Raw genomic sequence first — 55,232 nt, forward strand, 5'->3', positions numbered from 1 at the left:
GTGAAGCCCGTGTCGTAGGTGATCAGCGGATAGCGCGTGAGCGCCTCCAGCGACAGCGGTGCATCGAGCAGCGGATGGCCCGGCGGCACGATCACCGAATGCGTCCAGCGGTAGCAGGGCAGGGCGACCAGCTGCGGGTAGTCGCCGAGCGCCTCGGTGGCGATGCCCACGTCGGCCTCGCCGTCGATCAGCATCTGCGCGATCTGCTTGGGCGAGCCCTGGTGCAGGTGCAGTTTCACGTTCGGAAACTGCGCGCGAAATTCCTGCACGGCCACCGGCATCGCATAGCGCGCCTGCGAGTGCGTGGCCGCGATGGAGAGCAGTCCGCTTTGCTGCGCCACGAACTCCTGCCCCGCGTGTCGCAGGTTGCTGCTCTCCAGCAGCATGCGCTCGATGATCGGCAGCACGTGGCCGCCCGGCTCGGTGAGGCCCGTGAGGCGCTTGCCGGCGCGCACGAAGAGCTCGATGCCGAGTTCTTCCTCGAGTTCGCGGATCTGCCGGCTCACGCCGGGCTGCGAGGTGTGAAGGGTGTGAGCGACTTCGGTCAGGTTGAAGCCGCAACGAACGGCCTCGCGTACCGAGCGCAGTTGTTGGAAGTTCATCTGGCGCCGAGGTGTCATCAGGCCCCCGGGGTGGGAACCGACCGGCGATTCTCGGCAGAAGCGCTTATGCATGGAACGATGCGTTTGTTGGTTTCACATGAGCAAAACATCTATACGTCATGCTTTTGCCTTGCACTTGTGATTTCGCACGACTGTGCTAAAGTTCGCGACATGGACGCCAAAACCCAGAAAAGCGAACTCACCCGCGCCGCCATCGTCGGCGCGGCGATGGACCTCGCCCTGGCCGAGGGCCTGGAAGCGATCTCGCTGCAGGTCATCGCGAGCCGCCTGGGGCTTTCCAAGAGCGGTGTGTTTTCCCGCGTGGGCTCGCGCGAGGCGCTGCAGAAGGCGGTCATCGAGGAGTACGGCCGCGGCTTCCTGGCCGATGTGTTCGTCCCGGCCATGCAGAAGCCCAAGGGCCTCGCGCGCCTGAACGACATCGTGGCCCGCTGGATCGCCCGCACCCGCGATGTCGAGGCCCAGACCGGCTGCCTCTACGTGGCCGGCGCCTTCGAGTTCGACGACCGCGAAGGCGAGCTGCGCGATGTGCTCCTCGAGGAGATCACGCGCTGGCGCGCCGCCCTGCGCCGCACCGTGACGCTCGCCATCGAGGCCGGCGAACTCAAGGCCGACACCGAACCCGCACAACTGGTCAGCGAGATCAACGGGATCATGATGAACCAGTTGCACGACGCGCGTTTCCTGCGCGACCCGCACACCGCCGACAGGGCCACGCAGACCTGGCAGCGGCTCCTTTCCAGCTACCTCGCCTGAGCCATCGGGCAGATAGATTTGCCTCATTTTTCTTTGTCAGAATTTCGCACAGTCGTGCGATAAATAGGAGAAGCGTCATGCTGATCATTGCCCTTTGCCTTGCCATTTACGCCGTCGCCCTTGGCGTCGAAGCCGCTCGCGACACGCTGCGCAGCCTGCCCCGCAGCAACCAGGACTGGGTCTGGTACTGAGAGGACCCGCCTACATGACAAGCACCCCCGCCCCCACGAACTACTACGGCGCCAGCCGGCTGATGCGCGCGATGCGCTTCGGCCTCGGCGCATCGCAGCGCCTCTGGCCCGCACTGGGCGTGCGCGCGGCCTACCGGGTGTTCGGCACACCGCTGCCGCCCAAGTGGCTTTACCGCGGGCAGCATCCCGGCGCCGACTGGCGTCGCGAGGCTTGGTCCTTCGAGGACGTGAGCGTCGGCATCTACCACCTGGCGGCGCAGGACTCGGGGGCTGAGTCGGCCCCGGTCGTGCTGCTGGTGCATGGCTGGGGCGGGCATGCGGGCCAGATGCTGCCGCTCGCGCAGGCGATCGCCGCGGCGGGCCTTCGGCCGGTGCTGCTCGAGCTGCCCGCGCACGGCCGCAGCGAAGGCATGGCGACCAACGGCGCGCAGTTCGCGCGCGCCATCGACTACGTCACCGCCCGGCTCGCCGCGGACGGCCGTGCGTTGCGCGCCGTGGTCGCGCATTCGCTGGGTGCCAATGCGCTGGCGTATGCCGCGGGACGCGGGCTGCCGGCCGATCGCATCGTGCTGCTCGCGCCGCCCGCGTCGCCGCGCGAATACACGCGCTACTTCGCACACGCCTTCGGCCTCAGCGAGCAGACGCGCGCGGCGATGCAGCGGATGTTCGAGGCGCGCGAAGGCGTGCTGATGCCGCAATTCGAGCCCGCGTTCGCCGGCCCGCGCATCGCGCAGCCGACGCTGATCGTGCATGACCGCGACGACCGCGTGAACCGCTTCGCCGATGCCGAGGCTTACCGCGACGCGATTGCCCGCGCGCAGCTCGTCGCCACGCAGGGCTGGGGCCACCGTCGCATCCTCAAGGAGCAGGTCGTGCTCGCGCAGGTCACACAGTTCCTGGTGCAGCCGCCGGCGGTCATGTGAGCGTGAAAAGGCGCCTCTAAACTGGGCGCCACCCATGGCCTTCGCCATGGACGACACACGCACCGACCACACATGGGTAATCGTTCCTGGCTCTATCTCGAACACAGTCCTTCCAACACCGGCGATGGCGCTGACAGCGAAGAAGCATCGGCCAACGAAATCGCCGAAGCCAACAACAACTTCCCCGTGCTTTGGCAGCTCCTGCTGGCCGACGGCGCGGCCAGCGACGCCATCGACCACCAGCGCGTCTTTGGCGACGCCGGAACCGACAACCTTGCCAGCGACGCGCACGCCGCGCTCGCGCGCATCCGGCAGCTGCACGCGTTTGTGGAACGGCATCCGATGCTGCACACGCTGCCGCAGATCGCGCTGCAGTTCGAGGCGCTGGCGCTGCACCTGGCCGAGCTGATCGATGAGACGCCGGACGACAGCGCGCCGCGCTTTTCCGCCAACCTGGACGAGCTGTCCTGGCTGGGTGGCGATGCCGAGGGCGAAAGCTTCATCGAACGCAACCGCCGCGAGTGCAACGAGCGATGGACCGAGGTGCGGCGCTGCATCGACAGCGGCAACCACCCGGGCGTGGACGCGGCGCTCGGCATCCAGCGCTTCGCGGACTGGGAGGCCTGGGCCTGGCAGTTCGGCTTCGGCGGCCTGTCGCATCCGTATTTCGATGGCTACGAGGCGCCGCGCGACGAGCGTTTTGCCGATTTCGAGCCGGAAGAAGACGACGACGACGAAGACGGCCATGAACGTCCCGACTACGACAACCACCTGGGCGGCGAACTCTGGCGCTTCGAGGCCGACGGCCGCTGGGGCGTGATGCGCATCGCGCACGACGACGACGGCACCAGCCATCGCACCACCGTGGTCGAGCCTGCGTGGGACGACATCCGCTATGCCGGCGGGAGCGATCCGCGCCTGCTCTGGATCTCGCAGGGTGAGCGCTCGGGCCTGCTGCTCGCTGACGTCGAAGCGCCGCGCGTGCTGCTCGAACCGCAGCTCGACGAGGTCTGGGCCTTCGAGGACGACATCGCCACGGCCCTGGTCGGCGACCACATCGGCCTGCTGCGCACCGACGGCAGCTGGCTGTTGGCGCCCTCGGTCGACGAGGTCTGGAGCTTTGTCGAAGGCCGGGTGCGTGCCCGCGTGGGCGAGCGCATCGGGTACATCGACCTGCAGGGCCAATGGGCCATTGCGCCGCAGTTCGAAGAGGCCGAAGACTTCACGCCCTTCGGCCTCGCCCCCGTGCGCGGTGACGAGGGCGGCTGGGGGCTGGTGCGCGCTGGCGGCGACTGGGCCGTGCCGCCGGGTTTCGACAGCCTCCAGTGGCGCCACGACTGGGAGGCCTTCGAAGCCACGCGCGACGGCAAGGCCGGACTCCTCGATGCGCAAGGCCGCGTCGTGATCGAGCCGGTGTACGCGCAAGTCGAACTGCTCGAGGAATACCCCATCGACTCCCTGACGAGCGAAGACAACGATCCGGCCAACGAGCGCGGCGCCCAGGCCCGGCCGAAGCGCTTTGCCGTGGAACGCGCCGACGGCCTGTGCGGCCTGATCGATGGGCAGGGCCGTGTGCTCGTGCCCTTCGACTACGGCCGGTTCGAGACCCTGGAGCCGCTGAGTGGCCAGGAGCGCGCCCACGCCATGGTCCGGCGCGACCTGGTGCGCGTGGCGTCCAAGGGCGGGCGCACGGCGAAGAACGCACCGTGGCTGCGCGGCATCTACGACGTGGCCGCCGGCCGCGAGCTGGTGCCTTGCCGGCACCGCACGCTCCAGCCGCTGGCCTGGGGTACGCAGGACATCGGCTGGCTGGTCGCCGATCCGATGCCGCGGGGCGCGAAGGTCGAGAAGGGGCAACTCGCCGTGGGCGTCCTGCGTGCCGACGGCACCGTGCTGCACCCGCAGGCCTATCCGTGGGTCTCCGCCGCGGTGTCGGTCTCCGACAGCTGGCTGGCCACGGTGGTCCGCTCGGAGTTGTGCAAGCGCTGGAGCGCCGGCGAGCCGGTGAAGGCTGCGCGCAACGACACCGGCCTGTACGTCTGGCTGCATGCCGACGGCCGCGAGCAGGCGCACACCGAGCACATGGCCGCGCGCCACGCCGCCGGTGACTCGCGGGCCGCCTACGAGCTGGCCTGCCATCTGCGCGACGGCGAGGGGGTCGAGGCCGACCCGCGCGAAGCCCTGCGCTGGATGGCGCGCGCCGCCGGCGTGCGCGAGCCCGGCGATGCCCCCGCGACCGCGTCATCCGAGGGCCTACCCGTGGCGATGTGCGAGCTCTCGAAGATGCTGCGCTGGGACACCGCGGGCCTCGGCGCCGACGCCCCTCTGGGGCGCGCGTGGCTGCTGCACGCCATCGACCATGGCGGCGCGGACGACGCCGCCACGCAGGCCCAGCTCGGCTACATGCTGTGCGAAGGCGAGGGTGGCGAGCGCGACCTGGAAGGCGGTGTGCGGCACTACGAACTGGCCGCCGAGAAGAACAACACGATGGCGCTCTACAACCTCGGCCTGGCGCACAAGCTCGGCGAACCCGGGGAGCCCGACCTGGCGCGCGCGATCGGCTACTTCCGCCGTGGCCATGAAGCCGGCGACACCGCCGCCACGATGCAGCTCGGCCGCACGCTGTGCCTGCACGCAGGGGCGCTGGCCGAACAGGGCCATGGAGAGGCGGAAGTGAACGCCCTGTATGCCGAAGCCCTCTACGCGCGGCAGAAGGTGGCGGAGGACAGCACCCAGCGCGAACAGGGCTGGGCCTGCTACGAACTGGGCTGGATGCGCTTTCGGGGCCAAGGCGTGCCAGAAGACGCTGCCGCCGCCGAGCGCTGGCTGCTCACCGGTGCCGCGCTCGACGACTGCGAAGAGAACCTGGAGAGCCAGCGCGCCTGCATCGAGGTCTTGGCGCAGACGTTCTACGGTGACCCCGACAGTCCGCTCTTCGACGAGGACAAGGCCCGCGAGTGGACACAACGCCTGCTGGCGCTGCCCGCTACCACGCCGGATGCACCGGCGTGAACACCGGCCTGAACAGGTGGCGCCTGACGATCTCTCCGTAGCCCCGGTAGTAGAAGTTGCCGTTCGCGGCCAGCACCGCCGCGCGATGCTGCCGGAAGTACACCGGGATCTCGTACCAGGGCATCGTCGGCGCCCGGTGGTGCACGTGGTGCAGGTTGTTGAACAGATAGAGCAGCCCGAAGACGACGTTCGATTCGACGATGGCCACGCGCTCGTGCGGCGTGTCGGCCCAGCGGTGCTCGGTGAAGGTGCGCAGCGCGCCCAGCATCATCCCGGGGTAGACGAAGTACAGCAGGTACTCGCCCAGGCCCATGCCGCAGACCGCGGTGACGAAGTACAGCACCGGCGCCACGCTCAGCGCATGCCAGCCCCAGGTCGGCAGCCGCGAGAAGTTGCCCGCGAGCACCTGCCCCGCCTCGAAGCGCGCCAGCTTCCATAGCCGCAGGAACGGCCCGAGCACGACGCGGAACGCGATCGTCTGGTTCGCCATGTAGATCCACCGCCACACCGGCCCGTAGCCGGCCCACGCGGGCGCCGAGTGGTAGGCGCTCTCGTCGTCGCGCTCCGGGTGCGTGAGATGGAAGTTGACGTGGTGCGCACTGTGCCCGCGGTTGTAGAACGGATACGGCAGCCACAAGGTGAGCGGCGGCCACACCACCGCATGGCGCAGCCACTTGGGCAGATGGCGCATCGCATGGATGCTCTCGTGCTGCAGCGAGGAATGCAGCTGCGCGAGAAAACCGCCCAGCAGGAACAGCGCCCATCCCGGCAGCGCCCCGTGCCACCACAGCAAAGCCGCCCAGGCCCCGTACAGCGCGGCGGCGAGGGCGAGCGTCGGCACCTCGAAGTGCCACCACCAATGCCGCCTGCGCGTGCCGGACGGGGCGCGCGTCGGTGCGGTGGACGAATGGGCGGTCGATGTCATGGCTTGACGGCTCAAAGGACTGCGATCCTAGGTATGAAGACGCCGTTCGCATGCGCGTTTTTCGAATAAGCAAGGGCGCGAAATTTCGTTTCCGTCCGGGCGTGAAGTGCCTACGCTTGGCGGCTTTGGCCGAAATGAACAGCAGCGCTTCCACGACCATCGCACCCGTCCGGCTACAGGCGCTGCTGCTGGCCGAACCTGCCGGCGAACTGGCCTTGCTGGACGTGCGCGAAACCCGCTGGTTCGTGCAGCGCCATCCCAACCTCGCACGCAACGCGCCGTTCAGCGGGCTCGAACTGCAGGTCGGCGCATTCGTGTCGCGGCGCTCCACGCCCGTGGTGCTCTACGACGACTACAACGCGCCCGACGGCGCCGCACGGGCTGCGTCGGCCCTGCTTGCGCGCCTGGGCTACACCGACGTGCGCACGCTCGATGGCGGCCTGCAGCGCTGGGTGACCGAGGGCTTGCCTGCCATCGACGGCTACGGCACGCTGGTGAAGGCCTTCGGCGACCGTGCGCGGCTGCACTACGGCACACCGGCCCTTCCCATCGACGCCTTGCGCGCACGCCAGCGCGAGGGCCTGCCGACCACGCTGGTCGACGCACGGCCGCGCGCGGAATTCGAGTTCCTCTCGCTGCCCGGCGCGCGAAACCACGCCGGCACCGAGCTCGCGCTGCGCCGCTTCGAGGCGGGCGGCGCGGAACACCTCTGGGCGATCAACTGCTTCAGCCGCACGCGCGGCATCGTCGGCGCCACCACGCTGCGGTTGCTGGGCCGCGCGCCCGACGCGGTGTTCGTCGAAGACGGCGTGATGGCCTGGGGCCTGCAAGGCGCACCGACGGTGCAGAACGCAGCACCTATCGACGAGCTGCCGCCCGAAGCGCCCGAGGTCCTGCGCCGCGTCGCCGACGAACTGCTCGAGCGCTTCGCACTTCCCGTGGTCGACGCTGCGCGGCTCGCGAGCTGGCGCGCCGACGAAACGCGCACGCTCTATCTCTTCGACGTGCGCCCCACCGCCGACCCGGCCTTCACCGGCACCGCGGTGCAGCAGGTGCCAGGCGGCCAGCTCTTCATGCATTTCGAGAACCTCGTGGGCACGCGCGGCGCCCGCATCGTGCTGATCGACGATCCGGCGCACCGCCTGCGCGCCGCGGTCACCAGCTTCTGGCTCACGCAGCTCAACCAGGCCGAGGTGTACGTCTACGACGGCGCGCTGTCGCCCGGGCAGGCACCTCCCGCGCCGGCAGTGGCCGCCGCAACGGACGCACCTCCACCGCTGGATGCCGAAGCCCTCGCGCAACTGCGCAGGAACGGTGCGGTGACGGTGATCGACGTGGGCGCCAGCCTCGACTACGAACGCGGCCACCTGCCCGGCGCGCTCTACATGCTGCCGGCCTCACTGGGCCCGCTGGCCTCGCACGCCGTGGCCGGCCGAACGCTGGTCTTCACTTCGCCCGATGGCGCGGCCGCACGCCGTGTCGCGCGCGACGCGCAACAGCGCTGGCCGGGATCGGGGGCGGTGTTCACCTGGCTCCAGGGTGGAACGCAGGCCTGGAAGGCGTCAGGACGGCCGCTGTCGACCGCCTTCGTGCCGGCCCAACTGCTGACCCCCTTCGACGACGACTGGGGCTCGGTCATGCGCGTGTTCGGCCCGCGCCGCGATGCGGCCTGGGCCGATTACCTCGCCTGGGAGCGGGCGCTGGCCGAGCGGGTCCTGCAGGACCCCTCGGTGCGCTTTCGCTTCTTCCCTACCGGGCAGGTGCCGGATCGGGCAGCTCGATCTTGATGTCGAGCACTTCGAGGTTGTCCTGGGTTTCCAGGTGCACCTTGATGTCGTCGGGATTGATCGACACGTACTTGGAAATCACCGCCACCAGCTCGCGCTGGAGTTCGGGCAGGTAGTCGGGGCGCTTCTTGCCGCTGAGGCTGGAGCGCTCGTGCGCGAGGATGATCTGCAGGCGCTCTTTGGCGACGCTTGCAGTCTTCTTCTTCTCGCCAAGCAGGAACGAGAGAAACGACATGCCTACTTGCTCCCGAAAATCCGCTTGAAGAAGCCCGGCTTCTCGGCGTCGACGAAGCGCATCGGCTTCTCTTCACCGAGAAACCGCGCCACCACGTCGCTGTAGGCCTGCGCCACGTCGGTGTCCTTGTCGTGGATCGCCGGCACGCCCTGGTTGGAGGCATGCAGCACGCTTTCCGACTCGGGGATCACACCGATCAGCTTGATGCGCAGGATGTCCTGGATGTCTTCGAGCGAGAGCATCTGGCCGCCCGCCACCCTGTTCGGGTTGTAGCGGGTGATCAAGAGGTGCTCCTTGATCGGGTCGCCGCCGTCCTTGGCGCGCTTGGTCTTGCTGCTGAGCATGCCCAGGATGCGGTCCGAGTCGCGCACCGAGGAAACCTCGGGGTTGGTCACCACCAGCGCCTCGTCGGCGAAGTGCATCGCCATCATCGCGCCGGTCTCGATGCCCGCGGGCGAGTCGCAGACGATGTATTCGAAGTCCATCGCGGCGAGGTCGTTCAGGATCTTCTCGACGCCCTCTTGCGTGAGCGCTTCCTTGTCGCGCGTCTGCGAGGCGGCCAGCACGAACAGGTTGTCGCACTGCTTGTCCTTGATGAGCGCCTGGCTCAGGTTGGCTTCGCCTTGAATGACGTTGATGAGGTCGTACACCACGCGGCGTTCGCAGCCCATGATCAGGTCGAGGTTGCGCAGGCCCACGTCGAAGTCGATCACGGCCGTCTTCTTGCCCGCAAGCGCGAGGCCGGATGCGAAGCTGGCGCTCGTGGTCGTCTTGCCGACGCCACCCTTGCCCGAGGTCACCACCACAATTTTGGCCATGGCCATTCCTTCTTGTTTCGATTCTGTTGTTGGTTTCAGAGCGCCGCGTCCGTCAGGGGATCGCGTCGATCACTAGCTTTTTGCCGTCGAGCCGAACTTGTGCCGACTTGCCGAGCACCGGGTCCGGCAGCGGCACTTCGTTGGTGCGGTAGATGCCGGCGATGGCCACGAGCTGCGCTTCCATGCAGGTCGAGAAGATCCGCGCCTCGGTGTTGCCGCGCGCGCCCGCGATCGCTTTGCCGCGCAATGGCGCGTACACATGCACGTTGCCGTCGGCGATGACTTCGGCGCCGAAGCTCACCACGGCCGTCACCACCACGTCGCCGCCGCGGGCGTAGACCTGCTGGCCCGAGCGCAGCGGCTTGTCGATCAGGAGCGTGCCGTTGGCCGGCACCGGCACTTCTCGAACGATCTGGGGGGCTTCGGCCGGCGCCTCGGCGGGCGGGGCCGGCGGCCGGGGCGCGGGGGCCGAGGGCATGGCCGCCAGCGAGAGACCGGCGGCGCGGGCCGCGGCATTCTGGGTGTCGTTGCCGCCGCGCACCGCGATCGGCTGCGTCTGGTGGCGCGCCAGGAGGTTGCGCAGGGCCGCGAAGTCGATCTCGGCAGTGGCTTCGCCGTCCTCGTCCTGCTCGGGGAGCTGCGAGAGGTCGATCACCACCGGCTCCTGCTCGAAGAAATCGGGCGAATCGGCCAGCTGGGCGTCGAGCGCCTCGGCCAGCACGTCCAGGTTGGACGTCTTGAGGATCACTGCGATCAGCGGCAGCGTGGCGCTCTTGAATTCGAAAACCGCCTTGGTGCGCGCGGCGGAGACATCGGCCATTGGGAAAACGTCGGTGCGAAAAGCGTTCGAGTCTAACGGGCGCGGGCTTCCTGCCGGTGACTGGCCTTGGCCCGATCCGCTCCAGACAACACTTCTTGCACGACGTTACGAGGCAAACGCCCGGGATTGCGCGCACTTCGCGCCGCGCTGCCGGGCCCTCAGTTCTTCGTCTTGCCGAGCAATGCGTAGAGGATGATCGCCCCGAAAGTCGCAGTCCCGATGCCGCCCAGCGCGAAGTCGCCGAACTTCAGCGTGAAGTCGCCCGTGCCGATGATCAGCGTGATCGCCGCCACGATCAGGTTCTTGTTCTGCGAGAAGTCGACCTTGTTGTCGACCCAGATCTTGGCGCCCGCGATGGCGATCAGCCCGAACACCACGATGCTCACGCCGCCCATCACCGGCAGCGGAATCGCCTGGATCAGCGCGCCGAACTTGGGGCTGAAGCCCAGCACCAGCGCAATGACGGCCGCCACCACGAACACCGCCGTCGAGTAGATGCGCGTGGCCGCCATCACGCCGATGTTCTCGGCATAGGTGGTCACGCCCGTGCCGCCCGCCGCGCCGCTCACCACTGTGGCGATGCCGTCGCCGATGAAGGCGCGGCCCATGTAGGGGTCGAGGTTGCGGCCGGTCATGGCGGTCACCGCCTTCAGGTGGCCGAGGTTTTCCGCCACCAGGATGATCGCCACGGGCGCGATCAGCAGCATCGCGTTGGCAGTGAACACCGGCGTGGTAAAGGTCGGCAGGCCGAACCAGGCCGCGTTGGCGATGCCGCTCAGGTCCACCGGCTTGCCCATGCCCAGGAGGTTCGTCAGCACCGCGTAGACCACGGTGGCCAGGATCAGCCCGACCAGGATCAGCAGGCGCTGCAGCATGCCCCGCGCGAACACCGCCACCAGCCCGACGCAGAGAAAGGTCACGGCCTGCATCCACGAATCGAAGTTGCTGGCGGCCATGTTCTTGATCGGCACGTTGGCCAGGTTCAGCCCGATCACCGCCACCACCGCGCCGGTGACCACCGGCGGCATGAAGCGTTCGATCCAGCCGGTGCCGATGGCCTGCACCAGCGCCCCGATGAGGATGTAGACCACCCCGCAGGCCACGATGCCCCCCAGCGCCACGGCGATGTTGGCGTTCGGCCCCTTGCCCGCGTAGCCGCTGGCCGCGATCACCACGCCGATGAAGGCGAAGCTCGAGCCCAGGTAGCTGGGCACCTTGCCGCCGGTGACGAAATAGAAGATCAGCGTGCCGATGCCGCTCATCAGGATCGCAATGTTGGGGCTGAAGCCCATGAGGATCGGCGCGAGCACCGTGGCGCCGAACATCGCGATCACGTGCTGGATGCCCATCGCGCCGGTCTGCAGCCAGGGCAGCCGCTCGTCGGGCGCGATGACCGCGCCGTCGGCCAGTGTGGACACCGGCTTTTCAGTCCAGTTGAACATTGCTTGTCTCCTCTTGTTGGTTGTGGCGGGCGCCCCGCGCGCTCCGGGGCGTGATTGTGGTCGATGAACCCCGCGCTGAACACACCCAGAAGAGAAGAAGTAGCCGGGCCGCCCGGCCCGCCGCGCCGGCCTCAGCGAGGCTGCAGCACTGCCATCGTGATGCGCGAGACGCAGGTGAGCTCGCCCGCCTCGTTCGTCAGGTCGATCTGCCAGACCTGCGTGCTGCGCCCCCGGTGCACTGGCCGCGCGGTGCCGATGACCCAGCCGCTGGTGACCGAGCGGATGTGGTTGGCATTGATGTCCAAGCCCACGGCGCGGTCGCCCTCGGGGGCGGAGTAGTGCGCGCCGCAGGAGCCCAGCGTCTCGGCCAGCACCACCGACACGCCGCCGTGCAGGATGCCGTAGGGCTGGCGGGTGCGTTCGTCGACCGGTACGCGGGCGCGGATGAAGTCGTCGCCCACCTCCAGGAATTCCATGCCCAGCGTCGACACGGCCGTGCCGACGTGATTGCGGGTCAGTTCCTCGACCGAAATCGCTTTCTTCCAGATACGCATTGGGTTGTCTCCGATACAGGGTTTCAGAAACTATAGCGACGGCGGCTGACATGGGCAGTCGCCTTTGCGTGCTAACTTGGACCGATGAAGCACCCCGTCCGACGCTGGCTCATCGGCATCGCCGCAGTCCTGCTGCTCGGCATCGGTGCGCTGGTGTGGTTCGTGAGCTCGCGGCTGCCCAGCGACGAGGAGGTGGCCGCGCGCATTTCCGAGGGCTTCGAAAAACGCTTCGGCGTTGGCCTCAAGATCGGCGGCGCCCACTGGGCCCTGCTGCCGACGCCGGTGCTCGTGCTCTCGGACATCGCCACCGACCAGCCGCGCCCGGTCACCCTGCGCCGTGTGACGGCACAGCTCAAGCTCGCCGAGTTGCTGCACCGCGTCATCGCCGTGGACGAACTGGAGATCGAAAGCCTCGTGCTGCCGCGCGAGTCGGTGCGCGCCTTCCGCGGAAAGGGCCCGAAGCCCCACGAAGGTGGCAACGTCATCGCGCTGCCCGCGCCCTGGACGCTCGCGCCGATTCCGCTGGAACAGGTGCGCTGGCGCGATGTGGTCTGGATCGACCGGCGCGACATCGCGCTCGCCTACGACGGCGAGATCGCCTTCGACACCCATTGGCGCCCGCGCCAGGCCCGCGTGGAGCGCGCCGGGGCGACGCCGCCCGCGCGCCTGCGCCTGGACCGCGAAGCCGGGCAGGACCGCTGGCGCACCCGCATCGACGTGGGCGGCGGCACGTGGAACGGCGTCACGCTGTTCGAGACGCCCGAGGGCGGCAAGCTGCGCCTGTCGGCTGAACTCGACCCGCACCAGGTCGACATCGAGGGCCTCGTGCAGGCCTTCGGGCGCCGCACCTCGGTGGCGGGCAAGGTCACCGGCCATTCCACGCTCGTGGCCGAGGCCGACGAGGTGGGCGCACTGATGCGCAGCCTGCACACCCGCACCACCTTCTCGGTGCGGCCCGCCACGCTCACCAAGCTGGACATCGCCAAGGCCGTGAGCACCGCCGGCATCAGCCGCGGTGGCACCACGCAGCTCGACGAGCTCACCGGCACGCTCGACACCCAGGGCACCGAGGACGGCATCGTGATGCGCTACACCAACCTCAAGGCGCGCTCGGGCGTGCTCACCGCGAGCGGCAACCTGCGGCTCTTCAACCGCAGGATGGACGGCGACATCGCGGTGGATCTCGTCGATGGCGTGGTCGGCGTGCCGCTCAAGATCGGCGGCAGCGTGAGCGACCCCGAGGTATCGCTGACCGGCGGCGCGCTCGCGGGGGCGGCGGTCGGCAGCGCGGTGCTGCCGGGTGTGGGCACGGCCATCGGCGCGCGCATCGGCCAGCAGGTGGAAAAGATGTTCGGCGGCGGCGAGCCCGAGAAGAAGCCGGCACCGAAGCCGCGCAAGCCGCCGGCCTCGCAGCGCTGACGGGGCGCTTTCAGGCCGGCTCGGCCTCACCGGATGGCTCGGCAATGGCAACGGGCTCGACGTCCTGCACGCGTGGCACCGGCCGCTCGCCGATCTGCTGGCGCCACATCGCGTAGTACAGCCCCTTGCCTTCGAGCAGCGCGGCATGCGTGCCGCTCTCGACGATGCGGCCTTTTTCTAGCACGTGGATCGTGCCCGCATGCATGATCGTCGAGAGGCGGTGCGCGATGAGGATGGTGATCTGCGTGCTGCGCGCCGAGATTTCGCGCACGGTGGCAGTGATCTGTTCTTCCGTGAGCGAGTCCAGCGCCGAGGTGGCCTCGTCGAAGATCAAAAGGCGCGGCTCCCGCACCAGTGCCCGCGCGATCGACAGCCGCTGCTTCTCGCCCCCCGAGAGCTTCATGCCGCGCTCGCCGATGGGCGTGTCCAGCCCCTCGGGTGACTTCTCGGCCAGGTACGCGCACGAGGCCTGCCGCATGGCTTCGAGGATCTCTTCGTCGGTGGCGTCGGGCTTCACGAGCTGCAGGTTCTCGCGGATCGTGCCCGCGAAGAGATGCGTCTCCTGCGTCACGAAGCCGATCTGCCGGCGCGCCTGGTTGTAGCGCAGGTCGCGCGTGGAGATGTCGTTGTAGAACACCTCGCCGCTCGCGGGCGTGTACAGGCCCACCAGCAGTTTCACGAGCGTCGACTTGCCCGAGCCCGAGGGCCCGACGAAGGCGATGGTGTCGCCCAGCCCGGCTTCGAACGACACCTCATCGAGCGCGTTGTCCGTCGCGCCCTTGTGGCGAAAGCTCACGTTGGCAAAACGCAGGTGCGTGACCGGCCCGATGCTGATCGGCGACTCGGGCCGCCGCTCGATGGGCTTCTGCATCAGCGCCTCGAAATTCAGCAGCGACGCCTCGGCCTCGCGGTACGCCAGGATGATGTTGCCCAACTCCTGCAGCGGCGCAAAGATCGCGACGGAGATGAACTGCATCGCGATCAGCTCGCCCGTGCTCAGCACGTCGCGAAAGATCAGCCACAGCAATGCGAACAGCACCGCGAGCTTCAGCAGACTCAACGTCGTGCCTTGCAGGAATGACAAGAGCCGGATGCGCTTCACCTTCTGCATCTCCAACGCGAAGATGCGCGTGGTCTGCGCCTGCAGCCGACGTATCTCCGGAAAGGTCAGCCCCAGGCTCTTGATGAGCTCGATGTTGCGCAGCGATTCGGTGATGAAGCCCGAGTTGCGGTTCGTCTCGCGCGTGATCGAGCGTTGCTGGCTCTTGATCTCGCGGCTCAGCAATCCTGTGAGCCCGCCCAGCACCAGCACGCCGATCAGGAACACCGGCACCAAGAGCCAGTGCTTGGTCACCGCGTACCAGACGAGAAACCCGATGCCCACGATGGCCGCGAACGCGGTGTTGATGAAGGCGTTGATGAAGCGCTCGCTGTCCGCGCGCACCTTCTGCAGCATCGACAGCGTCTCGCCGCTGCGCAGGTCCTCGAACTCGGGAAACTTCAGGCGCAGCACCTGTCGCAGCCCGTCGTTGAAGATCTGCGTGCCGAACTTCTGCACCACCAGCCGCGTGAGGTACTCCTGCAGCGCCTTGGCCAGGCGCGACGCGATGGCCACGCCCACCGCGAGCGCCAGCAGGCGCAGCACGCCGGAGACCAGCTCCTCTTCGGTCTTGCCGTCGCGGTGGATGGCGTACCGGTCGATGATCTTGCCGAAGATGATCGGGTCGACCAGCGCCAGCACCTGGCTGATGCCCGCCAGCAAGAGGGCGAGCAGTGCGAGGCGCGCGTGCGGCCTCAGGTAGGTCCAGAGGATGTGCATCGCGCCAGTATGCGACGCACTCCCCGCACCTGCGAAATCAGCCGAACGCCTTGATCACCGCCGGCACCGTCAACACCGCCGTGTAGTAGCCCATGAACTGCACGCCAGTGTTGAAGCCGATGGCGCGCGACAAGAGGCCGCCGAGCAGGCCCATCGTGAGGATCACCAGCAGGCCGAGCAGCTGGCCTTCCCACACGCTGATCACCACGATCAGCCCGACGAATGTCGCGATGATCGCCTCGTGGCTCACCTTGCGCGAGACGAACAGCGCCGCGCGGCGTGCGAAATTCATCGTGAACGGGTAGGCCACCAGCGCCGCGAGGACCACCGCCAGCATGCCGTAGCCGAGGAACTCCCAGTGGTTCAGCAGGTTGTGCAGGTTGTGGGTCTGGCCCGTGGCCGAGTCGATGGTGAATACCGGCGGCGCATTGAAGAGAGGCGCAGCAGGGCCGGCGGCCACCGGGCTCAGCGGCAGGCCGATGGCGATCAGCGGGATCAGCGCCTCGGCGATGTAGGTGGCCTCGGTCACGCCGTTGCGCGCGGCCAGCGTGGTCGTGAGGCGGTGGTACGCATGCTTGATGCGCGAGCCGACCAGTTCGCCCAGCACCACCGTCATCGCGACCGGGCTGAACACGAAGGTGGCGCTGGAGATCGTGGCGGTCGCGAAGGTCCATTTCACCTGCGTGCGGTCGAGCACCTTGAACGGATTCGGGAAGTAGCCCGTCCAGCCCTTCACGTCGGGCGCGAGCGAGAAGGTGCGGACCTTGTCGCGCTTCATGCGTGCACGCGCCGCGGGCGAGATCACCGAGAACAGGTCGGCCACCAGCGGCCCGATGGCGATGCCCAGGAAGTAACTGATGCTGAGCTTCACGCCGTACTTGCCGGTGAGCGCCTGCAGCGCCACGATCACCATCACGAACGGCACCAGCGTGGCGACCGAGGCCCAGCGCCCGCTCGAGAAGTAGGCAATGGCCACCGCGGCCGCCACGAAGATCCACGGCGCCGCCTTGGTGATGGCCGCGCCGTAGGGCGCGAGCAGCACCGCGAACAGCACGGCCAGCGGCACCGCGATGAAGGCCGCGATGATCGCGCCCGACACCATCTTGCGCAGCGCGATGTGCGGCACACCCAGGTTGCGCAGCACGTTCGCATCCTGCAGCAGCGGCGTGGCCATCGTGTCGCCCGGAATGCCGAGCAGCGCCGTGGGCACCGCATGCGTCATGTGCTTGGCCACGGCCGCCGCGAGGAAGAAGGTGAACACGCCTTCGGGCGGCACGCCGAGCAGCACGACCAGCAGCGTGAGCGGCGCGAGCGTGGTGGTTTCGTCTGTGCCCGAGACGAGGCCGATGGCGGCGAACACGACGGCGCCGACGAGGCCCATGCCGGTGGCGACGAGGATCTGGTTGAGGAGCGCTGCTTCGATCATGGTGCGGCTCCTTCGGTGTTGCGAGCGCGGGGCTTGTACGACGCGAACAGGTCGTAGATCTCCAGCTCCTTCATCTCGCGCACCACCGACGGCGGCAGGTCGTCCACCGAGCCCAGGTCGCCGTGCTCGCCGGCCAGTTCGGCCAGCACTTCCTCGCGCCAGCGCGGATCGGGGTCCGTGCCCTCGACCACCTCGCGCTTGGGCGTGAAGAGCTTTGCGCAGATCAGGCCCGACACCACGCAGCCGCCGAGGCCGGCGAGCATGGCGTAGGCGCGCGCCAGTTCGGGCGTGCTCACGACGCTTGCGAGTACGCGGCTTGCCACGAGGTAACCCGTGAGGCTCACGGCGACGCCGATGACGATGGACCACGCGAGGTGCCCCAGGTCGGCCGTGTCGCCCCATATCTCCACCAGCCGCCACCGCGTGGGCGTTGCACTGTCTGCGTTCATTTGTGTTGTCTCCGTCTGTGGTCATGTGACGGCCACCCTCGTGGCCGCCGCGGTATCGGCCGCGGTCCGTGGTGCGGGGCTCTCCCGCGTTGACTGCTTACTTCTTGCGCAGCGCTTCGAGCAGCGCCACGGCGCGGTCGGTGCGCACGTCATGCTCTGCGGCCATCTGCCTGGCGATGCTGTCGATCTCGTCGCCGGTGGCGCCCGCGACCAGCGCGATGTTGCGGGCATGCAGCGCCATGTGGCCGCGCTGGATGCCTTCGGTGGCGAGCGCGCGCAACGCGCCCAGGTTCTGCGCGAGGCCGACGGCCACGGCGACTTCGCCGAGCTCTTGTGCCGACTTCACGTCGAGGATCTTCAGGGCGAGCCGTGCGAGCGGATGCGTCTTCGTCGCGCCGCCCACAAGTCCCACGGGCATCGGCATCTCGATGGTGCCGACGAGCGCGCCCGTCGTGTCCTTCTCCCACGTGGTCAGCGAGGTGTAGCGGCCACTGCGACAGGCGTATGCATGCGCGCCGGCTTCCACCGCGCGCCAGTCGTTGCCGGTCGCGACGATCACCGGATCGACGCCGTTCATGATGCCCTTGTTGTGCGTCGCCGCGCGGTAGGGGTCGATGGCCGCGAAGGTGTACGCGTCGATCACGCCCTCGACCACTTCTTCGCCGCTGCGCTCGCGCGTGGCCAGCACGGCAGGCGCGAGGCGCACGCGCGCACGGGCCAGCCGCAGGTCCGCCAGGTTCGACAGGATGCGCAGACGCACCGTACCGCCCGTGAGCTTCTCGACCAGCGGCGACACCGCCTCGGCCATGGTGTTGACGGTGTTCGCGCCCATCGCATCGCGCACGTCGACGATGAGGTGAATCACCACCATCGCGCCGCGCGGGGTGTCGCCGAACACATGCACCTCGATGTCGCGGCAGCCGCCACCCAGGCCGATCAGCACCTTGTCGCGGCTGTTCGCCACGGCGAGGATTTCGTCGCGCGCACGCAGCAGCGCGAGCCGCGCGCCGTAGGGGTCGGTGATGCCGATCACCTGCACCTGCGCACGCATCAGCGGGCCGGTGCTCGAGGCCTCGAAACCGCCGCCTTCGCGCGCCAGCTTGGCCATGAACGACGCGGCGGCCACCACCGAGGGCTCTTCGACCGCCATCGGCACCAGGTAGTCGCGCCCGTTCACCGTGAAGTTGCCGGCCACGCCCAGCGGCAGCTCGAAGGTGCCGATCACGTTCTCGACCATGCCGTTGGCACGGTCCACGCTCAGCGCGCCCGGCTGCGCGAGCAGCGCCACCTCGTCGTCGGTGAGCGATGCGGCCTGCGCGATATGGGCGAAGCGCTGAGCAGGCGTGAGGGCACGGAAATTGGGAATGCGGGAGTCGGCGACCATCGTTGCTTGTCTCTTCGGAAGATGAATTCGGGAGCAGGCAATTTAGGTCGGCTGTACCGCCGGCGGAAGGCACAGTTTGGCGGGACAGTGCGGACAGTGGTCCGTGAAAGCGGCCCGCTGTGTCACAGTCTCGGCCCATGACCACGATCGCCGATTCGCTCGCCGACACCCTCGCGCGCCAGATCGCGAGCGGCGCCTACAAGGCCGGTGACAAGCTGCCGTCGCTGCGCGAACTGGCGCAACTGCATGGCTATGCCAAGAACACGGTGGTGGCCGCGTTCGAGCTGCTGGTGTCGCGCGGCCTCGTCGAGCCGCGGCGCGGTTCGGGCTACTTCGTGCTCGCGCAGTCCAGCCCCAAGCCGCCCGAGGAAGACGCGGGCAGCCTCGGCCGCGCGATGGACATCGTGTGGCTCATGCGGGAGCAACTCAAGACACAGCCCGACGCGGTCGCGGTGGGCGATGGCTTCCCGCCCGTCGAGTGGCTCGCCGACGTGCGGCTCGACAAGTACCACCCCAAGGTCGTCCGTACGGGGCTCGGCGCGCTGTTCCGCTACGGCAGCCGCTTCGGCTATGCGCCGCTGCGCGACCACCTCGTGCGCAAGCTCGCGGACTTCGGCATCGGCGCGGAGCCGCGGCAGATCGTTCTCACGCACGGCGCCAACGAGGCGATGGACATCGTCATCCGCTACTTCGTGCCGCCCGGCGGCAAGGTGCTGGTCGACGACCCGGGCTACTACCCGCTCTTCGGCAAGCTCAAGCTCGCGGGTGCGCAGATGCTGGCCGTGCCGCGCCTGGCGGACGGGCCCGACCTCGAGGTGCTCGAGCAGTTGCTCATCGCCGAACGGCCGCGCCTCTTTTTCACGCAGTCGCTCGCGCACAACCCCACGGGCTCCGACATCTCGCCTGCCAAGGCCTTCCGCGTGCTGCAGCTCGCGCAGAAATACAACCTGCTGATCGTGGAGAACGATCCGCTGGCCGACTTCAAGCCGACCGCATTGCCGCGGCTCTCGGCGCTCGACCAGCTGGAGCGCACGATCTACATCGGCAGCTTCTCGAAGTCGTTCTCGGCGGCGCTGCGCGTGGGCTTCATCGCCTGCGGTGCGGACCTGGCGAGCGATCTGGCCGACCTGAAGGCGCTGATCCACGTGAGCAGCTCGGAGTACAGCGAGCGAACGGTCGATGTGATCCTGAGCGAGGGCCACTACCAGCGGCACTTGAACCGCCTGCAGAACCGGCTCGGCGAGGCCACGCGCAAGGCGCTGCAGCTGTTCGATTCGGTCGATGCGGAGGTCTTCGCGCGTACGCCGCAGTCGCTCTACATCTGGGCGGCGCTGCCCGGCGTGGCCGATTCGTTGGGGTTCGCGAAGGAGCTGCTGCCGCGCAAGATCGTGATGGCGCCGGGGCGCATCTTCAGCGTCGATTCGACGCAGGTCTCGCGCTGGTCGCGCTTCAACGTCGGCGCGATGGCCGATCCGCGTTTCGCGAAGGCGCTGCGCACCGCGTTGCGGCGGCGCGCCTGAATCAGCCCTTGAACGCGCCGTGCCGCCCCGCGCCGCCGGCAAAGCGCGCGGCGCCGGCTTCGCCTTCGGCAAAGACGATCGGCACGCCCTGCGCGCCTTCGCGCCGCAGTGCCTCGGCCAGCGGCAGGTCCCACTGTTCGTAGGCGGAGCGGCGGTCGGCGAGCATGCATTGCTGCGGGAAGGCGGCGATCTGCAGCGCGAGTTCCCGCGCCGCGGCGAGTGCGCCGCCCGGCGGCGTGACGCGGTTGACCAGGCCCATCGCCAGCGCCTCGGTGGCGGAGACCGGACGTCCGGTGAGGATCATGTCGAGCGCGCGCCCCATGCCCACGATGCGCGGCAGCCGCACCGTGCCGCCGTCGATCAGCGGCACGCCCCAACGGCGGCAGAACACGCCGAAGACCGCGTCGTCATCCGCCACGCGCATGTCGGCGAGCAGCGCGAGTTCGAGACCGCCTGCGACCGCATAGCCGTTCACTGCTGCAATCAATGGCTTGGACAACGCCATGCGCGTCGGCCCCATTGGCCCGCTGCCCCCGCCTTCGGGGTCGAGCTCGTTCCGCTCCTCCGGGTTGCCGACGGCGCCCAGGTCGGCACCCGCGCAGAAGTGGCCGCCCGCGCCGGTGAGGATCGCCACGCGCAGCGCATCGTCAGCTTCGAAGCGCTCGAAGGCTTCGCGGAGCTCGGCGGCCACGATGCCGTTGACGGCATTGCGCTTGTCGGGGCGGTTCAGCGTGAGGGTGCAGACCGCCCGATCCGTGTCATAGGTCACGTATTCCATAGCCATGTTCGCGTTCCCGTAGAGGCAGAATTACTTACTCAATAGCTCTGGTTCATCGTAGGAAATATTTCTCCGATGTGCAAACGTGGAAAAAATATGCAATGTCCTGGTCGCCATTCCGAGCGCACCGGAACTGATCCTCGACCTGCTCGTCGCCCACAGCGGCATGTTGAGCGCGCAATCGCTGTGCCGCGCGGGCACCTTGATGGGCATCGGTGAATCGACGCTGCGCGTGGGCCTCACGCGGCTCGCGAGTGACGGCAAGATCGAACGCAGCGAGCGCGGCAGCTATGCGCTCAACCGCGCGGGGCCGGCGCTGTCGCGCGCGGTCGACGGCTGGCGGCAGCGCGGCGCGCAGGCTGTCGCGTGGCGCAACGACTGGCTCGCAGTGCACGACGCCGGCGTGCCGCGTTCGGACAAGACGGCCTGGCGCCACCATGGCCTGGCGCTGTCGCTGCGCGGCTTTGCCCCGTTGCAGACCGGCCTGCACATCCGGCCCGACAACCTCCGGGGCGGGCTGGCAGCCGAGCGTGAACAACTTCAAGGCCTGGGCCTGTCCTCGAAGGCGCTGGTGTTCCGCCTCGCCGACATGGACGAAGCCACGCAGGCGGCTGCACGCAAGCTGTGGAACGTGCGAGCGCTGGCGGCCGGCTACCAGCGCCTGCAGACCGGCATCGAGCGCAGTGAGAAACGGCTGGAGAAGCTGCCACTCGAAGCGGCCGTGCGCGAGTCGCTGCTGTTGGGGCGCGCGGTCATCGCGCACCTCATCCGCGATCCGCTGCTGCCGGCCGAGCTCATGTCGCCGGAACCGCGCGCCGCGCTGCAGACCGTGACGCGTCGCTACCAGGACAAGGCGCGCAAGCTGTGGCGCGAGTGGTTCGACCGGCCGCAATGACCGGGCTCACCCCAGCTCGTCGAACTGGACCACGCCTTCCTTCATGACCAGCGGAATGCGCTCGCCCTGTCCCAGCAGGCATTCGACATCGCGCAGCGGATTGCCATCGACCACGAGGATGTCGGCCAGCGCGCCCGGCACGAGGCGGCCGAGGCGCTCCGGCATGCCCAGCACTTCTGCGCCGACCACGGTGGCGCTCGCGATGGCCTCGGCCGGCGACAGCACATCGGCGCGCAGGCGGAACTCGTCGCTCTGCAGGCGCTGCGACTCGCCCAAGAGGTCGGAGCCGAAGCCCATCTTCACGCCGGCCTTCTTGTAGATCTCCAGCGAGCGCAGGCCCGCCTCGCGCACGTCGGCCACCTTGGCGACGCTCTCCTTGGGCAGGCCGAAGCTCTCGCCCTCGTTGGCCAGCGCGTCGTAAGTGACCAACGTCGGCACCGCATAGGCGCCCAGCTCGGCCATCAGCGCGGCCGTGGGCGCGTCCACGAGGTTGCCGTGCTCGATGGTGCGCACGCCGCAGCGCACGGCGCGCGCGATGGCCGCGGCGGTGTAGGCATGCGCCATCACATAGGTGCCGCGCCCCGCGGCTTCTTCCACGATGGCGCGGATCTCGTCCTCGCTGTACCCGAAGGCGCCCACCGGATCGGTCGGCGAGGCCACGCCGCCGGAGGCCATGATCTTGATCTGGTCCGCGCCCATCTGCAGCTCTTCGCGTACGGCGCGGCGCACCGCATCGACACCGTCGACCACGCGCGCGAGCGCACCGACGCGCACGCAGGTCGAGCAGGTCGCGGCGGGGTCGAGGAAGTCGGAGCGCCCGCGCATGTCGCCATGCCCGCCCGTCTGGCTCAGCGCGCGGCCGGAGACGAAGAGGCGCGGCCCCTGCGCAAGGCCCGCATCCACCGCCTGCTTGAATGCGAAGCCCGCGCCGCCCGCATCGCGCACCGTCGTGAACCCGCGCCGCAGCATGCCGCGCAGCATGGGCACGCTGCGCAGCGTGATGAGCACGTTGGGCATGTGGACCTGGCGCGAGAGGTTCAGCTCCACCGCGATCACATGCACGTGCAGGTCGATGAGGCCGGGCATCACCGTCTTGCCCTTCACGTCGATCACGCGCGCCGTCTTGCTCTGCAGCGGCTTGTCGGAGACCTCGCGGACCACGCCGCCTTCGACCAGGATGTCGTGGCCTTCGAGCAGGTCCTTGCTCTGCGGATCGAGCAGGTTCGCGTTCCTGAAGAGAAAGCTGTTCGTCGTTGTCATGCCTGGGGCTCCTTCGCCTGTTGTGCCATCACGGCCGGCACCGCCAGTTGCGCGAACACGCGCGCGAGCTCGACGTGGCCGTCGCCGTACCAGTTTTCCTCGTGCAGCATGTTGAGCGTGCCGAGCGTCTCGCCCTGCCAGCGCAGCGGAATGTTCAGCACGCTGCGGCAACCGAGCGACACGATGAGTTCGTGGTCGTAGAACACGTCGCGCAGGTCCTCGGCGTTGCGGCCAATGTAGGGCAGGCCGCGCTGCATCACCTGTTGCATCCACGGCGAATCGGTGATGGGCTTGCGCCCGCCCACCGGGTAGGCCTCGCGCATGTTGGTGTACACGCGCTCCGATTCGCGCGCCTGGCGGTGGTGGACCAGGATGGTGAAGAGCCGGTGGCCGATGGTCGATGCGACCGCCTTGTCGATGGCATCGAAGGTGGCGTGGGGCTGGGTGGTGTCGGCATGGGCGAGCGCCACGGTGGAAAGGGAATCTTCGAGAGAGGTCGATGGCATGGTTGTCGGAGGTCGTCAGGAAAGTTCGCCGGCCGCAATGTCTTCGAGCGAGCGGCCGCGCGTGGGAATGCCCATGAACGTGACGGCCGCCGCGCCCAGCAGCAGCACCGCCGTCGTCATGCCGAACACGCCCGCGAAGCCGGCGGTCGGGTAGATGAAGCCCACCAGGATCGGGGCGGTGATGCCGCCGATGCGCCCGATGGCCGAGGCCAGGCCCGAGCCCGTGGCGCGCACCTGCGTCGGAAACACCTCGGGTGTGTAGGCGTAGACGCCCGCGTACGTGCCGTTCATGAAGAAGGACAACAGCACGCCCGCCACCATGATCTGCGCGTCGCTGTGCGTGAACGCCAGGCCCAGCGCGCAGAGCCCGCCCAGCAGCATGTAGCTCACGATGGTGGCCTGGCGCCCGATGCGCTCGTTGAACCACGCGGCCGAGAAGTAGCCAGGAATCTGCGCGATGTACATCACCAGCGAATAGCCGAAGCTCTTGGTGATCGTCATGCCGTTCTGGATCAGGAGGCTCGGAATCCAGGTGAAGAACGAGTAGTAGCTGAAGGTGATCGACAGCCACATCAGCCAGGTCATGGTGCTGATGCGGATGAGCTTGCTGGAGATGAGCGTCGCGTAGTTCTTCAGCAGGCTGCCGCGGCTCGTGCTGGGCGGCGGCGCGGCGACGTCCTCGGCGCTGAGCATGGGCAGCGCGTGGCCGCGGCGCACATGCTCGGACTCCATCGCATCCATGATCGCGTCCGCCTCGGCGGCCCGCCCCTGGCTCTCGAGCCAGCGCGGCGATTCGGGCAGCGCGCGGCGCCACCACAAGAGCAGCACCACGGGCAGAGCCGTGATGAAGATGACGATGCGCCAGCCCTGCGGGTGCGCGGGCACGATGAAGTAGCCCAGGAGCGCTGCGGCGACGAAGCCGAACGAGAAGAAGCCCGCGAGCGCCCCCGTGAAGGTGCCGCGGTAGCGCCGCGCCACGAACTCCGACAGGTAGGGCGCGATGATCGCGCTCTCGGCCCCGGCGCCGAAGCCGGCCACGATGCGCAGCGCGAGGAAGGCCGTCCAGTCGTTGACCATGCCGCTGAAGAGCGAGGCCACGCAATAGATCGCGAGCGCCGACATCATCACCTTGCGCCGCCCGATCAGGTCGCCGCAGGCGCCGGCCGCGAGCGCGCCGAAGAAGAAACCGATGAAGTTCGCGCTGGCCAGCACGCCGATCTGCACGCTGCTCAGCCCCCATTCGGTGCGCAGCACCGGCAGCACGAAGGCGATCACCGCGGCGTCCATCGCATCGAAGGTGTAGCCGAGGCCCCCCATGAGGAGCAGGCGTCGATGGAAACCAGAGAAGGGCAGGCGCTCGATGCGCGCCGACAGCATGGTCATGGGAATCCCTCGGCTTCAAGTGGGGTGGGGCGAAGCGGCAGATCGTAGGATCGGGGGGATATCACCGCAAATTTATATGCGTGATTGTGTTTATTGAGCCGGTGAATGAACGGGACGCACGATGAACTACCGCAATGCCGACCTGAACCTGCTGAAGGTGTTCGAAGCCCTCATGACCGAGGGCAACGTCACACGCGCAGCAAGCAAGCTGTCGCTGACGCAGCCCGCGGTCAGCAATGCGCTGCGCCGGCTGCGCGACACCTTCGACGATCCGCTCTTCGTGCGCAGCGGCGCGGGCGTCAACCCGACCCGGCGCGCCATCGATCTCTGGGAGCCGCTGTCGCAGTCGCTGCATGCGATCCGCGCGACGATGGACGACGAGCGCTTCGACGCGCTGCGCAGCACCGCGAGCGTGAGCATCGCGATGTCCGACTACGTGTCCTCGATCGTGGTGCCGCGGCTGGCGGCCCGGCTCGGCAAGGTCGCGCCGTCGATGCAGGTCCACGCCATTCCGAACACGCTGGTGGACTTCGGCCCGGTGCTGGCCGACAACAAGGCCGACTTCGCGATCAGCGTCTACAACGAGGAAGTGCGGCGGCCGGCGTTCCTCAAGTCGAGGGCGTTGTGGTCGCCCGATTTCCTCTGCTTCATGCGCGCGGGGCATCCGCTGGCGCGCACGGGCAGGATTCCGCTGAAGAAATTCCTCGCGGCGCGGCATGTGGATGTGAGCCTGGTCGGCAAGACCACGCCGACCTACGACCTCTTTCTGCGCAGCCGCGGGCTGCAGCGCAACCTGGTCGCGACAGTGAACCACTACGGCGCGGCGTACGAGGCGGTGCGCCGCTCCGACCTGCTCGCGGTGCTGCCATGGTCGGAGAAGTTCGAACCCTCGCGCCTCGCGGGCCTGCGCATGATGCCGGTGCCGCTGGAGGCGCCGCCGCGCATCATCGAACTGTTCTGGCACCAGCGGCACGAGACCTCGGCGCTGCACCAGTGGGTCAAGGACACGCTGCTCGCGCTGTTCGAGCAGCCGTCCTGATCAGCCGCGCAGACGTACCACCTGAGGGTCACTCTCCGCCGCATGCAGGCGCGCCACGTCGGCCGCACGACGCGTGAGCACCGCGCGCTGGTTGATGTAGCCCTTGTCGGTGATCTCGCCCGCGTCGGGGCTGGGCGGTTCGGCCAACACCAGCGCACACGCCGGGCATTGCGACGAACCCGCACCTTCATCGCGCAGCGAACGCAGCACGCCGGCGATGCGTTCGGCCAGCGCCTCGGGCGCGAGCGATGCGGCCTGCGGAGTAGGGAACACCAGCATGCCGATCTCGTCGCGGTCGTGGCCGGTGAGCACCACGTCCTGCACATGCGGCGCGAGCAGCGACACCAGCTTCACGCGCAGCGTGCCCACCGAGACCCAGGTGCCGGTCGAGAGCTTGAAGTCTTCGGCCACGCGGCCATTGAAGATCACGCCGTGCGTGGGCTCCGCGGCGTTCGCAAGGAAGCCCGCGTCGCCGATGCGGTAGTAGCCCTCTTCGTCAAACGCTTCTGCGGTTTCACGTGGCGCATCGCGGTAGCCGGGGAACACCGAGACGCCCTTGACCCGCATCTCCAGCTTCTGGCCGTTGGGCACGAACTTGAGCTCGAGCCCCGGTAGCGGTGCGCCGATGCAGCCCGCGCCATCGAGCTTCCAGTGCGCCGAGGTGATGGCGGGCGAGGTCTCGGTCGCACCCCACGAGGTGGTGAGCCACAGCGGGCGCGTGGGCCGCACGCGCCGGGCCACCGCCTCGAGCCGTTGCCATGTCGAAGGCGCGAGTGCCGCAGCCGCATAGAAGGCGAGCCGCAGCCGCGAGAACACCTCGGTGGCGAGCGCCTCGTCGGCCTCTAGAAAGGGCAGCAGCATGTCGAAGCCGCGCGGCACGTTGAACAGCAGCGTGGGCTTCACTTCGCGCAGGTTGCGCACCGTCTTCTCGATCAGGCCCGGCGCGGGCCGGCCCTCGTCGATGTAGAGCGCGCCGCCGTGGCACAGCACCATGTGCAGGTTGTGGTTCGCGCCGAAGGTGTGGCTCCACGGGAGCCAGTCGACCAGCACCGGCTTTTCCTCTGCGAGGAAGCGCCAGGTCTGCGCCATCATCTGCTGGTTGGCGCACAGCATGCGGTGCGTGTTGATCACCACCTTGGGCTTGCCGGTGGAGCCGGAGGTGAGCAGGTATTTGGCGTGGGTGTCGGCAAGGATCGCTGCGAAGGCGTCCATCACGGCCGGGGTTTCCTTCGCCGCGAGCAATCGGTCGAAGGACATCGCGCCCGGATGCGCATCGGCATTGCGACTGAACACCGTGACGGCCTCGACACCGCAGCCCGCGAGCGCGCCGCCGTACACCTTGGCGTCCGATGCATAGATCAGCGAAGGACCGAGCGCCTTGAGCATGCCGTGCAGCCGCGACGGGTCCTTCGCCATGCGCGAGTACGCGCTCGACAGCGAGCACGCGGTGCGGCCGATGTGCATCGCTGCGAGCATCAGCACTGCGTGGTCGATCGCGTTGTCCGAAAGGATCACGATGGGCTGGCCCGCAGGAAGCTTCAGGTCGAGCAGGCCCTGCGCGACCGCGCCGACGGCGTGGCGCAGCGCGCGGTAGTCGACTTTGCGCCAACCTTCGCCGCTCTCGTCGCGTTCCGCGAACGCCAGGGCGTCGGGTGTCTCGTGTGCCCAGCGCTCGATCCATTCGCCGATGCAGCGTGCATAGGGCTTCAGCGTCTGCGGCGAGCGCAGTGCGAAGGAGCCGTCGTCGAAGTCGATGCGCACCGTGCGGGGCGGAGCGATCAGGCTTTCGTCGTTGAGGAAATCGGTCATGTCAGTCGAGTTTGCCGGTGTCGGCTTTCGCGCGAATCAGATTCAACAGCAGGGTGTCGCGCGCGGTTTCGAGGTCGCTGGTGCGGCGCGCGCCCAGTTCCTCGGCCACGCCTTCGGCGACCTTCTGCTTCAACGCATCCGTCATCGACGGCGCACCCAGGTCCTTCCACCAATCCTCGATCGGTCCGCCCAGGTGCGCGAGAACATGTTCGATGCCACCCGCACCGCCCGAGAGGTGCAGGTTCATGAACGGCCCCATCACCGCCCAGCGCAGGCCGGGGCCGTGCGCAATCGCGGTGTCGATGTCCGCGACGCTCGCCACGCCTTCGTTGACCAGATGGAAGGCCTCGCGCCACAGCGCAGCCTGCAGCCGGTTCGCGATGTGGCCCTTGACCTCGCGCTTCACGTGGATCGGCCGCTTGCCGATGGCGGCGTAGAACGCCATCGTGCGTTCGATGGCCTCGGTCGAAGTCTGCTCGCCACCGATCACCTCCACCAGCGGAATCAGGTGCGGCGGATTGAACGGATGCCCCAGCACCACGCGCTGCGGATGCGCGCAGCCCGACTGCACGCCGCTGATCGCGAGGCCCGACGAACTCGACGCGAGGATGGTCTCCGGCGGCGCGGCTGCGTCCATGCGGCGGAACAGGTCGATCTTGAAGTCCATGCGCTCGGGGCCGTTCTCCTGCACGAAGTCGGCCACGGACACCGCGTCTTCCAGGCTGTCGTGGAAGCGCAGCCGGTCGATCGAGGCACCCTCGGCAAGGCCGAAGCGCTGCAGCGTCGGCCAGTGCTGCGCCACCGCATCGCGCAGCCGCCCTTCGGCGCCGGGCGACGGATCGGTCGCGTTCACGTCGAGCCCGTGCGCGAGGAAGTACGCGGCCCAGCTCGCACCGATCACGCCGGTGCCGACCACGGCGACACGTTGCACATTCAAGAGGCTCATGATTTCCACCGCACGCAGCGGCTCTCTGCCTTCGTCGTCCATGCGGCCTCGCCGCGGATCGGCTCGACCACCTTGTAGTAGTCCCACGGCTCTTTCGATTCGTCGGGCGTCTTCACCTGCATCAGTTGCATATCGTGCACCATGAGGCCATCGTCGCGCAGCCACCCGCCCTTGACGAACATGTCATTGAACTTCGTCTTGCGCAACTGCGCCATCACCTTGTCGGCATCGTCGCTGCCCGCCGTCTTCACCGCCTGCAGATATTGCAACGCGGCCGAGTAGTCGCCGGCATGGAAGGAAGAGGGCATGCGCTTGTGCTTGTCGAAGAAGCGCCGGGCCCAGGTGCGCGCCTCGGGGCTCTGGTTCCAGTACCAGCTGTCGGTGAGGTACATGCCCTGCGAGGTCTTCAGGCCCAGTGCGTGCACGTCGTTGATGGTGATGATCATGCCGGCCAGCTTCATGTTCTTGCTGATACCGAACTCGGCCGCCGACTTGATCGCGTTCACCGTGTCGCCGCCCGCATTGGCGAGCGCCAGCACCTGCGCCTTCGAGCCCTGCGCCTGCAGCATGAACGACGAGAAATCGCTCGCGCCCAGCGGATGCTTCACCGAGCCCGCGACCGTGCCGCCGCTCGCGTTGATGATCTTGGCTGCATCGGTCTGCAGCGCGGCGCCGAAGGCGTAGTCGGCGGTCACGAAGTACCAGCTCTTTCCTCCCGCCTTGACCACCGCGCTCGCGGTGCCGCGCGCCATGGCCACGGTGTCGTAGGCGTAATGCACCGTGTAGGGCGAGCAGTATTCGTTGGTGAGGCTCGATGCGCCCGAGCCCACCACGAAGTACGGTTTTTTCTTGTCGGCCGCCACACCCGCCATGGCGATCGCCGCGCCGGAGTTGACGCCCGCGATCAGCATGTCGACCTTCTGCACGTCGAACCACTCGCGTACCTTGGCGGCGGCGATGTCGGGCTTGTTTTGGTGGTCGGCGGTGACCAGCTCGATCTTCTTGCCGTCGATGGCGCCGCCCATGTCGGCGATCGCCATGCGGATGGCTTCGGCGCCGGCCGGGCCGTCGTAGTCTCGGTAGATGCCCGACATGTCGCTGATGAAGCCGATGCGGATGGTGTCGTCTGATACCTGCGCCGAAGCGCCGGTGGTGACGAAGGCGGCGCCCAGGGCGATGGCCAGCGCGGTGCGCGAGAGGGTGGTGGTCATGGTCTTGTCTCCGGTCGTTGTATTTGTTCGTTGGTTCGATCAGCCCAGCGCGAACTCGGGCCGCAGCGTGCCGGTGCGCGGCAGGCCCATCATCTGGCGCGCCTCGGCCGGCGTGGCCACTTCCATGTCCAGCTCGCGGATCACCCGCACGATGCGCTCGGTGAGCTGCACGTTGGTCGCCAGCTCGCCCTGGCGGAAGTAGAGGTTGTCCTCCAGCCCGACGCGCGCATGCCCGCCCAGCAGCAGCGCCGCCACGTTGGCCTCGAGCTGCGAGGGGCCGATGCCGCTCACGCAGAAGATGCTGCCCTTGGGGAGGGTGTCCACCATCATCTGCAGGAAGCGCGGCGAATACGGCATCGCGTTCTGGAAGTTGCGGTGCACGTTCATCACCAGGTTGATGAAGTAGGGCTCCTCGTCGTGGCCCTCACCGATCAGCGTGGTCGAGTCCTGCAGGATGTGCGTGGGGCTGAACACCTCCCACTCGGGCTTGATGCCGCGCGCCTTCATGCCGGCGGCGAGTTCGCGCCCGCGGGTGATCGGCGTGTCCATCAGGATCTGCTTGCCCTCGAAGCTCAGGTTCAGCGTGGTCGCATCCAGCGTGCACATCTCGGCGCCGGCGTCCATGCCCTTGATGCGCTCTTCCCACGCGATTTCCCAGCGGTCGCCGGCCAGCGGCTTGACCATGTCGCCATGCACGCCGCCACCGGTGGAGTTATTGATGACGATGTCGCTGCCGCCCGCGCGGATGCGGCTGTTGATGTCGCGATAGACATCGGCGTTGCAGGTGGCGCCGTCGTCGGGCCGGCGCGCATGGATCGCGACCACGCTCGCGCCGGCGTTCCAGCAGCGCAGCACGTCGGCGGCGATCTCCGCGGGTTGGGTGGGCAGATGTGGGTTCTGCGACTTGTGCGCCATGCCGCCGGTCGGGGCGATGGTCACGATCACTTTGCGCTTGGACGACATGGCGTTTTCCTGGTGTCTTTCATGAGGGGCGCGCTATTATTTTTGGCAGCGAAGGCACACTCAGTCATCGCGACGACATTTGGGGTCAGGGTTTACGCACCCGCCCTCCAGGAGCTTTCATTTCATGCCCACCAAGAAGCCGGAGCCGGCCATCCGGGCGGCATCGCTGACGATTCCGCAACTGCTGCAAGGCTCGGCCTGGTTTCCGCTGCTCGATGTGGGCGCGGGCGAGCGCGTGCTTGACGAGATGCGCGAGGTCGAGGTGGCGGCCGGCGCCGCGCTGTGCCGGCGCGGCGACACGCCGCTGCACTGGTACGGCACGCTCGAAGGGCTGCTCAAGTGGTCGATCACCTCCAGCGATGGGCGCTCGGTGACCTTCGGCGGTCTGTCGGTCGGCAGCTGGTTCGGCGAGGGCACGCTGCTGCGCGCACTGCCGCGCTCGGCCGACATCATTGCGCTGCGCCCGAGCCGCGTCGCCCAGTTGCCGCTGGAGACCTTCGAGTGGCTGCACCGCACGCAGCGCGGCTTCGATCACTTCCTGCTGCAGCAGATCAACGAGCGGCTGCACTGGTTCATGGGCAACTACGCGGCGCACCGGCTGCTCGATGCGGACAGCCAGGTGGCGCGCGCGCTCGCGGGGCTGTTCCATCCGTGGCTGCATCCGGGGAGCGAGCCGCATCTGCAGACCTCGCAGGAGGAGATCGCGAACCTGTCGGGGGTGTCGCGGCAAAGATGCAATGCGGCGCTGAACCGGTTGAAGGAGGCGGGGTTCCTGCGGATCGAGTACGGGGGGATCACCGTGATCGATCTCGAGGGGCTGCGGCGGTTCATCGAGTAGCGGATGAGGAACTGCGCCTTTCCTGGAGTTCTTCTGTAATCTGCGCGGGCTAGGCGCAAGTCACTGATCGAACACGTTTCTCCAGCAAATCCATATGGCATCGCCAGAATCTATTCATCACCTTCTCACCGTTGCGGCAAGATTGCTCGACACTGCCGCTTCGGAAATCCGGGATGCGAAGCTGGAGCCGGTTCGCGACAACATCTCGCAGATCGGCCATCTCCTTGCGGGAATTTTCGAGATTCAGCAAAAGGTCTACGTGCTTCGGCCAGATCTGAAACCTGCCTACTTGAGCGAACCCTCGCCGCATTCCGAGTCCAACAAGCTGCTCACTCGATTCATGTCGGAGGCGTGTTGGCACGAAGACGCGGGCGAGGTTGCACTGGCCATCGACAAGTACAGGGAGTACCTGCTTCTCGAAGGATCGCCGCATCACCGGGAGATCGCGGAGGGCGAGATCAGAAGGTTGTCTGGCAGAAACGACTGATTCCGCCGCTCGCGCTGGGCGCGTATGCCTCGATCCGTCACTGCGGCTTCTTCGCCTGCTCCGCCAGCCGCTTGCGGTACTCAGTGGTCGTCACACCCCCGAACCCCCAGTCGTCCGTATCGATTTCCTCGATCACGATGTGGGTCCACTCCGGCGGCTTCTTCAGCACGCGCTCAAGGACTTCGGTGAACTCGGCGATGACTTGGGTCTTCTGTTCGCGCGTGACGCCATCGCGGGTGATCTTCAGATTGACGAAAGGCATGGTGTGCTCCTTGGTTGCTGTGTGAACGGGGCGATTACCAGGTGCCGGCGCTCGCGCCGCCGTCCACCGCCAGCACCACGCCCGACGTGAAACCGGCGCCGGTGAGATAGAGCACCGCATCGGCGATCTCGTGCACGGTCGCGATGCGGCCGGCGGGCGCCAGGCCGCTCAGAAAACCATGGTTCTCGGACGGGTGCATCGGCGTGTCGACGATGCCGGGCGCCACCGCATTCACCTGGATGTTGTGCGGCGAGAGCTCCAGCGCCAGCGCGCGCGTCGCGGCATTGATGCCGCCCTTGACCAGCACCGGCACCAGGGCCGGCACCTTCAGGTTCGGTTGCAGCGCGATGCCCGCGGTGATATTCACGATGTGGCCCTTGCGGCGCGGGATCATGTGCTTCGCGGCGGCCTGCGAGGCGTAGACGAAGCCCTTGAGGTTCGTGACCACCAGTTGGTCCAGCTCTTCCTCGGTGTAGTCGACAAAAGGCTTGGCATTGAAGATGCCCGCGTTGTTGATGAGCACGTCGACCTGGCCGAAGCGCTCCACGGCGCGGGCGATGAGTTGCTCTGCGGTGTCGCGTTTGCCGATGTCGCCTGCGACGCCGAGGAAGCGGGCCGGATTGCCCAGTTGCTTGGCAGCGGCCGCAAGCCGCTCGTCGGTGCGCGCATTGGCGACCACGTTGAAGCCGCGTTCGAGGTACGCCTCTGCGAGTCCCAGCCCGATGCCGCTCGAGGCGCCGGTGATGACGACGGTGGGGGATGAATTGCTGTCTTGCATGTCGGTTTCTCCAGAAGTTGATGACGTGAGGAGAACTGTATTGATGACACGAAGATAGATAAATCACTAGACTCGCACTTCACTTGATACGCGAGGTAATCAATCCATGCAGCGGCAGTTCGGCGACATCCTTCTGGGCAGCATCGAACTCTTCTGCCTCGCGGCGGAGACGGGCGGCTTCACTTCGGCAGCGCTTGCCGCGGGCGTGACGCCCGCGGCGGTGAGCCGCTCGATCTCGCGGCTGGAGAAACGGCTGGGGCTTCGCCTGTTCGTGCGCACCACGCGCAGCGTGCGGCTCACCGACGCGGGCCGTTCCTACTTCGCGCAGTGCCGCCAGGCGCTCGTGCAACTCGCCGAAGCCGAACGCGAAGTGATGGGCCAGCAGGCGCAGCCCTCGGGCACGCTGCGCATCAGCGTGCCCACCACTTACGGCCACCACCGCATCCTGCCGATGCTGCCTGCGTTCCGCGAACGCTTTCCCGACATCCGGCTGCATGTGCACCTGAGCAACCGCAACATCGATTTCGTGGAAGAGGGCTACGACATGGCCGTGCGCGTGCGCGCCCAGCCCGACTCGACGCTGATCGCGCGGCACCTCGAGGACGCGGGGCTCGTGGTGGTCGCGACGCGCAAGTACCTGAAGGCGGCCGGCACGCCCCGCACGCCGGACGACCTGGCCGCGCACGAGTGCATTCAGTTCGAGCTGCCCAGCAGCGGCCGCCGCATCTCGTGGCTTTTCAAGGAAGACGGCAAGGACCGCGAGGTCTTCGCGGACAGCGCCTACAGCTGCTCCGACGACGTGCTCGGCGGCGTCACGCTCGCGAAGAGCGGCGCCGGGTTGTTCCAGACCTATCGCTTCGTCGTGGAGAAGGAGCTTGCCGACGGCTCGCTCGTCGAGGTACTCAAGCCGTTCGCAGGCCGCTCGCGGCCATACACGCTGCTGTACCCCGACGGGCGGCATGTGCCGCTGCGCATGCGGGTGTTCATCGATTTCCTGATGGCGCAGCGTGCCGCCTGAGCTTCACACGCCCAGCAATTCCTCCAGCGCGTGCGGCTCCGCCAGCAGATCGGCCGACGCCCCATGCCGCACGATCTGCCCCTTCTCCATCACCACCGCGAGGTCGGTGTGCGCGAGCACCTTGCGGTAGTCGCGGTCCACGATCAGCGTGGCGATGCCGGTGCCGCGGATCTCGCCGATCACGCGCCAGATCTCGGCCACGATCAGCGGCGCGAGGCCTTCGGTCGCCTCGTCGAGGATCAACAGGCGCGGGTTGGTCATCAGCGCGCGGCCGATCGACAGCATCTGCTGCTCGCCGCCCGAGAGCTGCTGCCCGCCATGCGAGAGCCGCTCGGCCAGCCGCGGAAAGGTGGCCATCACGCGGTCGAAGGTCCACGCGCGGCGACCGTCGATGCCCGCGCGCTCGCTCATCACGAGGTTCTCGCGCACCGAGAGGTTCGGGAAGATGCCGCGGCCCTCGGGCACGTAGCCGATGCCCAGGCGCGCCATCTTCTCGGGCGGCCAGCCGGTGACGGTGCGGCCATCGACCTGCACTTCGCCCGAAGCGGGCCGCACGTAGCCCATCATGCTGCGGATCAGCGTGGTCTTGCCCATGCCGTTGCGCCCGAGCAGGCCCACCGAGGTGGCCGTCGGAATGCCGGCATGCACGCCGCGCAGGATGTGGCTGTTGCCGTAGTAGGTGTTGAGGTCGCGGACGATCAGCATCAGTGGTCTTCTCCGAGGTAGGCGGTGCGCACTTCGGGGTTCTCGCGGATCGACGTCGGGTCGCCGGTGGCGATGACGGTGCCGTTCACCATCACCGTGATGCGGTCGGCGATGCGGAAGACGGCGTCCATGTCGTGCTCCACCAGCAGGATCGCGTGCGTGGCTTTCAATCGTGCGAGCAGCGTGAGCATGCGGTCGGTTTCCTCGGCGCCCATGCCGGCGAGGGGCTCGTCGAGCAGCAGCACGCGGGGTTGCGTGGCCAGGCACATCGCCACTTCGAGCTGGCGCTGCGCGCCGTGGCTCAACGTGCCGGCGATGCGCAAGGCTTCGTTGGAAAGGCCTGCGGCGTCGAGCGCTGCATCGGCTGCGGCATTGCTCGCCGCGCAGCGCTGCGCGGCCTGCCAGATCGCCCACGGCCGCGCGGTCGCGGCCTGGGCTGCGAGCCGGCAGTTCTCGTGCACGCTGAACTCCGGAAAGATCGTCGTGCGCTGGTAGCTGCGGCCCACGCCGTCGCGCGCGCGCCTCGATTGCGCGCGCTGCGTGATGTCGATGCCGTCGAGCGCGATGCGGCCTTCGGAAGCCTCGATCTCGCCCGAGAGCATGTTGATGAGCGTCGACTTGCCCGCGCCGTTGGTGCCGATCACCGCGTGCACTTCGCCGACGTGCAGGTCGAGCGTGACGGCGTTCACGGCGGTGAGGCCACCGAAGCGCCGCGTGAGGCCTTCGACAGAAAGGAGAGCGGTGGCGTTGCTCACGATGCGGCTCCTTCACCCTTGGGCGAGATGCGCTTCACCAGCCCGATCAGCCCCTTCGGCAACCACGCCACGAACACGATGATCGCGATGCCCAGCGTGAGTTGCCAGTGGTCCGCGAGCGGCCCCATCACGGCATGCGTCGAGAAGATTTCCTTCAGGAGCGTGAACGCGATCGCACCGATCACCGCGCCGCGCAGATGGCCAAGGCCGCCGAGGATCACTATCAGCAGCACCTCGCCCGAGTTGTGCCAGGCCATCAGCTCGGGGTTGACCACACCGTCGCGCGAGGCGAGCAAAAAGCCAGCGAGCCCCGCGAGCGCGCCCGCCAGCACGAAGGCCGCGAGTTTGTAGCCGTACACCGGGAACCCCGCCGCGCGCATGCGCTGCTCGTTCACGCGGATGCCCGCGAGCGCCGCGCCGAAGCGGGAGCGCCGGATCAGCGCGAGCAGCCCGTAGGTGAACACCAGCGACGCGAGCACCACGTAGAACAGCACCGTGCGGTTCTCCATGTCGAGCGCGCCGAGCGCCGGGCGCACATACATGTAGATGCCATCGCTGCCGCCGCCGACCTTGGTGTCGTGGAACACGAAGAAGGCCATCTGCGCGAAGGCGAGCGTCACCATGATGAAGTACACGCCGCGCGTGCGCAGGCTCAAAGCGCCGACGAACAGCGCATACAGCGCCGCCGCGCCCATGGCCATCGGCAGCAGCAGTGCGAAGTTGCCGCCTTCGCTGCCCGATGCGAGCACCGTCACGTACGCGCCGATGCCGTAGAACGCCGCGTGGCCCAGGCTCACGAGGCCGGTCATGCCGACCAGCAGTTCCAGGCTCAGCGCGAAGATCGAGAGGATCATCACCTTCACGACGAAGTCCGAGGCGTAGTTGCCCATCAACGGGCCGGCGATGGCGATGAGCACCGCGCAGGCCACGGGCATGAGGAATGCACCCTTCTTCATCATGGCCGCCTCCCCATCAGCCCTTCGGGCTTCCAGATCAGCACGATGGCCATCAACAGGTAGATGCCGATGCCGCTCAGGTCTGCGAAGAACACCTTGCCGAAGGTGTCGACGAAGCCCACCAGCAGCGAGGCCAGCAGCGCGCCGGTGATCGAGCCGATGCCGCCGATCACCACCAGCACGAAGCAGATGATGAGCACGCTCGCGCCCATGTTCGGATACACCGAGGACATCGGCGCCGCGATCATCCCGGCGAGCGCGGCGAGCGCCACACCCGCTGCGAACACGATGCGGTAGAGCCGTTTCACGTCGATGCCCAGGCCCCGCACCATGTCGCGGTTGCTTGCGCCGGCGCGGATCATCATGCCCAGGCGCGTGCGGTTCACCACCCAATACAAACCCACCGCGAGCACGATGCACGCGGCCGAGGCGAAGAGCCGGTACCACGGGTAGCTCATGACGTTGCCCAGCGCGAAGCTGCCATCGAGCCACGCGGGCACCTTCACGCCGTGCACGTCGTTGCCGACAAGGATGGAGCGCAACTCCTCGAACACCAGGATGAGCCCGTAAGTCATGAGCACCTGCTGCAGGTGATCACGCTGGTAGAGGTAGCTGAAGAACGCCCATTCGAGCAGGTAGCCGAAGATGGCCGCGAGCACCACGCCGGCCACCAGCATCAGGAGGAACTGGTCACCGAACAGCGGCGCGAGCGCGAACGCCATGTACGCGCCGATCATGTAGAAGCTGCCGTGCGCGAGGTTGATCACGCCCATGATCCCGAAGATCAGCGTGAGGCCTGATGCCACCAAGAAGAGCAGGAGTCCGTACTGAACCGAGTTCAGGCACTGGACGAGGAAGGTTCCGAAATCCACCGTGTGAGATCCCAGTTGGTTGTGGTTGCCGCAAGGCGGCTCGCGGCCCGGTCAGGGGCCGCGAGGGAACGAAATAACCGAAGCCTTCAGGCCTCTCTGCTTACATCCTGCAGCCGCGGGCAGGATCTGCGAGACCCTTGATCGCCGTGCTGACCAGCTTGTTTTCCTTGCCCTCCACCTTGCGCAGATAGATGTCCTGCACCGGGTTGTGCGACTTGCTCATCGTGAACGTGCCGCGCGGGCTGTCGATCTTGGCCTTTTCGATGGCGGCGGTGAATTCGGCCTTCTTGCTGATGTCGCCCTTGGCGGCGGCCAGGCCCACGCCCAGCATCTGCGCGGCGTCGTAGCCCTGCACCGCATACACGTCGGGCTGCAGCTTGAACGACTTGGCGTACGCCACGCGGAACGCGTTGTCGCGCGCGGTATTGAGGCCGTCCGCGTAGTGCAGCGTGGTCAGCATGCCTTGAGCGGCTTCGCCCTGCGCATCGAGCGTGCCGTCGGTCAGGAAGCCGGGGCCATAGAGCGGAATCGTCTTGTTGAGGCCCGCGGCCTGGTAGTCCTTGACGAACTTCACCGCGCCGCCGCCCGCGAAGAAGGCATACACCGCGTCGGGCTTGGCGGCCGCGATCTCGGTCAGCAGCGCCTGGAACTCCACGTTCGGGAAGGCCAGCGTGAGCTGCTTGTCGACCTTGCCGCCGTTCTTCTCGAAGCCTTCCTTGAAGCCGTTGACCGACTCGTCGCCGGCCGCGTACTTCCAGGTGATGGTCATCGCCTTCTTCTTGCCCTGCTGCTTGGCCGCGACCTCGCCCATCGCGTAGGCCGGCTGCCAGTTGCTGAACGAGCTGCGGAAGATGTTGGGTGCGCACATCGGGCCGGTCACCGCGTCGGCGCCGGCGTTGGGCACGATCAGCACGGTGCCGCTTTCCTTGGCGGCCTTGGCCATGGCCATCGCGACACCGGAGTGCACCGTGCCCACGATCACATCGACGTTGTCGCGCTTGATGAGCTTGTTGACGTTGTCGGTCGCCTTGGCGGGATCGGACTCGTCGTCGACCTTGAAGTATTCGATCTCGCGGCCCGAGAGCTTGCCGCCTTGCTCGTCGACGTAGAGCTTGAAGCCGTTCTCGATGGCCACGCCCAGCGCGGTGTAGGTGCCGCTGTAGGGCAGCATGAGGCCGACCTTGAGCTTGCCGGTGCCCTGGGCGCCGGCCGCCGACGCAAGGGCGGCAAAGGCGATGGCGGTGAGCGCGAGGCGCGCATTGCGGATGGTCGTCATGGTGTCTGTCTCCTGTTTTTGGTGATGAAAGCGGCGGTTGCGACGGTGACACGTTCCGGCTGATCGCGATGTGGGGAATGCCCGCATTCAGGGATTTCCACCAGTTCGCAACCGCCGCTCACGCGCGCGGCGATGCCGCGGATCTGCGCGAGCGTTCCGTATTCGTCGTCGATGCCCTGGATGGCGAGCACCGGGCAGCGGATGGCGCCGAGCTCGGCCTCGATGTTCCAGTCGCGAAAGGGCGGGTGCAGCCAGATGCGGTTCCAGCCCCAGAAGGCGGAATCGGCGCTGTCGTGGTAGCGGCCCAGCTTTTTCGGCAGGTCGGTCGAGAGGTATGCGGTGCGGGCCAGCTCGATGTTCGCGACGGTCACGTCTTCCACGAAGATGTGCGGGGCGAGCACGACGAGGCCCGCCACGAGATCGGGGAAGCGCGAGGCGTAGAGCAGCGAGATCGAACCGCCGTCGCTGTGGCCGAAGAGCCAGGGCTTTTCCTCGTCGAGCTTCAGCGCAGCGAAGAGGGCGGGCAGCACCTCGTGCGCCTGGCGATGCATGAAATCGACGTCCCAGATCTCATTGTCTTCGCGCGGCGTGGAGCGGCCGTAGGCGGGGCGTGAGAACACCAGGCCGCGGGCGTTGGCGGCTTCGCAGACTTGTGCGGGGAAGTCCTTCCACATGGCGACGGAGCCGAGGCCTTCGTGCAGGAAGACGATGAGCGGCGCGTCGGTGCGCTCGGGGGCGATCCACGCGCACTCGATCTGCACGGCGCGGCCGCGCCAGTCGATGGCGGCGAAGGCGGGTGTGCTCATGCCTGCTTCTCGCGCTCGCGCAGGCGAAAGCGCTGGATCTTGCCGGTCGCTGTCTTGGGCAGTTCGTTCACGAATTCGAGGAAGCGCGGGTACTTGTAGGGCGCCAGGCGTTCCTTCACGAAGGCCTTGAGTTCGTCCTCGGTGGCGGCGCTGCCGTCCTTCAGAACGACGAAGGCCTTGGTCTTGGTGAGCCCCTCGGCGTCTTCCTTGCCGATCACTGCCGCCTCGAGCACAGAGGGGTGCTGCATCAAGGTGGCCTCGACCTCGAACGGCGAGACGTAGATGCCGCTGACCTTCAGCATGTCGTCGCTGCGGCCCGCGTAGGTGAAGTAGCCGTCGGCATCGCGCGTGTACTTGTCGCCGCTCTTGGTCCAGCCGCCCTGGAAGGTGTCGCGCGACTTCTCGCGGTTGGTCCAGTACATGAGCGCCGAACTCGGGCCGCGGATGTAGAGATCGCCCACTTCGCCATCGGGCACCGGTCGGCCGTCTTCGCCGCGCAGCTCGACCTCGTAGCCTTCGACCGGCTTGCCCGTGGTGCCGTAGCGCACATCACCGGGGCGGTTGGAGATGAAGATGTGCAGCATTTCGGTCGAGCCGATGCCGTCGATGATCTCGCAGCCGTAGTGCGCCTTGAAGCGCTGCGCGATCTCGCCGGGCAGGGCCTCGCCGGCGGACGAGCACATGCGCAAGGCAACAGCATCGCGCGCTGGCAGCTTTGGCGAAGCGAGCATGCCCGCGAAGCCGGTGGGTGCGCCGAAGAAGACGGTCGGCTTGTGCTCTGTCCAGCGATGGAAGGTGGCGTCGGGCGTGGGGCGCTCGGCCATCAGCACGACGGTGGCGCCGACCGTGAGCGGAAAGGTCAGCGCATTGCCCAGGCCGTACGCGAAGTACATCTTGGCGGCCGAGAAGCACACATCGTCTTCGGTGAGCGCGAGCACCGGCTTGCCGTAGAGCTCCGCCGTCCACCAGAGGTTGGCGTGCGTGTGGACCGTGCCCTTGGGCTTGCCGGTGGAGCCGGAGGAATAGAGCCAGAAGCCCGGGTCGTCGGAGGCGGTGTTCACCGGTGCGGCCAGGGGCTCGACCTTGGCGAGCGCGTCGTCGAAGGCTTGCGCGTTGGCGGGCAGCGTGCCCGTCGGCTGCGAGACGATCAGCGTTTGCAACTCGTGCGCGCCGCGCCCCATCGCATCCTGCAGCACTGGCAACAGCGCGCCCGACACCAGCGCGGCCTGCGCGCGGCTGTGGTCGAGCATGTAGGCGTAGTCCTCGGGCGTGAGCAGCGTGTTGACCGCGACAGGCACGATGCCGGCGTACAGGCAGCCGAGAAAGCTCACGGGCCAGTCGTTGTTGTCGAGCATCAGCAGCAGCACGCGCTCTTCGCGGCGCACGCCTGCGGCTTTCAACGCGGCGGCCAGGCGGCGCGCGCGGTCTTCGAGCTGGCCGTAGCCGAGCGTGCCGCGGTCGTCGATGTAGGCGGTGCGGTCGGCGCGGCCGCGGTTGAGGGCGAACAGGTGTTCGGCGAAATTGAATCGTGCGGGCAGGCTCATCGTGGGGTCTCCTTGGGGCCTGTTCTTCTAGAGGCCGAGGGCGGCGAGCACGCCGGGGCTCGCCTGCACGGCGCTCTTGCGGTGATAGAAATCCAGCGCGCGCAGGCCGCCCAGTTCGGCGCCGCCGCCCGCGCGACCGGGGCCGCCGTGCATAGACATCGGCATCACGTTGCCGTGGCCGGTGTGGGCTTGCGCCACCTCGGGCGTGATCACGTGGACCCGGCCGTGGCTCGGTGCGACGGCGAGTGCGGCCTGTGCGAGCGCCGCGTCGTCGCTGCCGTAGAGCGACGTGACGAGAGAACCTTGTCCACGATGCGCGAGCCCGATGCCGTGTGCCAGATCGCGATACGGCAGCAGCGTGGCGACCGGCCCGAACACTTCCACGTCATGCACGCGCTGCGCCGCATCGGCATCGCGCGCGCCCAGCAGCACCGGGCCGATGCAGGCGGCGATGGCGGGGTCTGCATCGATCAGCGGCTTGTTGCGGCTGTCGTGCAGCACGGTGGTCTGCGCGGCGAGCGCATCGAGTCCGTCGCGCACGGCGTTCAGCTGCGCGCGGCTCACGAGCGAACCCATGCGCACGCCCTCGTTGCGCGGATTGCCGACGGTGACTCCCGCGAGCTTGGCGCCGATGGCTTCGGCTGCGGCGTCGTACACCTCGGCCGGCACGAGGATGCGGCGGATCGCGGTGCACTTCTGGCCCGACTTCACCGTCATCTCGCGCACCACTTCGCGCACGAGCAGGTTGAACGCTTCGCTGCCGGGTGCTGCGCCGGGCAGCAGCAGGGCGCTGTTGAGGCTGTCGGCCTCGATGTTCGCGCGCACCGAGCGCGCGGCCACGGCCGGGTGCGAGCGGATCACCGCCGCGGTCTCGGCCGAACCGGTGAACGAGACCACGTCGAAAGGCTGCAGCTGGTCCATCAACCCGGCCGAGCTGCCGCAGATGACCGAGAGCGCGCCGGCGGGCAGCACGCCCGCATCGACCACGTCCTTCACCATGCGCTGCGTGAGCCAGGCGGTTGCGGTCGCGGGCTTCACGATCACGGGCACGCCCGAGAGAAATGCCGGTGCGGCCTTTTCCCACAGGCCCCATGACGGGAAGTTGAAGGCGTTGATGAAAAGCGCCACCCCGTGCGTCGACACTTGCAGGTGCTGCGACTGAAACACCGGCTCCTTGCCGAGCTTGACCGCGTCGCCATCGCGCAGCGCACGCACGTCGCCAAGCGCATCGCCCCACTTGGCGTACTGGCCGAGGGTGAAGATGGCGCCGTCGATGTCGACGGCCGAGTCGTTCTTCACCGTGCCCGAATTCGCGGTGGCGATTTCGTAATAGGCATCGCGGTTGGCTTGCAGCACCTTGACGATCGCACCAAGCAGCCCCGCGCGCTGGCGGTAGGTGAGGGCGCGCAGCGCGTTGCCGCCCTGTTCGCGCGCAAACGAGAAGGCTTCAGGCAGGTCGAGCCCCGTGGCATCGACGCGTGCGAGCTCGGTGCCCAGCACCGGATCGAAGAGCGGCGTGCCGGCGCCCGAGCCGCTTTGCCAGCGGCCGGCGACGTGGTTGGAAAGGAGTTCGGTCATGCGGTGAACTTGATCTGCCCTTCGGGCAGGAGATAGAGAACGAGCGCGCGGCCTTGCGCGACGGTCGGGCGGTGCGCGGTGTCGGGTCCGTAGACGCACCAGCCCGCGGGCCGTCCGTCGAAGGTGGCGCTGGGGCTGTCGTCGAGCGGCATGATCAGGTCGATCTCACCGTTCGGATGCGTGTGGTGCGGGCCGGCGATGTCCTGCATGTCGACCACGTCGACCGAGAAGCGGTGCAGCGCGTCCTCGGCCTTGAAGACGCGGCCGTACCGGATGCCGCCGCCTTCGCGCTCGCACAGCCAGCCTTCGGCGACACCGCCGATGCAGGCCTGGCGCAATCGTTCGAAGCCGGCGCTGCCCGCGCCATGGTTGGCGTTGAGCCACTGGTCGAGCTGGCTGTCTAGCGGCCGGCCTGCGATCTCGGCGGTCAGGCCCGCGATCAACTGGTGAAATGCTTCCTTGCTGGCCATCGTGGGGCTTTCTTCGTGAAGGCTGGCTGGGGTGGTGCTGGCCGCCGTGAACTTATGAACTACCTTGCAGGATCGTTGCGCGTGCAGTATCTTGCGTGTGGCCGAACAATAAGCACCGAGACATTGGGTGTCAAGCAATATAGTGCATATGTGGTGTTTACCCTGAGCGCGCACAATCCCGGCAAAGAACGAGGACTTGCATGAACGAGCATGTAGACGCGGTGCTGGCCACCGCGCCAGAAAGCGGCAACGCCGCACCGGCCGGGGAGGCCAAGAATCCGCTGCTGGCCGCACTGGGCGACCGCGTGCGCAACCTGCGCGCGCAGCGCGGCCTCACGCGCAAGGCGGTGGCTGTGGCGGCCGACGTGTCCGAGCGGCACCTGGCCAACCTCGAATACGGCATCGGCAACGCGTCGATCCTGGTGCTGCAGCAGGTGGCCGGCGCGCTGCACTGCTCGCTGGCCGAGCTGGTCGGCGACATCACCACCAGTTCCCCCGAGTGGCTCTTGATCCGCGAACTGCTCGAGAACCGCAGCGAGGCCGACCTGCGCCGCGTGCGCGTGGCGCTCGGCGAACTGCTGGGCACCGCCTCGGTCGACTCGGCGCGGCACCGCCGCATCGCGCTCGTGGGGCTGCGCGGCGCGGGCAAGTCGACGCTCGGGCAGATGCTGGCCGACCACCTCGACGTGCCCTTCGTCGAATTGAGCCGCGAGATCGAGAAGCTCGCCGGCTGCAGCGTGCGCGAGATCCACGACCTCTACGGCACCAATGCCTACCGCCGCTACGAGCGCCGCGCGCTCGAGGAGGCGATCCAGATCTACGGCGAGGTGGTGATCGCCACGCCGGGCGGCATCGTCTCCGACCCGGCCACCTTCAACGAATTGCTGGCCCACTGCACCACGGTGTGGCTGCAGGCCGCGCCCGAGGAGCACATGGGCCGCGTGGCCGCGCAGGGCGACATGCGCCCGATGGCGGCCAGCAAGGAAGCCATGGACGACCTGCGTCGCATCCTCGACGGGCGCGCGGCCTTCTATTCGAAGGCCGATCTGCGCGTGGACACCGGCAGCAAGACGCTGCAGCAGGCCTTCGAGGCGCTGCGCAGCGCGGTCGGCACGGTGGTGCGCGAAGCGGCCTGAGTGCCCGGCACCCGGGCGCCCGCGCCCCGGGTCAGAACTTGTAGACCAGGTTCACGTTCACGCTGCGCGGCTCACCCCAGGTGTAGGTGCTGTACCAGCTGAAGACCGTCATGTACTTCTTGTCGAGCGCATTGTTCACGCGCAGCGTGGCCGACAGGCGCGGGCTGAATTCGTAGCGCGCCATCAGGTCGACCAGCCAGTATGCGTCGGTGGTGAAGGTGGTGCTGCCCAGCACCGGATTGGACGCATCGCCCCACGACTTGCTCTGCCAGCGCGCGCCGCCGCCCAGCGTCCAGCCCTGCAGCGCGCCGCGGAGGCGGTAGGTGGTGTAGAGGCTGAACTGGTCTTCGGGCTCCAGCGTCGACACCTTCTTGCGGTCCTGCTTCGCCACCTTGTGGGTGAAGCCCGCATGCAGCTGCCAGCCCGGCGCCAGCTCGCCCGAGACCTCCGCCTCCACGCCCTTGGCGACCACGCCCTGGATCGCGCGATAGGCCTGTCCGCCCCGGGGCGTGAGCCCACCGGTGGCCTCGGGGTAGTTGTTCTGCTCGAGGTGGAAGTAGGCCAGGCTGGCGTTGAGCTTGCCGTCGAGGAAGCTGCCCTTCAGGCCCACCTCCTGGTTCTTGCCGTCCTGCGGATCGAGCGTCCGGCCGTTCACGTCCTGGTTGGACTGCGGCATGAAGATGGTGGTGTAGCTGCCGTAGGCCGAGAGCTGCGGCGTCAGGTCGAAGATGAGGCCCGCATAGGGCGCCACCTCGCCGGACCTGTCGATGTCCTTGTTCCTGTAGCTCGACACCCGGGCGCCGGCGATCAGCTTCAGCCGGTCGCTGAGGTTCAGCCGCGTGGCCGCGTACAGGCCGCGTTCGCGCGTGACCTCGTTGTCGGTGAAGCTGGGCGTGCGCGAGGAGACGGGGAGCGGCACCTGCCCGGTCCAGCCGTAGTAGCCCGACACGTGGGTCTGGTAGTCGGGGAAGTTGTAGCCGTCGTTCTTCCAGCGCCGTCGCGCGATGCTCGCGCCCACCACCAGCTCGTGCTCGCGGCCGAGCAGCTTGAACGGGCCGCTCGCGTAGGCGTCGAGCGCGTCGCTGGTGGTCCGGCCCACGTACTTGCCGAGCCACATCGAGGTGCCCGAGCCGTCCAGCGGGTTCGGGTTGCCGCCGGCCGCGGCGCCCAGGAGCGCGTCGTAGCCGTTGATCTGGTGGTTGTACTGGACCTTGGCGACCCAGCCGTTGCCGAACTGGTGCTCCAGCGTGGAGAAGCCGGTGCGCGTGTACTGGCCCCAGCCGCTCCAGCGCGCGCCGTTGTTGAAGGAGCGCGGCATGTTGTTGAAGTTGCCGAGGCTGTTGAAGATGGGAATGCCGCCCCAGGTCGAGCCCTTGGGGTCGTTGTCCTGGTAGTCGGCGCCCACGGTCAGCAGCGTGTTGGGCGTGAGGTCGGCCTCGAGCACGCCGTAGAAGACCTTGCTGCTGCGCTTGTAGTGGTCGAGCTGCGAATGACGGTCCTGCAATGCCGCCACCACGCGGCCGCGCACGCTGCCGCTCTCGTTGAGGGCGCCGCTCAGGTCGGCCTCGGTGCGGTAGGTGTTCCACGAACCGGCGCTTGCGCTGATCTGGCCCTGGAACGCGCGCGTGGGCTTCTTGCGCACCAGGTTGATGGTGGCGCCGGGCTCGCCGCTGCCGGTGAGCAGCCCGGTGGCGCCCTTGAGCACCTCGACGCGGTCGTAGATCGAAGTGTCGGTGAGCGTGTTGCCGGCCGAGTAGGCCGAATCGCGCCGCATCGGGATGCCGTCGTACTGGAAGTTCTGGATCGCGAAGCCGCGCGCGTAGTACTCGGTGCGCTCGCTGTCGTAGGTGACGATGCTCACGCCCGGCGTGGCGCGGATCACGTCGTCGATCGAGTTCATGCCGAAGTCGTCCATCTGCTGGCGCGTGATGACGCTGACCGTCTGCGGCGTCTCGCGCGGCGACAGCACCAGCCGGGTGGCGGTGGCGATCGCGCCGGGCGTGTAGGAGCGCGTGCCTTCGGTGATCTCGCCGAGCTGGTTGGCCGTGACGGTGACTTCGCCGAGGGTCTGGTTGGCCGTCGTTTCCTGTCGCGGCCGGGCCGGGGCAGCGGCCGGTGGTGCGGTCTCGGCGGCCGGCACCAGCAGGTAGCCGGCCGAGGTGCGGCCCAGCGCCTGGCCGCTGCCCGCGAGCAGCGCCGCGAAGCCGTCCTCCACGCCGTAGCGGCCCTTCAGGCCGGGCGAGCGCAGGTCGCGCAGCTTGCCGGCATCCAGCGCGATCGCCACGCCGGCCTGCTGGGCGAACTGGTTCAGGGCCGTGGCCAGCGGGCCGGCCGGGATGTCGTAGGCGGCGCTCGCGCCGCGCGCCGGCGCGGGGCTCGCGGCCTGGGCAAGCGCCAGCGGGCCGGCGGTGGACATCGCCATTGCGCAGGCCAGGCGAAGGGCCAGGCGCAGGCGGTTGTGCGTGAAGGGTGCGGCGGCGGCGGGCGGCGCGGGGTGGCGGGGTTGGGCGTGCATGTCGGTTCCAGTGATTAGTCGAGATCTCACCGGCAATGACGGATGAGCCGCTGAAAGCGGAACCGGACCGCGCTCTTTTTTCAGGAGGGGTCGGTCGTGTCGACCAGCACCAGGTAGGAGGTGAGGGTGCGCACCCGCAGCTGCGGGAAGCTGTCCACCAGCAATTGCAGTGCGCGCGTGGTGTCGTCCAGCGGCAGCACGGCCGAGACGCGGATGCCCTGCGTGCGCGCGCGGTCGTAGACGATGCCGCCCGGGTGGTAGCGGTCCAGTTCGTCGAGCACCTCGGGCAGCGGCCGGTCGTCGGCGACCAGCTGCCGCCGTGTCCAGGCGTTGTCGATGCTGCGCACGTCGACCGGCTCGGCCGGCCCGATGCCGGCCCCGGTGATCCGCACCCGCTGTCCCGGATCAATCACCCGTGCCTCTGCGCCCGCGCCGGCCTGCACCGTGGTGCGGGACTCCAGCATGGTCAGCACGGTGGCCTCAGCGTCGCGGCGCACGATGAAGCGCGTGCCGAGCGCGCGGATGCTGCCCTGGGGCGTGCGGACCACGAAGGGCCGCGCGGCGTCCGGCGCCACCTCGACGCGGATGGCGCCACGCACCAGCTCGATGTTGCGGTGTCCGGCGTCGTAGTGCAGGTTGACGGCGCTGCCGGTGTCCAGGCTGATGCGGCTGCCGTCGGGCAGCACCTGCGCGCGGGTGTCGCCGGTGGCGGTGCGCATGTCGGCCAGCAGGTAGGCTGGCGGACAGGCCCGCAGCAGCATTCCGCCGAACAGGCCCAGCGCGAGGGCCAGTGCCAGCGTCGCGCCTGCCTGGCGCCTCCGCCGGGACTGCCGGGGCCGGGCCTCGGCGGCCGAGGCCGTCAGCGCGGCGTGCGCTGGCCGCGCGTGGCCGCCCGAGCTTTCGCGCACCGTCTGCAACTGGCCGAGCAGCCGCTCCATGCCGGCGGCCGCCGCGGCGTGGCGCGGGGCCGCCTGTTTCCAGGCCTCGAAGCCTTCGCGCGCGCGTTCGCGCTCGGCGGGATCGTCGGCGGTGAGGCGCACGATCCACTCGGCCGCCTGCATCGCGGTCGCATCGCCGGCCAGTCCGGCTGCGGACGCGCGGCTCACTGGACGAACTCCGCGCGGCAATGGAGCAGCGCCAGCGCGAGGTACTTGCGCACCATGCGGTCCGACACGCCCAGGCGCTGCGCGATGGCCGCGTGCGTCATGCCGTCCAGGTAGTGCAGCAGGAAGGCTTCGCGCGGCCTGGGCTGCAGGCCGTCGAGTGCGGCGGCGATCTGGGCCAGCGCCTGCATCGCCATCAGCGTTTCGTTCGGCGAGGGATGGGCGCAGCCCTCCATCGCCAGCGCCAGTTCGGCCAGGTAGGCCTGCTCGATGCGCTGCCGCCGCGCGCGGTCGATCAGAAGCCGCCCGGCCGTGGTGCTCAGGAAGGCGCGGGGCTTCTCGATGCTGCCCAGCGTGCGCAGGGTCTCGCGCGAGGCGAGCACGCGCACGAAGGTGTCCTGCGCCACGTCGGCGGCACTGTGTGCGCAGCCCAGCTTGCGGCGCAGCCAGGCGGTCAGCCAGCCGTGGTGCGTGCGGTAGAAGTCGCCCAACTGGGGCTGCAGGCGGGTATCGGGGAACGGCATTCGAGCGTCGGAGCGCGTGCGCGGCGCATGCAAGAAGAAAGAAGGCGGCAGGAAAGGCGGAGAAAACTTAGCAAATAAGAACTATTCGCATCTTCTCTCGGAAATGTGTCCTGCGCACCGTCTGAGCCTCAAAAAAGCCCGGCAGGCATTGACTTGCCGGTTGATATGCATAATGATGCATGCACTGAGCGAAGAAAACTGCATTATTCTTCGTGCGACCCACCCGCCCCAGACCCAGGAGACTTCACGATGAGCGCCGATACCTCCCTGCAGCCGCCCCCGCGCGTCGACTACCGCGTCGAGCCTTCCCAGTACCGCCACTGGAAGATCGGCTTTGACGGCAACGTCGCGCGCCTCACGCTCGACATCGCCGAGGGCGGCGGCATCCGCCCCGGCTACAAGCTCAAGCTCAACAGCTACGACCTGGGCGTCGACATCGAGCTCAACGACGCGCTCAACCGCATCCGCTTCGAGCACCCCGAAGTGCGCAGCGTGATCGTCACCAGCGGCAAGGACCGCATCTTCTGTTCGGGCGCCAACATCTTCATGCTGGGCGTCTCGGGCCACGCCTGGAAGGTGAACTTCTGCAAGTTCACCAACGAGACGCGCAACGGCATCGAAGACTCGTCGAAGCACTCGGGCCTGAAATTCCTCGCGGCTGTGAACGGCGCCTGCGCCGGCGGCGGCTACGAGCTGGCGCTGGCCTGCGACGAGATCCTGTTGGTGGACGACCGCTCCTCGGCCGTCTCGCTGCCCGAAGTGCCGCTGCTCGGCGTGCTGCCCGGCACCGGCGGCCTGACGCGCGTGACCGACAAGCGCCATGTGCGCCATGACCTCGCCGACATCTTCTGCACCAGCGTCGAAGGCGTGCGCGGCCAGCGCGCGGTCGAGTGGCGCCTGGTCGATGCGGTGGCCAAGCCCGCGCAGTTCGCCGCCGCCGTGCAGGACCGCGCTTCGCAACTCGCGGCCGGCAGCGACCGTCCCGCGGGCGGCAAGGGCGTGGCGCTCACGCGCCTGGAACGTACCGACAGCGCCGACGGCATCGCGTATTCGCATGTGAACGTGCAGATCGACCGCAGCAAGCGCACCGCGACGATCACCGTGAAGGCGCCCACCGGCGCGCAGCCGGCCGACATCGCCGCCATCGAAGCCGCAGGCGCCGCCTGGTGGCCGCTGGCGATGTGCCGCGAGCTCGACGACGCGATCCTCAACCTGCGCACCAACGAACTCGACGTCGGCACCTGGCTGCTCAAGACCGAAGGCGATGCCGCTGCCGTGCTCGCCTCCGACGCCGTGATGTTCGCCAACAAGGACCACTGGCTCGTGCGCGAAACCATCGGCGCGCTGCGCCGCACGCTGGCGCGCCTCGATGTGTCGTCGCGCAGCCTCTTCGCGCTGGTCGAGGCCGGTTCGTGCTTCGCCGGCACGCTGGCCGAGCTGGCCTTTGCGGCCGACCGCACCTACATGCTCGCGCTGCCCGACGATGCAGAGCGCGCACCGAAGCTCGTGCTGAACGAATTCAACTTCGGCTTCTTCCCGATGGTGAACGACCAGAGCCGCCTGCAGCGCCGCTTCTATGAAGAGGCCGCGCCGCTCGAAGCCGCACGCGCCGCAGCAGGCAAGCCGCTGGACGCCGACGAAGCCCTGAAGCTCGGCCTGGTCACCGCCGCACCGGACGACATCGACTGGGAAGACGAAATCCGCATCGCCATCGAAGAGCGCGCCGCCATGTCGCCCGACGCGCTCACCGGCCTCGAAGCCAACCTGCGCTTCGCGAGCAAGGAAAACATGGCCACCCGCATCTTCGGCCGGCTCACCGCCTGGCAGAACTGGATCTTCAACCGCCCCAACGCCGTCGGCGAAAAGGGCGCGCTCAAGGTCTACGGCACCGGCGAGAAGGCCGGCTTCGACATGAATCGCGTTTGAACTGGCAGCCCCGTACAACCCAAGGAACAACGATGAGCACGATCAACTACAGCGAGAAGATCCCCAACAACGTCAACCTCGGCGAAGACCGCACGCTGCAGCGCGCGCTCGAAGGCTGGCAGCCCAACTTCATCAACTGGTGGGACGACGTGGGTCCCGATGGCTCGACCAACCACGAGGTGTACCTGCGCACGGCCGTGAGCGTCGATCCGCAGGGCTGGGCGCAGTTCGGCCACGTGAAGATGCGTGACTACCGCTGGGGCATTTTCCTGAACCCGGGCGATGCCAACCGCGAGATCCACTTCGGCGACCACAAGGGCGAGAAGGCTTGGCAGGACGTGCCTGGCGAACACCGCGCGAACCTGCGCCGCATCATCGTGACGCAGGGCGACACCGAGCCCGCATCGGTCGAGCAGCAGCGCCACCTGGGCCTCACGGCGCCGTCGATGTACGACCTGCGCAACCTGTTCCAGATCAACGTGGAAGAAGGCCGCCACCTGTGGGCGATGGTCTACCTGCTGCAGAAGCACTTCGGCCGCGACGGTCGCGAAGAGGCCGATGCGCTGCTGCAGCGCACCTCGGGCGACGAGAACAACCCGCGCATCCTGGGCGCCTTCAACGAACGCACGCCCGACTGGCTCGCGTTCTTCATGTTCACCTACTTCACCGACCGCGACGGCAAGTTCCAGCTCTCCGCGCTGGCCGAGAGCGCGTTCGATCCGCTCGCGCGCACCACGAAGTTCATGCTGACCGAAGAGGCGCACCACATGTTCGTGGGCGAGAGCGGCGTCTCGCGCGTGATCGCGCGCACCGCGCAGGTGATGAACGAGCTGAAGACCGACGACGTGCAGAAGATCCGTGCTGCGGGCTGCATCGACCTGGGCACGATCCAGCGCTACCTGAACTTCCATTACAGCGTGACCATCGATCTGTTCGGCGCCGACCAGTCGAGCAACGCGGCCATCTTCTACAGCTCGGGCCTGAAGGGCCGCTACGAAGAAGGCAAGCGCACCGACGACCACGTGCTCAAGGGCCAGACCTACAAGGTGCTCGAGGTGAAGGACGGCCAGCTCGTCGAGAAAGACGTGCCGATGCTCAATGCGCTGAACGAAGTGCTGCGCGACGACTTCATCAAGGACTCGGTGGCCGGCGTCGGCCGCTGGAACAAGGTGCTGGAAAAAGCCGGCATCCCGACCCGCCTGGTCGTGCCGCACAAGGCCTTCAACCGCCAGATCGGCGCGCTCGCCGGCATCAAGATGTCGCCCGAAGGCCGTGTGGTGAACGAGATCGAATGGGCCGCCAAGCGCGATGAGTGGCTGCCCAGTTCCGAAGACTTCGCTTTCGTGGCATCGTTGATGGGCCGCGTGGTGGAGCCGGGCAAGTTCGCAGGCTGGATCTCGCCGCCGGTGATGGGCATCAATCGCCAGCCCGTCGACTTCGAGTACGTGCGCTTCGGCTGAGCGCCTGGATATGAATCCCTCGCCCCCACGGCGAGGGGATGGAGAACAACATGGACATGGCCGTTGAAGCCGGGGTCATCAAGCAGCACCTGATCGACCCCGAGATCTGCATCCGCTGCAACACCTGCGAGGCCACCTGCCCCGTCAATGCGATCACGCACGACGACAACAACTACGTCGTGCGGGCTGACGTCTGCAACGGCTGCATGGCCTGCATCTCGCCGTGCCCGACGGGCTCCATCGACAACTGGCGCACGATGCCGCTCGTGCGCGCGTACACGATCGAAGAACAGCTCACCTGGGAAGAACTGCCCGCGGAGTTGACGCCCGAAGAGCTCGAAGCCGCGGGTGTTTCCGCCGACGCGGACGATGAGGCGGCAGCAGCACCCGCTGCAACGGCGCCGACGCAGGTCGTCGCGGTCGAGTCCGTCGAGGCCGTCTTCAATTCCGCGCAGTACGGCGCCACCGTGCCCCCGTGGTCGGCCGCGCATGCGTACACCAACCTGTTCCCGCCGAAGACCCCGACGACCGCGACCGTGGTCGGCAACTTCAACTGCACAGAAGCCGGCTTCGACAGCGAGACGCACCACATCGTGCTCGACTTCGGCGTGGTTCCGTTCCCTGTGCTGGAAGGCCAGTCGATCGGCATCGTGCCGCCGGGCGTCGATGCCATTGGCAAGCGACACCATGCGCGCCAGTACTCGGTGGCGAGCCCCCGTAACGGCGAGCGGCCGGGCTACAACAACGTCTCGCTCACCGTGAAGCGCGTGACCGAGGACCACCAGGGCGACCCGGTGCTCGGCGTGTGCTCCAACTATGTGTGCGACCTGAAGGTGGGCGACACGGTGCAGGTGGTGGGGCCCTTCGGCGCCTCGTTCCTGATGCCGAACCACCCCAAGTCGCACATCGTGATGATCTGTACCGGCACCGGCAGCGCACCGATGCGCGCGATGACCGAGTGGCGCCGGCGCCTGCGCAAGAGCGGCAAGTTCGAAGGCGGCAAGCTCATGCTGTTCTTCGGCGCGCGCACGCAGCAGGAGCTGCCGTACTTCGGCCCGCTGCAGTCGCTGCCCAAGGACTTCATCGACATCAACCTGGCGTTCTCGCGCACGCCGGGGAGCCCTAAGCGCTACGTGCAGGACCTGATGCGCGAGCGCGCCGCCGACCTGGCCGCGCTGCTCAAGGATGGCAGCAGCCACTTCTACGTGTGCGGCTTGAAGAGCATGGAAGAGGGCGTGGTGCTCGCGCTGCGCGACGTGGCGACGGAAGCGGGGCTCGATTGGGACACGGTCGGCGCTTCGCTCAAACGCGAAGGCCGCCTGCACCTCGAAACCTACTAAGCTGCGGCGAATGCTGTTCGCCGACTTCCATGCAGGCCAGGTCATCGAGGCCGGACCCTACGTGCTCACCGAAGCCGAGCTGGTGCAGTTCGCCAAGGCGTACGACCCGCAGTGGTTTCACACCGACGCGGAGGCCGCGGCGGACAGCGCCTTCGGTGGACTGATCGCGAGCGGCTGGCACACCTGCTCGATCGCGATGCGCCTGGTGGTCGAGGCGGCACTGAAGGGCTCGGAATCTTTCGCGTCGCCAGGGCTCGAGCATGTGCGCTGGCCCAACCCGGTGCGGCCCGGCGATGCCTTGCGGCTCGTGGCCGACGTGATCGAGGTGCGGCGCTCCGAGAAGCGGCCGACGCTCGGCATCCTGCGCTGGCAGTGGCGGCTCTTCAACCAGCGCGATCTGATGGTGCTCGACGCGGAGGTCACGAGCCTTTTCAGGCTTGAAGTGTCCGGCTGATACGCGAAGAAAAGCCCGCAACGCGCGAGCGCTGCGGGCTTGTGCCCATGAGGCGTGGTTACTTCGTGATGTCGACCGCGCTCGAGCCCTTGGCCTTGCCGCTGGCCTTCGCGCCCACGCCGGTGCCCGATGGCTTCACCGCGCCGCCCGCCGAGCCGACCGCGCCGGTCGCGCCGTTCAGCGTGCCGCCGACGGTGTTCGTGAGGCCACCTGTAGCGCCTGTTGCTGCGCCGGTCGCACCGCCCACGGCGCCCGTGGCACCGCCGACCGTGCTGGTCGCGTTGCCCACGGCACCTGTCGCGCCGCCGACCACGCCCCCGACCGTGTTGCCCAGGCCGCCCGCTGCGTTGCCGGCACCGCCATTGGCCGATGTGCCTGCACCCGCTGCGGCGCCGGTGCTTGCGCCTGCCCCTGCGCTGCCTTGCGCCGGTGTGGCCTTGACTGTGCCCGATGTATTCACATCGGCATTCACGCCCACGCCGACCCCAACGCCCTGTGCCTGAGCGAAACCGCTCATGGCAAGAAGGCCTGCGAGCAAGGCGCCGACGAAGATGGATTTGTGTTGTTGTTGCTTCATGGGTGACTGTTCCTTTCGTTTGAATGGTCACTGACAAGAACCGGCTTTGGGCCAGTTCGGTCGCTACCGTGACCACCTCGCACCATGTCGCCGTGTGCGGGGGCTTCGCTCTCGCTTGTGGGACGTGTCCGTCGTCGGAAACGAAGGGCTGTGCGTTAGGGGCGCCTTTCGTTCACGGGGGGTCGCATGGCGCAAACCTTCCACCCGGCAGGGTCAAAGAGACCCGCTGCCAGCATCGGCGATTTCATGCAACTAATAATGTTGCATGAAACGAGACAGCAAGCTTTCCGGCGTTCTCCACGTGCTGCTGCACATGGCCGAGATGGACGAGCCCGTCACCTCCGAAGCACTCGCAAGCGCGATGCATACCAACCCGGTCGTGGTGCGCCGGCTCATGGCGGGCCTGCGGCAGGCGGGCTTCGTGAGTTCGGCCAAGGGCCACGGCGGCGGCTGGGTGCTGTCGTGTTCGCTGTCGCGCGTGACGCTGGGCGACATCCACAACGCCGTCGGCGCGCCCGCGCTGCTGGCCATGGGCAATCGCACCGAGAGCCCCGGCTGCATCGTCGAGCAGGCCGTGAATGCGGCGCTCGACGATGCCTTCGACGAGGCCGAGGCCTTGCTGCTCAAGCGTTTCAACAGCATCACGCTGGCCGATCTCTCGAAAGACTTTCATCGGCGCATGACAGGCGGCGGCTTCACCAGGAAGGACATTGAACATGCGCTATGACGCTCTCGTCGTGGGCGGCAGCTTTGCCGGCCTCTCCGCTGCCATGCAGCTCGCGCGTGCACGCAAGAACGTGTGCGTGGTCGACGCGGGCGCGCCGCGCAACCGCTTCGCCGCTGCCGCCCACGGCTTCTTCGGCCAGGACGGCGTGCCGCCGCTGAAGATGATCGCCGACGCACGCGCCAAGCTCCTGGCCTATCCGAACGTCACTTTCATCGAAGGCCGCGTGGCGAGCGCG

At 67.9% G+C, this 55,232-nt stretch carries 52 protein-coding genes (2 of these 52 cut by a window edge); 18 read left to right on the forward strand and 34 right to left on the reverse strand.

Annotated elements, in window-relative coordinates; translation table 11 throughout:
• Positions 1–602 carry the 5' portion of a CysB family HTH-type transcriptional regulator gene (locus ACSFA7_RS11430; protein ID WP_013538536.1) on the reverse strand. The gene continues 343 nt to the left of window position 1, outside the view, so only the first 602 of its 945 coding nucleotides appear in the window; its start codon is at positions 600–602; its stop codon lies beyond the left edge, outside the window.
• 171 nt (positions 603–773) lie between these two features.
• On the opposite strand from ACSFA7_RS11430, the gene ACSFA7_RS11435 reads away from it, so the two are divergent.
• From ACSFA7_RS11435 to ACSFA7_RS11445, 3 genes are all read left to right on the forward strand, one after another.
• Entirely contained in the window at positions 774–1,376 is a 603-nt protein-coding gene (locus tag ACSFA7_RS11435; RefSeq protein WP_176661066.1) for a TetR/AcrR family transcriptional regulator, read from the forward strand.
• 205 nt (positions 1,377–1,581) lie between these two features.
• A complete protein-coding gene (locus ACSFA7_RS11440; protein WP_435499449.1) occupies positions 1,582–2,490 on the forward strand; it encodes an alpha/beta hydrolase in 909 nt (302 codons plus the stop codon).
• 72 nt (positions 2,491–2,562) lie between these two features.
• On the forward strand, positions 2,563–5,502 hold the full coding sequence (locus ACSFA7_RS11445) for an SEL1-like repeat protein (RefSeq protein ID WP_435499450.1): 2,940 nt from the start codon (positions 2,563–2,565) through the stop codon (positions 5,500–5,502).
• Here ACSFA7_RS11445 and ACSFA7_RS11450 read toward each other — a convergent pair.
• Complete coding sequence (locus tag ACSFA7_RS11450; protein ID WP_435499451.1) at positions 5,477–6,427, reverse strand: fatty acid desaturase; 951 nt, start codon at positions 6,425–6,427, stop codon at positions 5,477–5,479. The two genes, ACSFA7_RS11445 and ACSFA7_RS11450, sit on opposite strands and share 26 nt — an antisense overlap.
• Positions 6,428–6,561: 134 nt before the next feature.
• Here ACSFA7_RS11450 and ACSFA7_RS11455 point away from each other — a divergent pair, with 134 nt between their 5' ends.
• The gene (locus ACSFA7_RS11455) at positions 6,562–8,214 is read left to right on the forward strand and encodes a rhodanese-like domain-containing protein (RefSeq protein WP_435499452.1); all 1,653 of its coding nucleotides are present in this window, start codon (positions 6,562–6,564) and stop codon (positions 8,212–8,214) included.
• Here the strand turns inward: ACSFA7_RS11455 and minE are convergent.
• The 5 genes from minE to ACSFA7_RS11480 form a co-directional block, all read right to left on the reverse strand.
• Positions 8,177–8,449: a cell division topological specificity factor MinE gene (gene minE / locus ACSFA7_RS11460; RefSeq protein ID WP_013538543.1), complete on the reverse strand. Its 273-nt coding sequence runs from the start codon at positions 8,447–8,449 to the stop codon at positions 8,177–8,179. The genes ACSFA7_RS11455 and minE overlap by 38 nt on opposite strands.
• Before the next feature lie 2 nt (positions 8,450–8,451).
• On the reverse strand, positions 8,452–9,267 hold the full coding sequence (minD, locus tag ACSFA7_RS11465; protein WP_435499453.1) for a septum site-determining protein MinD: 816 nt from the start codon (positions 9,265–9,267) through the stop codon (positions 8,452–8,454).
• Between the two features lie 52 nt (positions 9,268–9,319).
• Positions 9,320–10,087 (reverse strand): septum site-determining protein MinC, encoded by a 768-nt coding sequence (gene minC / locus ACSFA7_RS11470; RefSeq protein WP_435499454.1) that lies wholly within the window; start codon positions 10,085–10,087, stop codon positions 9,320–9,322.
• A gap of 158 nt (positions 10,088–10,245) precedes the next feature.
• Positions 10,246–11,529: a solute carrier family 23 protein gene (locus tag ACSFA7_RS11475; protein WP_435499455.1), complete on the reverse strand. Its 1,284-nt coding sequence runs from the start codon at positions 11,527–11,529 to the stop codon at positions 10,246–10,248.
• A 131-nt stretch (positions 11,530–11,660) separates the two neighbouring features.
• Entirely contained in the window at positions 11,661–12,083 is a 423-nt protein-coding gene (locus ACSFA7_RS11480; RefSeq protein WP_435499456.1) for a hotdog fold thioesterase, read from the reverse strand.
• An 84-nt stretch (positions 12,084–12,167) separates the two neighbouring features.
• Here ACSFA7_RS11480 and ACSFA7_RS11485 point away from each other — a divergent pair, with 84 nt between their 5' ends.
• Positions 12,168–13,502, forward strand: a complete 1,335-nt coding sequence (locus tag ACSFA7_RS11485) for a hypothetical protein (RefSeq protein WP_435499457.1) — start codon at positions 12,168–12,170, stop codon at positions 13,500–13,502.
• Between the two features lie 10 nt (positions 13,503–13,512).
• On the opposite strand, the gene ACSFA7_RS11490 is transcribed toward ACSFA7_RS11485, so the two are convergent.
• From ACSFA7_RS11490 to ACSFA7_RS11505, 4 genes are all read right to left on the reverse strand, one after another.
• On the reverse strand, positions 13,513–15,321 hold the full coding sequence (locus ACSFA7_RS11490) for an ABC transporter ATP-binding protein (protein ID WP_435499458.1): 1,809 nt from the start codon (positions 15,319–15,321) through the stop codon (positions 13,513–13,515).
• Between the two features lie 37 nt (positions 15,322–15,358).
• Positions 15,359–16,747, reverse strand: coding sequence for a tripartite tricarboxylate transporter permease (locus ACSFA7_RS11495; protein WP_176661055.1), 1,389 nt, complete (start codon positions 16,745–16,747; stop codon positions 15,359–15,361).
• Positions 16,744–17,196 carry a hypothetical protein gene (locus tag ACSFA7_RS11500; RefSeq protein WP_435499459.1) on the reverse strand — a complete coding sequence of 151 codons (453 nt, stop codon included), beginning with the start codon at positions 17,194–17,196 and terminating at the stop codon, positions 16,744–16,746. The genes ACSFA7_RS11495 and ACSFA7_RS11500 overlap by 4 nt, the downstream gene beginning before the upstream one ends.
• 97 nt (positions 17,197–17,293) lie before the next feature.
• Positions 17,294–18,580: a hydroxymethylglutaryl-CoA reductase, degradative gene (locus ACSFA7_RS11505; RefSeq protein ID WP_435499460.1), complete on the reverse strand. Its 1,287-nt coding sequence runs from the start codon at positions 18,578–18,580 to the stop codon at positions 17,294–17,296.
• Between the two features lie 137 nt (positions 18,581–18,717).
• On the opposite strand from ACSFA7_RS11505, the gene ACSFA7_RS11510 reads away from it, so the two are divergent.
• On the forward strand, positions 18,718–20,100 hold the full coding sequence (locus ACSFA7_RS11510) for an aminotransferase-like domain-containing protein (RefSeq protein ID WP_435499461.1): 1,383 nt from the start codon (positions 18,718–18,720) through the stop codon (positions 20,098–20,100).
• A 1-nt stretch (position 20,101) separates the two neighbouring features.
• On the opposite strand, the gene ACSFA7_RS11515 is transcribed toward ACSFA7_RS11510, so the two are convergent.
• Complete coding sequence (locus tag ACSFA7_RS11515) at positions 20,102–20,878, reverse strand: crotonase/enoyl-CoA hydratase family protein (protein ID WP_435499566.1); 777 nt, start codon at positions 20,876–20,878, stop codon at positions 20,102–20,104.
• 85 nt (positions 20,879–20,963) lie between these two features.
• On the opposite strand from ACSFA7_RS11515, the gene ACSFA7_RS11520 reads away from it, so the two are divergent.
• Entirely contained in the window at positions 20,964–21,773 is an 810-nt protein-coding gene (locus tag ACSFA7_RS11520; RefSeq protein WP_435499462.1) for a PaaX family transcriptional regulator, read from the forward strand.
• A 6-nt stretch (positions 21,774–21,779) separates the two neighbouring features.
• Here ACSFA7_RS11520 and ACSFA7_RS11525 read toward each other — a convergent pair whose 3' ends face one another.
• Genes ACSFA7_RS11525 through ACSFA7_RS11535 form a run of 3 tightly spaced genes read right to left on the reverse strand, consistent with a single transcriptional unit; the run spans position 21,780 to position 24,922 of the window.
• Complete coding sequence (locus ACSFA7_RS11525; protein WP_435499463.1) at positions 21,780–23,033, reverse strand: metal-dependent hydrolase family protein; 1,254 nt, start codon at positions 23,031–23,033, stop codon at positions 21,780–21,782.
• Positions 23,030–23,539 (reverse strand): GAF domain-containing protein, encoded by a 510-nt coding sequence (locus ACSFA7_RS11530; RefSeq protein WP_435499464.1) that lies wholly within the window; start codon positions 23,537–23,539, stop codon positions 23,030–23,032. The genes ACSFA7_RS11525 and ACSFA7_RS11530 overlap by 4 nt, the downstream gene beginning before the upstream one ends.
• A 15-nt stretch (positions 23,540–23,554) precedes the next feature.
• Entirely contained in the window at positions 23,555–24,922 is a 1,368-nt protein-coding gene (locus tag ACSFA7_RS11535) for an MFS transporter (RefSeq protein ID WP_435499465.1), read from the reverse strand.
• Positions 24,923–25,043: 121 nt separating this feature from the next.
• Between ACSFA7_RS11535 and ACSFA7_RS11540 the strand changes: the two genes are divergently transcribed.
• Entirely contained in the window at positions 25,044–25,961 is a 918-nt protein-coding gene (locus tag ACSFA7_RS11540) for a LysR family transcriptional regulator (protein WP_435499466.1), read from the forward strand.
• On the opposite strand, the gene ACSFA7_RS11545 is transcribed toward ACSFA7_RS11540, so the two are convergent.
• Genes ACSFA7_RS11545 through ACSFA7_RS11560 form a run of 4 tightly spaced genes read right to left on the reverse strand, consistent with a single transcriptional unit; the run spans position 25,962 to position 30,890 of the window.
• A complete protein-coding gene (locus ACSFA7_RS11545; protein WP_435499467.1) occupies positions 25,962–27,770 on the reverse strand; it encodes a feruloyl-CoA synthase in 1,809 nt (602 codons plus the stop codon).
• 1 nt (position 27,771) lies between these two features.
• Entirely contained in the window at positions 27,772–28,758 is a 987-nt protein-coding gene (locus tag ACSFA7_RS11550; RefSeq protein WP_435499468.1) for a 3-hydroxyacyl-CoA dehydrogenase NAD-binding domain-containing protein, read from the reverse strand.
• A complete protein-coding gene (locus ACSFA7_RS11555; protein ID WP_435499469.1) occupies positions 28,713–29,927 on the reverse strand; it encodes an ABC transporter substrate-binding protein in 1,215 nt (404 codons plus the stop codon). Before ACSFA7_RS11555 ends, ACSFA7_RS11550 begins: the two co-directional genes overlap by 46 nt.
• 39 nt (positions 29,928–29,966) lie before the next feature.
• Positions 29,967–30,890 (reverse strand): beta-keto acid cleavage family enzyme, encoded by a 924-nt coding sequence (locus tag ACSFA7_RS11560; protein ID WP_435499470.1) that lies wholly within the window; start codon positions 30,888–30,890, stop codon positions 29,967–29,969.
• Positions 30,891–31,014: 124 nt separating this feature from the next.
• Between ACSFA7_RS11560 and ACSFA7_RS11565 the strand changes: the two genes are divergently transcribed.
• Entirely contained in the window at positions 31,015–31,728 is a 714-nt protein-coding gene (locus ACSFA7_RS11565; protein ID WP_435499471.1) for a Crp/Fnr family transcriptional regulator, read from the forward strand.
• 94 nt (positions 31,729–31,822) lie between these two features.
• Positions 31,823–32,215 carry a hypothetical protein gene (locus ACSFA7_RS11570; protein ID WP_435499472.1) on the forward strand — a complete coding sequence of 131 codons (393 nt, stop codon included), beginning with the start codon at positions 31,823–31,825 and terminating at the stop codon, positions 32,213–32,215.
• 37 nt (positions 32,216–32,252) lie between these two features.
• On the opposite strand, the gene ACSFA7_RS11575 is transcribed toward ACSFA7_RS11570, so the two are convergent.
• Together ACSFA7_RS11575 and ACSFA7_RS11580 are read right to left on the reverse strand one after the other, a co-directional pair.
• A complete protein-coding gene (locus tag ACSFA7_RS11575) occupies positions 32,253–32,477 on the reverse strand; it encodes a tautomerase family protein (RefSeq protein WP_280808794.1) in 225 nt (74 codons plus the stop codon).
• Between the two features lie 34 nt (positions 32,478–32,511).
• The gene (locus tag ACSFA7_RS11580) at positions 32,512–33,255 is read right to left on the reverse strand and encodes an SDR family NAD(P)-dependent oxidoreductase (RefSeq protein WP_435499473.1); all 744 of its coding nucleotides are present in this window, start codon (positions 33,253–33,255) and stop codon (positions 32,512–32,514) included.
• A gap of 106 nt (positions 33,256–33,361) precedes the next feature.
• Here ACSFA7_RS11580 and ACSFA7_RS11585 point away from each other — a divergent pair, with 106 nt between their 5' ends.
• Positions 33,362–34,273 (forward strand): LysR family transcriptional regulator, encoded by a 912-nt coding sequence (locus ACSFA7_RS11585; protein WP_435499474.1) that lies wholly within the window; start codon positions 33,362–33,364, stop codon positions 34,271–34,273.
• Between the two features lie 3 nt (positions 34,274–34,276).
• Here the strand turns inward: ACSFA7_RS11585 and ACSFA7_RS11590 are convergent, their stop codons facing one another.
• The 9 genes from ACSFA7_RS11590 to ACSFA7_RS11630 form a co-directional block, all read right to left on the reverse strand.
• On the reverse strand, positions 34,277–34,978 hold the full coding sequence (locus ACSFA7_RS11590; protein WP_429613180.1) for an ABC transporter ATP-binding protein: 702 nt from the start codon (positions 34,976–34,978) through the stop codon (positions 34,277–34,279).
• Positions 34,978–35,733, reverse strand: coding sequence for an ABC transporter ATP-binding protein (locus ACSFA7_RS11595; RefSeq protein ID WP_435499475.1), 756 nt, complete (start codon positions 35,731–35,733; stop codon positions 34,978–34,980). Before ACSFA7_RS11595 ends, ACSFA7_RS11590 begins: the two co-directional genes overlap by 1 nt.
• Positions 35,730–36,689, reverse strand: a complete 960-nt coding sequence (locus tag ACSFA7_RS11600) for a branched-chain amino acid ABC transporter permease (protein ID WP_435499476.1) — start codon at positions 36,687–36,689, stop codon at positions 35,730–35,732. The genes ACSFA7_RS11595 and ACSFA7_RS11600 overlap by 4 nt, the downstream gene beginning before the upstream one ends.
• Positions 36,689–37,561 carry a branched-chain amino acid ABC transporter permease gene (locus ACSFA7_RS11605; protein WP_435499477.1) on the reverse strand — a complete coding sequence of 291 codons (873 nt, stop codon included), beginning with the start codon at positions 37,559–37,561 and terminating at the stop codon, positions 36,689–36,691. Before ACSFA7_RS11605 ends, ACSFA7_RS11600 begins: the two co-directional genes overlap by 1 nt.
• Before the next feature lie 100 nt (positions 37,562–37,661).
• Positions 37,662–38,837, reverse strand: coding sequence for an ABC transporter substrate-binding protein (locus ACSFA7_RS11610; RefSeq protein WP_435499478.1), 1,176 nt, complete (start codon positions 38,835–38,837; stop codon positions 37,662–37,664).
• Complete coding sequence (locus ACSFA7_RS11615) at positions 38,834–39,643, reverse strand: alpha/beta fold hydrolase (RefSeq protein WP_435499479.1); 810 nt, start codon at positions 39,641–39,643, stop codon at positions 38,834–38,836. The genes ACSFA7_RS11610 and ACSFA7_RS11615 overlap by 4 nt, the downstream gene beginning before the upstream one ends.
• Complete coding sequence (locus tag ACSFA7_RS11620; protein ID WP_435499480.1) at positions 39,640–41,187, reverse strand: benzoate-CoA ligase family protein; 1,548 nt, start codon at positions 41,185–41,187, stop codon at positions 39,640–39,642. The genes ACSFA7_RS11615 and ACSFA7_RS11620 overlap by 4 nt, the downstream gene beginning before the upstream one ends.
• 27 nt (positions 41,188–41,214) lie before the next feature.
• Entirely contained in the window at positions 41,215–42,765 is a 1,551-nt protein-coding gene (locus ACSFA7_RS11625; RefSeq protein ID WP_435499481.1) for a 3,4-dehydroadipyl-CoA semialdehyde dehydrogenase, read from the reverse strand.
• On the reverse strand, positions 42,762–43,235 hold the full coding sequence (locus tag ACSFA7_RS11630; RefSeq protein ID WP_435499482.1) for a 4-hydroxylaminobenzoate lyase: 474 nt from the start codon (positions 43,233–43,235) through the stop codon (positions 42,762–42,764). The genes ACSFA7_RS11625 and ACSFA7_RS11630 overlap by 4 nt, the downstream gene beginning before the upstream one ends.
• A gap of 200 nt (positions 43,236–43,435) precedes the next feature.
• On the opposite strand from ACSFA7_RS11630, the gene ACSFA7_RS11635 reads away from it, so the two are divergent.
• Positions 43,436–44,371 (forward strand): helix-turn-helix transcriptional regulator, encoded by a 936-nt coding sequence (locus tag ACSFA7_RS11635; protein ID WP_435499483.1) that lies wholly within the window; start codon positions 43,436–43,438, stop codon positions 44,369–44,371.
• A 31-nt stretch (positions 44,372–44,402) separates the two neighbouring features.
• Here the strand turns inward: ACSFA7_RS11635 and ACSFA7_RS11640 are convergent, their stop codons facing one another.
• The 3 genes from ACSFA7_RS11640 to ACSFA7_RS11650 all read right to left on the reverse strand — a co-directional run bounded on the left by ACSFA7_RS11640 (position 44,403) and on the right by ACSFA7_RS11650 (position 48,513).
• Positions 44,403–46,886 carry a TonB-dependent siderophore receptor gene (locus ACSFA7_RS11640; RefSeq protein ID WP_435499484.1) on the reverse strand — a complete coding sequence of 828 codons (2,484 nt, stop codon included), beginning with the start codon at positions 46,884–46,886 and terminating at the stop codon, positions 44,403–44,405.
• A gap of 80 nt (positions 46,887–46,966) precedes the next feature.
• Positions 46,967–47,992 (reverse strand): FecR family protein, encoded by a 1,026-nt coding sequence (locus ACSFA7_RS11645; protein WP_435499485.1) that lies wholly within the window; start codon positions 47,990–47,992, stop codon positions 46,967–46,969.
• On the reverse strand, positions 47,989–48,513 hold the full coding sequence (locus tag ACSFA7_RS11650) for a sigma-70 family RNA polymerase sigma factor (protein WP_435499486.1): 525 nt from the start codon (positions 48,511–48,513) through the stop codon (positions 47,989–47,991). Before ACSFA7_RS11650 ends, ACSFA7_RS11645 begins: the two co-directional genes overlap by 4 nt.
• Before the next feature lie 249 nt (positions 48,514–48,762).
• Between ACSFA7_RS11650 and boxC the strand changes: the two genes are divergently transcribed.
• The 4 genes from boxC to ACSFA7_RS11670 are packed head-to-tail and all read left to right on the forward strand — an operon-like array spanning position 48,763 to position 53,693.
• Positions 48,763–50,439 (forward strand): 2,3-epoxybenzoyl-CoA dihydrolase, encoded by a 1,677-nt coding sequence (boxC, locus tag ACSFA7_RS11655; RefSeq protein WP_435499487.1) that lies wholly within the window; start codon positions 48,763–48,765, stop codon positions 50,437–50,439.
• A gap of 32 nt (positions 50,440–50,471) precedes the next feature.
• Positions 50,472–51,899 (forward strand): benzoyl-CoA 2,3-epoxidase subunit BoxB, encoded by a 1,428-nt coding sequence (gene boxB, locus ACSFA7_RS11660; RefSeq protein ID WP_435499488.1) that lies wholly within the window; start codon positions 50,472–50,474, stop codon positions 51,897–51,899.
• Between the two features lie 50 nt (positions 51,900–51,949).
• Positions 51,950–53,239 carry a benzoyl-CoA 2,3-epoxidase subunit BoxA gene (gene boxA, locus ACSFA7_RS11665; protein WP_435499489.1) on the forward strand — a complete coding sequence of 430 codons (1,290 nt, stop codon included), beginning with the start codon at positions 51,950–51,952 and terminating at the stop codon, positions 53,237–53,239.
• Positions 53,240–53,249: 10 nt separating this feature from the next.
• Positions 53,250–53,693 carry a MaoC family dehydratase gene (locus ACSFA7_RS11670; RefSeq protein WP_206176535.1) on the forward strand — a complete coding sequence of 148 codons (444 nt, stop codon included), beginning with the start codon at positions 53,250–53,252 and terminating at the stop codon, positions 53,691–53,693.
• Positions 53,694–53,751: 58 nt separating this feature from the next.
• On the opposite strand, the gene ACSFA7_RS11675 is transcribed toward ACSFA7_RS11670, so the two are convergent.
• Positions 53,752–54,270 (reverse strand): adhesin, encoded by a 519-nt coding sequence (locus ACSFA7_RS11675; RefSeq protein WP_435499490.1) that lies wholly within the window; start codon positions 54,268–54,270, stop codon positions 53,752–53,754.
• A gap of 265 nt (positions 54,271–54,535) precedes the next feature.
• Here ACSFA7_RS11675 and ACSFA7_RS11680 point away from each other — a divergent pair, with 265 nt between their 5' ends.
• Both ACSFA7_RS11680 and ACSFA7_RS11685 read left to right on the forward strand, forming a co-directional pair.
• Positions 54,536–54,997, forward strand: a complete 462-nt coding sequence (locus ACSFA7_RS11680) for an Rrf2 family transcriptional regulator (protein WP_435499491.1) — start codon at positions 54,536–54,538, stop codon at positions 54,995–54,997.
• Positions 54,987–55,232 carry the 5' end (the start) of an NAD(P)/FAD-dependent oxidoreductase gene (locus ACSFA7_RS11685; RefSeq protein ID WP_435499492.1) on the forward strand. 660 nt of this gene lie beyond the right edge of the window, so only the first 246 of its 906 coding nucleotides appear in the window; its start codon is at positions 54,987–54,989; the stop codon falls past the right edge of the window. Before ACSFA7_RS11680 ends, ACSFA7_RS11685 begins: the two co-directional genes overlap by 11 nt.

Source organism: Variovorax trehalosi (assembly GCF_051216415.1).
Taxonomy (GTDB): Bacteria; Pseudomonadota; Gammaproteobacteria; order Burkholderiales; family Burkholderiaceae_C; genus Variovorax.

Excerpts from the sequence above, each read along its gene's own strand:
- ACSFA7_RS11435 (WP_176661066.1), top strand. The coding sequence starts at position 774 with ATGGACGCCAAAACCCAGAAAAGCGAACTCACCCGCGCCGCCATCGTC.
- ACSFA7_RS11440 (WP_435499449.1), top strand. The coding sequence starts at position 1,582 with ATGACAAGCACCCCCGCCCCCACGAACTACTACGGCGCCAGCCGGCTG.
- ACSFA7_RS11445 (WP_435499450.1), top strand. The coding sequence starts at position 2,563 with ATGGGTAATCGTTCCTGGCTCTATCTCGAACACAGTCCTTCCAACACC.
- ACSFA7_RS11450 (WP_435499451.1), bottom strand. The coding sequence starts at position 6,427 with ATGACATCGACCGCCCATTCGTCCACCGCACCGACGCGCGCCCCGTCC.
- ACSFA7_RS11455 (WP_435499452.1), top strand. The coding sequence starts at position 6,562 with ATGAACAGCAGCGCTTCCACGACCATCGCACCCGTCCGGCTACAGGCG.
- minE (WP_013538543.1), bottom strand. The coding sequence starts at position 8,449 with ATGTCGTTTCTCTCGTTCCTGCTTGGCGAGAAGAAGAAGACTGCAAGC.
- minD (WP_435499453.1), bottom strand. The coding sequence starts at position 9,267 with ATGGCCAAAATTGTGGTGGTGACCTCGGGCAAGGGTGGCGTCGGCAAG.
- minC (WP_435499454.1), bottom strand. The coding sequence starts at position 10,087 with ATGGCCGATGTCTCCGCCGCGCGCACCAAGGCGGTTTTCGAATTCAAG.
- ACSFA7_RS11475 (WP_435499455.1), bottom strand. The coding sequence starts at position 11,529 with ATGTTCAACTGGACTGAAAAGCCGGTGTCCACACTGGCCGACGGCGCG.
- ACSFA7_RS11480 (WP_435499456.1), bottom strand. The coding sequence starts at position 12,083 with ATGCGTATCTGGAAGAAAGCGATTTCGGTCGAGGAACTGACCCGCAAT.
- ACSFA7_RS11485 (WP_435499457.1), top strand. The coding sequence starts at position 12,168 with ATGAAGCACCCCGTCCGACGCTGGCTCATCGGCATCGCCGCAGTCCTG.
- ACSFA7_RS11490 (WP_435499458.1), bottom strand. The coding sequence starts at position 15,321 with ATGCACATCCTCTGGACCTACCTGAGGCCGCACGCGCGCCTCGCACTG.
- ACSFA7_RS11495 (WP_176661055.1), bottom strand. The coding sequence starts at position 16,747 with ATGATCGAAGCAGCGCTCCTCAACCAGATCCTCGTCGCCACCGGCATG.
- ACSFA7_RS11500 (WP_435499459.1), bottom strand. The coding sequence starts at position 17,196 with ATGAACGCAGACAGTGCAACGCCCACGCGGTGGCGGCTGGTGGAGATA.
- ACSFA7_RS11505 (WP_435499460.1), bottom strand. The coding sequence starts at position 18,580 with ATGGTCGCCGACTCCCGCATTCCCAATTTCCGTGCCCTCACGCCTGCT.
- ACSFA7_RS11510 (WP_435499461.1), top strand. The coding sequence starts at position 18,718 with ATGACCACGATCGCCGATTCGCTCGCCGACACCCTCGCGCGCCAGATC.
- ACSFA7_RS11515 (WP_435499566.1), bottom strand. The coding sequence starts at position 20,878 with ATGGAATACGTGACCTATGACACGGATCGGGCGGTCTGCACCCTCACG.
- ACSFA7_RS11525 (WP_435499463.1), bottom strand. The coding sequence starts at position 23,033 with ATGACAACGACGAACAGCTTTCTCTTCAGGAACGCGAACCTGCTCGAT.
- ACSFA7_RS11530 (WP_435499464.1), bottom strand. The coding sequence starts at position 23,539 with ATGCCATCGACCTCTCTCGAAGATTCCCTTTCCACCGTGGCGCTCGCC.
- ACSFA7_RS11535 (WP_435499465.1), bottom strand. The coding sequence starts at position 24,922 with ATGACCATGCTGTCGGCGCGCATCGAGCGCCTGCCCTTCTCTGGTTTC.
- ACSFA7_RS11540 (WP_435499466.1), top strand. The coding sequence starts at position 25,044 with ATGAACTACCGCAATGCCGACCTGAACCTGCTGAAGGTGTTCGAAGCC.
- ACSFA7_RS11545 (WP_435499467.1), bottom strand. The coding sequence starts at position 27,770 with ATGACCGATTTCCTCAACGACGAAAGCCTGATCGCTCCGCCCCGCACG.
- ACSFA7_RS11550 (WP_435499468.1), bottom strand. The coding sequence starts at position 28,758 with ATGGACGACGAAGGCAGAGAGCCGCTGCGTGCGGTGGAAATCATGAGC.
- ACSFA7_RS11555 (WP_435499469.1), bottom strand. The coding sequence starts at position 29,927 with ATGACCACCACCCTCTCGCGCACCGCGCTGGCCATCGCCCTGGGCGCC.
- ACSFA7_RS11560 (WP_435499470.1), bottom strand. The coding sequence starts at position 30,890 with ATGTCGTCCAAGCGCAAAGTGATCGTGACCATCGCCCCGACCGGCGGC.
- ACSFA7_RS11565 (WP_435499471.1), top strand. The coding sequence starts at position 31,015 with ATGCCCACCAAGAAGCCGGAGCCGGCCATCCGGGCGGCATCGCTGACG.
- ACSFA7_RS11570 (WP_435499472.1), top strand. The coding sequence starts at position 31,823 with ATGGCATCGCCAGAATCTATTCATCACCTTCTCACCGTTGCGGCAAGA.
- ACSFA7_RS11575 (WP_280808794.1), bottom strand. The coding sequence starts at position 32,477 with ATGCCTTTCGTCAATCTGAAGATCACCCGCGATGGCGTCACGCGCGAA.
- ACSFA7_RS11580 (WP_435499473.1), bottom strand. The coding sequence starts at position 33,255 with ATGCAAGACAGCAATTCATCCCCCACCGTCGTCATCACCGGCGCCTCG.
- ACSFA7_RS11585 (WP_435499474.1), top strand. The coding sequence starts at position 33,362 with ATGCAGCGGCAGTTCGGCGACATCCTTCTGGGCAGCATCGAACTCTTC.
- ACSFA7_RS11590 (WP_429613180.1), bottom strand. The coding sequence starts at position 34,978 with ATGCTGATCGTCCGCGACCTCAACACCTACTACGGCAACAGCCACATC.
- ACSFA7_RS11600 (WP_435499476.1), bottom strand. The coding sequence starts at position 36,689 with ATGAAGAAGGGTGCATTCCTCATGCCCGTGGCCTGCGCGGTGCTCATC.
- ACSFA7_RS11610 (WP_435499478.1), bottom strand. The coding sequence starts at position 38,837 with ATGACGACCATCCGCAATGCGCGCCTCGCGCTCACCGCCATCGCCTTT.
- ACSFA7_RS11615 (WP_435499479.1), bottom strand. The coding sequence starts at position 39,643 with ATGAGCACACCCGCCTTCGCCGCCATCGACTGGCGCGGCCGCGCCGTG.
- ACSFA7_RS11620 (WP_435499480.1), bottom strand. The coding sequence starts at position 41,187 with ATGAGCCTGCCCGCACGATTCAATTTCGCCGAACACCTGTTCGCCCTC.
- ACSFA7_RS11625 (WP_435499481.1), bottom strand. The coding sequence starts at position 42,765 with ATGACCGAACTCCTTTCCAACCACGTCGCCGGCCGCTGGCAAAGCGGC.
- ACSFA7_RS11630 (WP_435499482.1), bottom strand. The coding sequence starts at position 43,235 with ATGGCCAGCAAGGAAGCATTTCACCAGTTGATCGCGGGCCTGACCGCC.
- ACSFA7_RS11635 (WP_435499483.1), top strand. The coding sequence starts at position 43,436 with ATGAACGAGCATGTAGACGCGGTGCTGGCCACCGCGCCAGAAAGCGGC.
- ACSFA7_RS11640 (WP_435499484.1), bottom strand. The coding sequence starts at position 46,886 with ATGCACGCCCAACCCCGCCACCCCGCGCCGCCCGCCGCCGCCGCACCC.
- ACSFA7_RS11650 (WP_435499486.1), bottom strand. The coding sequence starts at position 48,513 with ATGCCGTTCCCCGATACCCGCCTGCAGCCCCAGTTGGGCGACTTCTAC.
- boxC (WP_435499487.1), top strand. The coding sequence starts at position 48,763 with ATGAGCGCCGATACCTCCCTGCAGCCGCCCCCGCGCGTCGACTACCGC.
- boxB (WP_435499488.1), top strand. The coding sequence starts at position 50,472 with ATGAGCACGATCAACTACAGCGAGAAGATCCCCAACAACGTCAACCTC.
- boxA (WP_435499489.1), top strand. The coding sequence starts at position 51,950 with ATGGACATGGCCGTTGAAGCCGGGGTCATCAAGCAGCACCTGATCGAC.
- ACSFA7_RS11670 (WP_206176535.1), top strand. The coding sequence starts at position 53,250 with ATGCTGTTCGCCGACTTCCATGCAGGCCAGGTCATCGAGGCCGGACCC.
- ACSFA7_RS11675 (WP_435499490.1), bottom strand. The coding sequence starts at position 54,270 with ATGAAGCAACAACAACACAAATCCATCTTCGTCGGCGCCTTGCTCGCA.
- ACSFA7_RS11680 (WP_435499491.1), top strand. The coding sequence starts at position 54,536 with ATGAAACGAGACAGCAAGCTTTCCGGCGTTCTCCACGTGCTGCTGCAC.